Below are 56845 nucleotides of genomic sequence, written 5' to 3'. Positions count from 1 at the left end.
GCGCCGGTGCTCGCCCAGGTCGGTGCCGACCGCTTCGCGCTGCGCCGCCTGGGGCGGATCACCCAGGGCGCCGTGGTGCTGTGCTGGGCGCTGTTCTCGGTGGATGTCGACTGGAGTGCGACGAAGGTGCTGCTGGTGCCGATGATGGTGGTCAGCGGCGCGGCGATCTTCTCGGCGGTGTTCGTGGCGGGCGCGGCCTTCCAGATCTTCGCGCAGGACGCCGCCGAGGTGCAGAACGCCTTCACGTACGGCGGGACCACGCTGCTGCAGTATCCGCCGAGCGTGTTCGGCAAGGACCTGGTGCGCGGCGTGACCTTCATGGTGCCGCTCGCCTTCGTCAACTGGGTCCCGGCCGCCCATGTGCTGGGGCGGTCGTATCCCATCGGCCTGCCGTCCTGGGCGGCGTTCGCCTCGCCCCTGGTGGCGGTGGCCTGCTGTTTGCTGGCAGGGGCGGCGTGGCGGACGGGGCTTCGTTCCTACCGGAGTACAGGGAGTTGAGGTGACCGAGGTGGACAGCGCCTTCATCGAACTCGACGGTGTCGAGAAGGTCTTCGACGTACGCAAGAAGACCGGCTTCATGAAGCGGGAAGTACGGCGGGTCCGGGCCGTCGACTCGATCTCCTTCCGTGTGGAACGCGGCGAGATGGTCGGCTACATCGGCCCGAACGGCGCCGGCAAGTCGACCACGATCAAGATGCTGACCGGCATCCTCACCCCGAGCGCCGGCCGGCTGCGGGTCGCGGGCATCGACCCCTCCCGCGAACGCACCCGGCTCGCGCACCGCATCGGTGTGGTGTTCGGGCAGCGCACCACGCTGTGGTGGGACCTGCCGCTGGTCGACTCCTACCGGCTGATGCACCGTATGTACCGGATCCCGGACGCCCGTTACCGCGAGAACCTCGACCGCCTGGTCGAACTCCTCGGCCTGGGCGACCTGCTGGACGTGCCGGTACGGCAGCTCTCCCTCGGGCAGCGGATGCGCGGCGACATCGCGGCGGCGCTGCTGCACGACCCGGAGGTGCTGTACCTCGACGAGCCGACCATCGGTCTTGATGTCGTCTCCAAGTCCAAGGTGCGGGAGTTCCTGCGGGAGATGAACGCCGAGCGCGGTACGACGGTGCTGCTGACCACGCACGATCTGCAGGACATCGAGCAGTTGTGCAAGCGGGTGATGGTCATCGACCACGGGCGCATGATGTACGACGGTCCGCTCACCGGGCTGCACGAGGCGGGGGAGAGCGAGCGGACGCTGGTGGTGGACTTCGAGCGGGAACTGCCCCCGATCGACGCCCCGGCACCCGCCCGGGTCGTCCGGGTGGACGGTCCGCGGCAGTGGCTGGCGTTCCCGGCGGCAGAGTCGGCGGCGCCGCTGGTGGCGCGGATCGCGGCGCAGTACCCGCTGGTCGACCTGTCGGTGCGGGAGCCGGACATCGAAGCGGTGATCGCGAAAATGTACGCCGAGCGTGCGACCGCATAGTGCCCGGCACGGGTAACTCGTAGGCTGCTCTACATGACCGACGACGCAGTCCCGGATCTCCGCGCCTCCGACGCCGACCGTGAACGGGTCGCCGAAGTCCTGCGGGACGCCCTCGCTGAGGGACGTCTCGACATGGCGGAGTTCGAGGAGCGACTGGACGCGACCTACCAGGCGCGGACGTACGGGGAACTGGTGCCGATCACCCGGGACCTGCCGGCCGCGGGCGTCACTGTGCCCGCCGTGTCGCTGAGCAAGGACCCCGCCACCGGGTCGGGCTGGTCCGGGCGGATCGTCAGCGGCGAGGGGTCCTCGACGTGGGCCGTCGCCGTGATGTCGGGCTTCCAGCGCAAGGGGCACTGGACGATGCCCCGCCGGTTCACCTGCCTGGCCTTCTGGGGCGGCGGGGAGATCGACCTGCGCGAGGCGAACTTCGCGGAGCGCGAGGTCGAGATCAACGCGATCGCGATCATGGGCGGGGTGGATGTCATCGTGCCGCCCGGCGTCGAGGTCGTGGTGCGCGGCATCGGGATCATGGGCGGTTTCGACCACCGCGAGGAGGGTGTGCCGGGGGAGCCCGGGGCGCCGCGCGTGATCGTGACCGGGTTCGCCTTCTGGGGCGGCGTCGGGGTCCAGCGGAAGGTGACGCGGGCGGAGAAGCAGCGGCTCAAGGAGGAGCGGCGGCGGGAGAAGCTGGAGCGTCGGAGCAACGGCGAGTACTGAGCGTCGTCGGCCAGTACCCGGCGTCGTCCTCCTAGAGCTCGGCCGGCGCCGACCCCTTCAGGCTCTCCAGGTCGAACTCCTCGGCCATCCGGGCGTACCCCTTGTCGCTGGGGTGCAGATGATCGCCCGAGTCGAAGTCGGCGCGCAGCCGGCGCGGGTCGTAGGGGTCGCGCAGCGCCCTGTCGAAGTCGGCCACCGCGTCGAAGACCCGGCCCGCCCGGATCTCGGCGTTGATCTGCTGCCGGACCGACTCCCGCGGGTCCGTGTAGCCGCGGTGCCCGTAGAACGGCATCAGGGTCGCGCCGACGACCTTCAGGCCGCGTGCGTGGGCCTGGCCCACCATGGTGCGCAGGCCGTCCAGTATCGCGTTCGGGTCGGCGAGCCGCCGGTTGCGCAGGATGTCGTTGACGCCGAGGTCGATGACGACGACCTTGGCGTTCGTCCGCTCCAGCACGTCCCGCCCGAAGCGGTTGAGCCCGCTGGGGTTGTCGGCCGGGCGGCCCAGCCCGTCCGTGAGGACCCGGTTGCCGCTGATGCCCTGGTTGACGACGCTGTAGCGGGGCAGGTCCCGCCCGGCGGCGGTCTCCGCGCGTAGCCGCTCGGACAGCACGTCGGTCCACCGGTTGTTGGCGCCCGTGGTGGAGGTGATGCCGTCGGTGAGGGAGTCGCCGAGGACGACGACCGTGCCGTCGGACTCGTTGCTCAGCACGTCCAGCGCCGTCAGGTAGCGCCAGTAGGTGCTCTGCTCGGTGTACGGCGTGCCCGTCGTGTCCTGGGCGTGGGCGCCCTGGGCGACGTAGGAGGTCTGCCGGGCGTGCGGGTGGTACGTCACCGGGCCGGAGCTGGTCGGTGTGTACGTGGTGATCAGGACGTCGGCGTCGTGCGGGATGACGACGCGCACGACGTCGCTCATCACCTGCCGGCCGGGCGGGATGACGACCGTGGGGCCGCCGTTGAAGGTCAGCTGCCGCATGGTGTCCGACAGCGCGGCGGGCGTACCCGCGGCGGCGGCCACGGCGATCGACGCCTGTGTGATGCTCAGCGGCGACTGGCCGTAGAGATTGGACAGCGTCACGCGGGCACTCGTACCGCCGACGCTGGTGTGGACGACGTTGCGTACCGAACGGTCCGCCATGCCGGTCGTCTCGGTGCCGGGCTCGGCGCCCGCCGGCGAGGTGGACCAGGTGCCGACCCAGGTGCCGGTGGAGGCGGGGGCGGCGGAGTTGTTCGGAAGACGGCCGTCTGCCCGGGTGTTCCGGGTCTGCGTGCCGTCGTCGGTCGCCACTCCGACATATATGGCGGCGGAAAGGGCCACAACCGCTGCGACGATCGCCGCGAGCAGGGCGTAACCACGACCCCGGGTCATGCTGTGCAGTTCTCCTCAGGCGATGGGAGCCCAAGGCTCCGATCTGATGTGCCCATGATGCGTCATGGGCAGGGGGAAGCTGACAGGACCCCTGGCATTACCCCCTTCCGACAGACGCCGGGAACTCCTGTTCCGTTCCAGTAGTCGGTCAGGAAGGGACAATGTGTGCGGGATCACCAAGCGGGTGGAGCGGATGGAACGGATGAAAGTGGAAGAAAAGGTCGGCGTCGACGGGCAGCATGCCCGCCCCAGCGCCGCCGTGAACCGTGCGATGGCGAGCTTCAGCCCGGCGGACGAGGAGAAACAGCGCGGCGTACGCCGTATGAAACTCACCGCCACCGGTCTCCTGCTGTTCGTGGCCGTGGTCTACATCCTCGCCAAATGGGCCCAGAACTCCGGCGCAGGCCCCTGGGCGGGCTATGTCGCCGCCGCCTCCGAGGCCGGCATGGTCGGTGCGCTCGCCGACTGGTTCGCCGTCACCGCCCTCTTCCGACACCCCCTCGGCATCCCCATCCCGCACACCGCGATCATCCCCACCAAGAAGGACCAGCTCGGCGTCTCCCTCGGCGAGTTCGTCGGCGAGAACTTCCTCTCCGAGGACGTCGTACGGCAGCGGCTGCGCGCCGTAGGCATCGGCAGCCGCCTCGGCGCCTGGCTCGCCGTCCCCGAGCACGCCGACCGGGTCACGGCGGAGCTCTCCACCGCCCTCAGGGGCGCCCTGACGGTCCTGCGCGACTCCGACGTCCAGGCCGTCGTCGGCGAGGCCATCACCCGGCGCGCCAACGCCCAGGAGATCGGACCCGGCATCGGCAAGATGCTGGAGAAGGTCGTCGCCGACGGCGGCCACAAACGCGTCGTCGACCTCATCGTCACCCGCGCGCACGACTGGCTGGTGCTGCACCGCGACGAGGTGATGGACGCCGTGGAGGGCGGCGCCCCCGGCTGGACGCCGAAGTTCGTCGACAAGAAGGTCGGCGAGCGCGTCTACAAGGAGCTGCTGCGCTTCGCCACCGAGATGCGCGACATGCCCGCCCACCCCGCGCGCGGCGCCCTCGACCGCTTCCTCACCGACTTCGCCTCCGACCTCCAGTCCGACACCGAGACCCGCGCCCGCGTCGAGCGGCTCAAGGGCGAGGTGCTGGGCCGCGGCGAGGTCCAGGACCTCATCGCCAGCGCCTGGACGGCCGTACGATCCATGATCGTCGCCGCGGCGGAGGACGAGCGCAGCGAGCTGCGGCTGCGCGTACGGGCCTCGCTGATCTCGCTGGGCTCCCGGATGGCGGGCGAGCGCAAGGTGCAGGACAAGGTCGACAAGTGGGTGGAGGACGCGGCCGTCTACGTCGTCACCACCTACCGCAAGGAGATCACCTCCCTGATCACGGACACGGTGGCGAGCTGGGACGCCGAGCACACCACGCGGAAGATCGAGGCGAACATCGGCCGCGACCTCCAGTTCATCCGGATCAACGGCACGGTGGTGGGCTCGCTGGCGGGCCTGCTGATCTACACGATCTCGCACGCGCTGGGGGCGTGATGCTTCAGGCGTAAGAGAAGCCGGTCAGGGCACTCGACCCCGGTTCCGCTCGACGAGGAGGGGGCCCATGACCACCGCGCAGGCCGGGACCGGCCGCACCATCACCACCGACATCCCCGCCCGGCTCGACCGCCTCCCGTGGTCGCGCTGGCACTGGACGATCGTCCTCGGCCTCGGCACCGTGTGGATCCTCGACGGCCTCGAAGTCACCGTCGTCGGCAACATCGCCAGCCGCCTGTCGGAGCCCGACAGCGGCCTGCCCATCACCTCCGGCCAGGTCACCGGCATGGCAGCTGCCCTGTATGTGGCGGGAGCCTGCATCGGCGCCCTGTTCTGGGGCCGTCTGACCGACAAGTGGGGGCGCAAAAAACTCTTCATGATCACCCTGGCGGTGTATCTGGGGGCGACGGCGTTGACCGCCATCTCCTTCGACACCTGGTGGTTCTTCCTCTTCCGCTTCCTCACCGGCTTCGGCATCGGCGGCGAGTACGCGGCGATCAACTCCGCGATCGACGAGCTGATCCCCAAGGAATACCGCGGCCGCACCGACCTGATGATCAACGGCAGCTTCTGGCTGGGCGCGGTCGGCGGATCCCTGCTGTCGATCGTCGCGCTGGACACCGACATCTTCGCGGCGAACGTCGGCTGGCGCCTCACCTTCGCGCTCGGCGCGGTCCTGGCCCTGGTGATCCTGCTGGTCCGCCGGCACGTCCCGGAGAGCCCCCGCTGGCTCCTCATCCACGGCCGCGACGACGAAGCGGAACGCATCGTCTCCGCCATCGAACGCGAGATCGAGGAGGAGCGGGACGAGCCGCTGCCGCGCCCCGAGGGCGAGATCACCATCCACCAGCGCCGCAGCGTCTCCTTCCTGGAGATCGGCCGCACGGTCTTCTCCGACTACCGCCGCCGCGCGATCCTCGGCTTCTCCCTCTTCATCGGCCAGGCCTTCCTCTACAACGCCATCACCTTCGGCTTCGGCGCGATCCTGACGACGTTCTTCGACGTCCCGAGCGGCAGCACCGGCTACTACTTCGCGGTCATCGCACTCGGCAACTTCTTCGGCCCGCTGCTCCTGGGCAAGCTCTTCGACACGGTGGGCCGCCGGATCATGATCTCCGGCACCTACCTGCTCTCCGGCCTGCTCCTCTTCGGCACGGCCTGGCTCTTCGACCAGGGCTCGCTGAGCGCGACCACCATGACGGCGTGCTGGTGCGCGGTCCTGTTCTTCGCCTCGGCGGGCGCGTCCAGTGCCTATCTGACGGTCTCCGAGGTCTTCCCGATGGAGACCCGCGCCATGTCCATCGCCTTCTTCTACGCCATCGGCACGGCGGCCGGCGGCATCAGCGGCCCGCTCCTCTTCGCCGACCTCACCAGCACGGGCAAGATCGCCGACACGGCCCTCGCCTTCCAGATCGGAGCGGCCCTGATGTGCCTGGCGGGCCTGGCAGCGGCGATCCTGGCGGTGAAGGCGGAACGCCGGTCCTTGGAGGACATCGCGAAGCCGCTGACGGCGGAGACATAGCTGCGGGCATGCGTGCCTCCCCCAGTGCCTTAAGGGCCTGGGAGGTGCCCCCAGGGCGGCACGGGTGGGCGGTGGGGGTCCCCCCGCTCGAGCGAAGCCGAGAGTGGGGGAGGCACCCCGTCGCGCCGGGTTGCGCACCCACCCGCCCTCAGCCCGACCCGCAGCACCCCGCAACCGCGCCGGCCGCTACTTGGCCCCACCCCGCCGCCGAAGCATCAGCACCCCACCCCCGACAGCGGCAAGCCCGGCCGCCGCAACCCACCCGACCCCACCTTCAACACCGGTCGCAGCAAGATCCCGCCCCACACCGGCAGAGGGCGAAGCCGACGCACGCACCGCCCCCTGCGGCCGCGCCCCCTCGCCGACTGCCTCGTCCCGCCCCCGGGTGAACGCCAACGTCCCGAACCCGAGCTGGTCATAACCCCCACTGTTGGGCCCGTAATCCCCACCCCCACCCTCAGGCGCAGCCTTCGCCGCGGCCCGCGTCACAAACGACGCCGACAACCCCCGCCGCTTGGTGTAGTGGTTGGCGATCATCGCCCAGATCGGACGGGTCATCCCCGGATCCACAGCCGCCGCGTCGGAAGCCGTCTCACTCCCCGACCACCCCCCGATCGCCCCCTTCCTCCGCGTGTTGGCCGTATACGGCACATCACCCCCGAGGCTCCACTTGGCCACGTACTCCGCGCCCTTGAGGAACCGGCTGTCGTCGTACCCGTACAGATCGATGCCCTGGTTCCACGCCATCTCGCACACCGTGCCCATCAGCCCGACCCCGAGCAGCGCATGCCCCTGATCGCGCCCGGCCTCGACCCACTCCGCGAGCCCGTCGCCGTGCACCACGGGAATGGCATGCCGGACCGACCCCATCCCCTCCCCGTGCTTGAAGTACTCAACGGCCCGCTTCACGACGGCCCGGTCATCGCAGAAGATCCCGGTCGCGAGCACACAGGCGAGGGCCGTCAGATCCCAGTTGGGCCAGTAGTTGGTGACGACGGCGTTGTTGTGATGGCTCAGGAAGTCGTCGCTGAGCGGAAGGAAGACCTCCGACAGCAGCTCCCGCGCCCGCCCGAGATCGAAGTCAGCGTGGTCGCGTACGAGTTCGGCGGCGTTGGCGAACTGATACCCGTACAGCCCCGCGGCCAGGAACCGGTCGGCCGAGCCCTGGATCGAGGTCAGCTTCCCCGACCAGGCGTTCAGGATCGCCACGGCGGTGTCGGCATGCGCGTCCTCGCCGCTGACGTGGTACCGCAGGGCGTTCTGGTAGGCGGCGTGGATGTCGTTGTAGAGGGCCGCGTAGTTCTGGGGCGACCCCGACCCCCGGTACACCGTCGCCTGCGGGTTGGCCCGCCAGCCGCTCTGCGCATGCCGGTTGGCGGTGAGCTTGGCGAACCCGGCCGCGTAGGGCCTGGCGCCCGCCTTCACTTTGGCGGCCATACGGCCCAGGTCGGCCCGGGTGTGCAGCAACCCCGGGTGGGCGAAGGGAGCGTCGGCGGCGGAGGCCGGGGCTGCGAGGGCGACCGTACCGATACCGATACCGGCGCCCGCCGCACCCGCTGCTTTCAACATGCTCCGGCGGCTGATCTGTCGTGTCACGTCGTCGTACCTCAGCGTCGTAAGTCGCGTGCCTGTGGGGGACGGTGAGGAGACGGCGGGCGGTGACGGCGATAACAAAAACTGCGGTACAGTTGATCTGCATCCGGCCGCCGGAAATCCGGCTGAAGGATCGTGCGTTGGTGGTCCAAGGAAAGACGCCCCGCTTCCTGCGGGGAAATGCAGGTGCAAGGCCTGCCCGGCGCTCCACAACAAGAACCCGGCCCTGGGATTCAGGGCCGGGTTCTTTGTCGTGTCTGCCGGTCGTAGCTGCCGGTCGTGTCCGCCGCTGGTCGGGTCAGCCGCGCCGGTCGGCCACGACCCAGGACGCCACGGCCACAGCCCCCGCCACTCCGAACACGGCGGGCCAGGCGCCCACCCTCTTGGCCAGCGGATGAGACCCGGCGAAGGCGGCGACATACGCGGCCGACAACACCCCCGCGGCCACCCCGCCGGCCTGCTGCCGCCACTGCCGCGCGGCCGCCGCCCCGGCGACCGCGAGCACGGCCCCGCCGAGCGGCCGCTGCCTGGTCCAACGGGCCACGCCGTACCCGCCGACCAGCCCGCTCGCGGCGACCACCGCGCTGGGAACCTTCGCCATACCTGCCTCCTGCTGCACTCGTGCGGGTCCCAAGGCTAACTCCGCAGGTCGGCGGCTGTTCGCGGTACCCGATCCCCAGCAGGCCGGACCCGGCAGAGGATCAGAAGAGCGTGGGGGCCGGCGGAGCCCACCGGCTGGTGCGGGGCACCGCGCTGGAGACGCCGTAGTCCTTCCTGAGCTGTTCGGGGATCGCGTAGTGCATGACGCGTCCGCGGGTGAGGGTGGACAGCTCCAGGACGCTGGTGAGATGGCCGAGACGGTCCAGGGCCCAGGCGCCGAACGGGGAGTGGTCCTCGATGCTCTCCAGGACGCCCAGGAGATGGGGCGCGGCCTTGACGACGGTGTCCCACGACGTGCGCGGCACCTGGAGCCAGTCGGCGCAGGTGTCGCCGACGAGGTAGCGGATGAGGGCGGATACGACCGGGTCGAAGAAGGTGCCGGGCACCACTTCCTCGTAGAGGTCGATCAGTTGCCGGGTCAGGTGAGTCCCCTCCTCGGAAGGGCCCATGTGCCGGACCATGTACAGGTCGAGGAACCGGCGGGCCTCGTCGAGGGTGTGGGGCACGGCGTCCTGGTCGACGCCGAGCATCGCGCCGACGACGCGCCACGCGTAGTAGTAGGCGTCCGCGCCCTCCTCCGACATGTGGATGCCGAGGCGATGCAGGCTGTCCAGGACGAGCATGGAGAAGAACATCTGCCCGCCGATCATGTCCTCCTGGCAGATCGGCGTCCCGTGGACCTCGGTGTCCCAGCGGTTCTCGCGGGCGAGATGGTGACGGATGGACGCGTGCAGGAGGCGGACCTTCTGGGCGGCGGGAACGAAGCGACCGCCGGCCTCGAAGGCGTCGGGCTGCATCAGATAGACCGTGAACTGCCCGGTCTCCGCCATCCGCTTGGAGGGGTACTTCAGCCCGTGGGTGGCCGACAGCAGCTTCGCCACACGCGGGACGAGGTAGCAGGCGGGCATGGAGGCGAAAGACAGCGCGGTGGAGATGTGCACGTTGTTGTCGATGAAGAAGAGCCGGGCCTTCTCCATCTCCCCCCAGTCCACCCAGGCCGGCGGGGTGCGGGTGCTCTCCAGGTACTCGCGGGCGACATCGGGCAGCCCGTCCGGCAGGGGAGCGCCTGCCGTCGAGACGTACCGCATCAGGGTGTTGAACTTGCCCACCTCCCCGCGTTCGAAGAGCGTGGCGACGGTGGCGTCGGCGAGTTCGTCACCCGCCTGCCGAAGGGCGTCCATCGATGCCTCGGTACAGGTCATGGCAGGGCTCCTTGTCATCCACTTGTCATCCACGGGTTCGTGTCCACGACAGACGGGAGACCGGTCGCCGCCCGGGCCGGTACAGGCATGCGCCGACCCGGTACGACGGCCGGTCAGAACAGACGGACCGCAGCCGAATGCGCGAGCGCGGTCAGGGCGGCGGCGGAGGGCGTCGGCACATCCAGCCCGTGCAGGGCATCGAGGGCCTCCTCGACCCGCGCGCTGATCATGTCCTCGATACGGTCGGGCGCCTTCAACCGGCACATCACCTCGCGCACGGCGTCCAGCTCCCGCGTGTCCAGACCCTCCGAGTCCAGGTCGTCCCGGCCCAGCAGGGCGCGCAGCAACTCCCGCTCCTCCTCCCCGGCCAGCCGCCATGTCTCCGCCAGCAGGGCCGTGGGCCTTCGGCCGCGCACATCGTCGGCGTTGGCCTTGCCGGTGTGGTCCGGGTCCCCGAACAGGCCGAGCAGGTCGTCCCGGAGCTGGAACGCCTCGCCCAGCGGCAGTCCGTACGCGGAGTAGCCCTCGCGCAGACGCCCGCCCGCTCCGGCCAGGGCGCCGCCGATGAGCAGGGGCTGCTCGACGGTGTACTTGGCGGTCTTGTACCGGATCACCTTCAGCGAGACGGCGGTGTCCGGACCGGCGCCGGTCCGCAGGATCTCGAGACACTCGCCCGCGATCAGCTCACGGGCCATCAGCGACCACAGCGGCCGGGCCCGGACGAGATACGCCGCGGGCAGACCGCTGGTGGCGAACAACTGCCCGGCCAGCGCCATCAGCAGATCACCCACCAGCATCGCCAGCGACCGGGCGGCGGCGTCGGCGTCCGGTCGGCTCCCGACCGTACCCCGCAGCGCGACATGCGCCGTCGGCCGCCCGTGGCGCAGCGGGCTGTCGTCGATGAGGTCGTCGTGCACCACGGCGGCGGCGTGCACCAGTTCCATGGAGGCCGCCGCCCGCACCAGCGCGTCGCTGTCCGGCTGCCCCGCCGCTCGCCACCCCCAGTAGCAGAACGCCGCCCGCAGCCGCTTGCCGTCCGCGACCGCCGCCTCCAGGTTCTCCGCCACGTCCGCAAGCACCGGATCGATCGCCGCGAAAGCGTCCGCCTCCTCGGCGACGAACCCCCGCAGCACCTCGTCGACACGGACTTTGAACGCGGCCGGCTCCCACCGGTCAGACGCCACCGGCGGCCCTCCGGGCCTGGGCGTGCTGCGCGAGGATCTCCAAGTGGGCCGGAGGCACGGCCGCGTACCGGTCCAGCGCCAGACGCCCCCGCGCCACGAGGTCGTGCTCGGCCTCCGCCGCCAGCTCCGCAGCGTCCGAACGGCGCAACAGCCCCCGCACCGTCCCCACGGCCGAACCCACCGTACTCACCGCCAGATCGGCCAGCCCGGCCGCCAATAACACCGCCTGACCCTCCAGGCCCCGGCATCGTTCCGTTTCCTGCGTCATGTCATCCCCCACCCGACGATGAACATCCGGGCAGCGCTGGTCACGCACCGCCCCTTCGAGCATCCGCTCGCGCGGGCCGCGGGGGCGGAGGAACTCACGAACGAGTGACGTAACCGTCCGACTGTGCGAATCACGGACGCGCTCCGGGGATGGCACCTCCCCCCGTCAAACGACTGGCGGCGACCGCCGCGGACCGCCAGGCTGGCCCGACCAACGCCGCTCAAGGAGGGCCAGTTGAAGACCGTCCGCACCACCTCCACGACCCTCACCACCCCGGACGGCACCCGCATCGCCCACCACGACCACCGCCCCGAACGGGAATCCCCAACCCCCTTCCTCCTCCTGCACGGCCTCGCCGGCCACCAGGGCGAGTGGGACGCGGTCGCCGCCCGGCTCCTGTCCGACGGCCACCGCGTGGTGACGTACGACGCCCGAGGCCACGGCGCCAGTACCCGCGCCCCCGCGACCACGACCCGCGCGGCCCACGTCCAAGACGCGGTGACCCTGATCGAGGAACTGGCCCTGGCCCCCGTCACCCTGCTGGGACAGTCCCTCGGCGGCCACACGGCGATGCTGCTGGCCGCCTCCCACCCCCACCTGGTCACGTCCCTGATCCTGGTCGAAGCGGGCCCGGCGGGCCCGACCCCGGAACTCCCCGCGCGGATCGCGGCCTGGCTGGACAGCTGGCCGACACCGTTCAAGTCGCTGGAGGCCGCGAAGGCCTTCCTGGGTCATGAGGCCTGGACGAGAACCCTGGAGCAACGAGAGGACGGCTGGCACCCCACCTTCGACCGCGCCACGCTCATCGCGTCGGTCGCCGAACTGGCCACCACCGCCTACTGGCCCCAGTGGTCCCAGATCACCTGCCCCACCCTCCTCATCCAGGGCGAACACGGCACCATGCGCCCCGACGAGCCCACCACCATGCTCACCCACCGCCCGGCCACCCACCTCACCCGCATCCCGGACGCGGCCCACGACGTCCACCTGGACCAGCCGGACCGCCTCTACGAGGCGATCAGAACCTTCAACTCCTGGCCGCGCTCTGGTCCTTGACCTCAACCAAAGTCGAGGTCCTACGTTGATCGCGTCCGGGCAACCACGAGAGGGCGAGGACGGATATGAGCACCGACACCACCATGGACCTCAAGGAGTACACCCACGAGGAACTGGCCGCCCAGCCCATCGGCGCATGGACGGGCATGGCCTACCGCACGGTGGTAGGAGCCATCCGCGCCCAACTGGCGGTCGAGGACCTCACCCAGCCCCACTGGTGGACCCTGAACCACGCGGCCGGCGCCCCCGGCACATGGACCCGCCCCACCCTGACCGCCCGCCTGCTCCCGTACGACGACCTCGACACCGACTTCGACGAGGTCTACGACGACCTGGTCACCCGCGGCTGGCTCACCGAGAACCCCACCACGGGAACCATGACCCTGACCGACGCGGGCGAGGCAGCCCGCCTCCGAGCCAGGGACCGCAACCAGCGCGTCCACCACCAGACCCACCAGAACATCGACCCGGCCGACTTCGTCACCACGATCAACGTCCTGCGCCGGATAGTCGCCAACCTCGGCGGCGACGGAAACCTCCCCGACGAGGGCAAATAGTCCGGCAGTCATGGCGGGAGGACCACCCCCCTGACTCACTTGTGGTCGCGCAGGAAGGCGGGAATCCCGTCCCTGGTCGGATAGTCCGGCAGGGGCGCGGGCCCGTCCTGAAGGAACGCGGTGATGACGGCGGCGGCTCGGTCGTTGTTGTCGTCGAGGCCGTTCCACATGTGGTGTCCGACGCCGGGCATGTACTGCGTGCGCTGGATGGCGGGATCACCGGCAAGGACGGCGGTCGCCCATTGACGGACCTGCGAGGAGCACTCGGCGATCATCAGCATCGCTGGGGTCTTGGAGCGCCTCAGCCGCGGGGCCAGGGAGGGTGAGTCCTTGATCGTCTGCTGGACGCGGAGGCTGGCGGCGGCGCTGAAGGAGAAGTTCTGCGCGGTGTCCTCGGCCGGGATGTGGTGCGCGTCGCGCGCGCAGTAGGCGGACGCGGTGTCGCTGCCGAGGTCGGCGGCGGTGAAGGCGTTGACCCCTTCGGCCTGCCCGATCAGCCCCGTGCCGGGGGTGAGGAGCCCGAGCCGCATGAGGCCGAACGCGACGGCGTACCGCGGGAGATGCGTCGACCGCGGCCCGGTCATCGCCGGCGCGAGGCCGCGCGCGGTCGGCCGACCTTTGTGCCCGGCGATACGCGCGGTCGGTCCGTCCATAGGGCCGGGCTCTGCGACGATCGCCCGGTGCAGACGCGCGGCGACACGCGGGTTCGCCAGGGCCCGGGTGAGCACGACCCCGCCCGCGGAGAACCCGAGGACGTCGGCCTTGCCCTTGCCCAGGCGGTCGACGAAGGCGGCGAGGTCGCGGACCGACCTGGAGATCGTGTACTGGTCCATGGGGAGCAAGTCGCTTCGCCCGCCGCCGGCTTGTTCGTAGGCGTAGACGTCGTGGCCCTGCCGCGCCAGGAGCTGTAGGAACCGGTGGTCCTGAACCGAGATGCCGCGAACCGGCCCGCCGTTGAGGTACACCAGCGGAACGGGGTGCCGGGTGCCGGTCTTCGCTTTCGCCGGCGGGTAGTGATACACCGCGACCCGGCTGCCTGTGTCCAGGGTCCAGTGCTGGGTGGCCACGAACGGCAGGGCGGGCGGGGACCGCCGTGCCGCGGGCTCGGTCGGGACGCAGACCGACGCCGTCAACGCCGCCGCGACGACCACCGGCAGAAACGGCGCGAGCCGCGCCGCCCGGGTGCGACGCCGACCCCGCCACAGTGCGGCGACGGTCCCGATTCCAAGGGCCGTCAGCCATGCGCCGATCCCTGAGCCCGCCCCGTCCGTGAGGACGATCGTGACGAGGAAGACGGCGACCAGCGTCGCGACGGCGGCAAGGGCCAGCAGTAACCGTCCGGTCAAGCGGGCAAGGCGTATGGCGAACGTGGGCACGACGACCTCCGAAGTTTCAAAACACTGTTTCAAAACGACGTTACCAAAGAAGGTAGGCTCTTCGTCATGGGCAGGCCCAGAACGAACGACGCGACCGTCAAGGCCCGACTCGTGGAGTGCGCGACCGAGCTGCTCGCCACCCGTCCGCAGGAGTCGGTCACCGTCCGCGCCGTGGCCACGGCCGCCGAGACGTCGACGGCGGCGGTGTACTCCCTGTTCGGCGACAAGAAAGGCCTGATCGGAGCGGTCCGCGACAGAGCCGTCGCCAGCCTGTTCCAGGCCGTGACGGCGGTGCCGACCTCCGAGGACCCCCTCGCCGACATCTACGCGCTGGCCACCGCCTACCGACGATGGGGACGCGAACACAGTCACCTGTACTCGGTGCTGTTCGGCGGAGTGCAGTCCTTCGAGCCGTCGGAGACGATCGGTACCGATGACCCCGTCCGGCCCCTCATCGCGGCGATCGACCGGGCCCTGACAGAGTCCGTCCTCGACGGCGAAGCGACGTCCATCGCCCTCTCACTCTGGGTGACTCTGCACGGGCTGGTGACCCTCGAACTCGCCGGAGCCTTCGACGCCCCCACAGCAGAGGCCGCGTTCAGATCGACGATCCTCGCCACACTGCGTGGCTGGACGACCCCCGAGGTCTTCCGCAGCCTTCGACAGGACGAACCCGCCCCCTGACCCCCCTCCCCCTCTCAGAAATCCGAGCGCACCCCGAGACGGAGCACTGCCACGCTCCCCTCATGGACAAAGCCGGAACCGCAGACACACCCGCCGCCGCTCCCTCGGCCCTCCTCATCGGAGGCCGGGCCGGCGTGGGAAAAACAACGGTGGCGTGGGAGGTCGCAGCACAACTCCGCGCCGCCGACATCTCCCACGCCATCATCGAGGGCGACTTCATGGGCCAGGTCTATCCGCCCCCACAGAACGACCCCCACCTCTCGACGATCGCAGAGCGCAACCTCAAAGCCATCTGGACGAACTACGCCCGACTCGGCTTCCACCGCCTGATCTACACCAACACCCTCAGCATCCTCCCCGAGACGGCCCCCACCTTCCACCGCGCCCTGGGCCCGGACGTCCACATCACCCGAGTCCTCCTCACAGCCACCGACACCACGACCCACCAACGCCTGACGGGCCGCGAGCTGGGCTCAGAACTGGACAAGGAACTCCGAAGCAGCGCCCGCAAGGCCCGCCTGCTGGAGGAGCTGGCCCCGGCCGACACGGTACGAGTACGGACCGACGGACGCCGGATCGTCGACATCGCGCGCGACGTACTGACGGCAACCGGCTGGACCCGAAACGACCGGGCAGCACCATGACTTCCCCGAGGCAAGAGCCGCCCCCCCAACGCACCAGCTACCCGGCCACGGCCGCGCACCCCTCCCCACCATCCCCGCCGCCCCACCCTCGGGCCGCCCGGCCGGTAGATCCCCGCGGTGGAGGGGCGAGCGTCAAGAGTGAAGCGAAGCGCAATCGGCGCCAGCCGACGCCCGAAGGGCGCTCTTGACACTCACCCCGGAACCGCCAACCTCAGGAGAACCGGGCGGCCGTGAGTACCTTTCAGCCAACGTCACGATTGCAGGACCGCCAGCCAATCGCCGAGCAGCTCCCTTGCAGCATCGTCCACACACGCATGCTCGGCAAAGTAGTCGAACAACCGACCGTAGTGCTGAACGCCCGCCGCATCGCGCAATACCACCCGACCAGTGAAGACTTCCAACGTCGTCATGGTGGTGTCGTAGACGGTGAAGGTGTTGAACGGAGCTTCGGAGACCCGAACCGACAGTGGAAGAACCCGGAGATCCACATTCGGACGGTGCGAGAGGGCTACGAGATGCTCGATCTGCCGTGCCATGACGGCGGAATCGCACAACTGCCACCGAATCGCCGACTCTGTGAGCAAGAACTCGAACCGCTTGTCGAGGTCGTCGAGTACGGCCTGCCGCTCCAGCTTCTGTGCGATTACGCGCTCGGTGTCCCCCACGGCGGACGCCGACGTCCGCGTCATGACCTGTCGCATGTACTCGGGCGTTTGGATCAGGCCGGTGGGAATCGCGGGAAGAAAGTACCGCAAGTGCCTAGCGCTGACTTCCTGAGTTGCTAGGTCATGCTGGACACCGGTCGCGCTGGACGCTGGTTCCAACTTCACATGAGCTCCTCCGGGCAATCGGCTTCTCATGACGTGTTCGCTCCCCGCTCCGGCAACTATTGAGTGACTGCGGGCAGCGACAGACCAGGCATCTTCGGGTGCTGCAAGAGCTGCCTGCCGTGGCACACGCGCAGCACGAATGTCTCGGGCCCTGGGCGGCCTGCCGCGTCGAAGGCATTCAGAACTTCCTCGATGTGTTCCCACAACTTCACCGGTCCGCCCTCGCGCACATCCCAACCACCCTCGCCAGACGTGAGAGTGGCCGCGGATCCACTCACGACGTCGATGAGGTGTACCACCTCGCCGATGGTGATCAACTGGGCGTTCGGCACCGCGCATTGGACCAGGAACCGCAGGTGGTGTGCTTCGTCTGTCGCTGCCATGAGGCGCTGCGGACCGTGCTGGGCCTGGCGGGGCCTGTCCGACAGGCCGGCGGCCCAGTGGGCCGGGTTACCGAACGCCGGTGCGGCATGAGTCCGGACGGCCATGAAGGAGACCGCGCCGGGCAGCAGCGCCCCCTCTGCCGTGCCGTCCTCGGCCACGGTGAGCAAGACACGGGCGTATCCGTAGAGCCATCCCGACAGGCTGAGCAGGATCTTTCCACCCGGTCGGGTCTGGGTGAGCAGCGCGGGTGGGACGGCACGGAAGGAACAGGCAGCCACGATTCGGTCGAAGCGGGCCTCGGGCCAGTAACCGTACAGTCCATCCGCTACGGCCAGGGTCGGGGTGTATCCGCAGCCGTGCAGCGCACCCGCCGCCGATTCCAGTCGCCGCTGGTCGACCTCGATGCTGGTGACATCCCCGGAGTCGAGGCGCTCGCAGGCCAGAGCGGTTGAGTACCCGGTCCCGGTCCCGATCTCCAGCACCGTGTGCCCCTCTGCCACTTCGGCGTCGGCCCACATACGCACCACCAGGGACGGCAGCGTGGACGACGAGGTAGGCGCACCACCAGAGCGGACGACCGGAGCCTTCCACTCGGGCTCTTCCCCGTCGAACTGGGTGATCAGCGTGGTGTCGGAGTACGCGGCTGCAAGCCACCGCCCGTAGTCGAGCTCGGCGGTGACCGGCTCCCACACCGTCAGTCCCTGCTCGTCGCGCTTGTCGGCGGGCAGGTAGAAGCCGGGCACGAACCGGTGCCGTGGCACCGCCTCCACTGCCGCCCGCCAGGCCGGTTCCACAAGGACACCGTCTTGGGCGATGGTGTCCGCCATGGCTTCGCGTAGGCGGACCGCGTCGGTCTCAGGGTCGGCGGGCATCGCCATGACCTGGCGTCTCCTTCCGTACTTCCGTGCTCAGAATGTCGGCGAACGCCTCGGCGATGTCCGCGGCGTCCGGGAGCCAGCCCCACTGCCCGTTCGGGTTGCACTCGATGGCCCACCAGTCTTCGGGATCGCTCCCATTCCCGGTGAGTGCGAAGTCGAAGCAGCCGAAGACCAGGCCGAAGGAATCCAGGTACTCATGCAGGGCAATCTCGACCACGGCCGGAACTGCGATGGGGGCATGCACCAGTTCGTCCCAGTCACCCCGACGCCAGTCGAGGGCCCCCTCGGGCGGAGTGATTCGCTGGGCGAAGATCCGATGGCCGACCATGGTGATTCGTACGTCCCCGCTCTTGGGCACCTCGGCCTGGAACATGTGCGCGGTCACTGCCAGCGTGTCGTCGAACGTGCCAGGCTCCACGCGCTGGGTCCAGATCGCGCCGGTGTGCCCGTCTTCGCTACGGGGCAGTCCGCGGAATGTCTTGTAGACGACATGCCGGTGGTCCGCAGCGAACTCCTGCGCCGCTTCCCACTCATTGGTGATGAGGGTCGGCGGAACACGTAACCCAAGCTCGGCGAACTTCTGCAACTGAGCTGGCTTGAAGTCCGCACGCGCCACCGCGTGCGGATGATTGACGTACAGCACCTCCCGGAGGCCGTTCAGAACACCGCCGAGTCCGTGTCTGGCCTCGGCGATCGCGAAGTCCCGTTGCTGCTGTGGCAGAAGCTCGAAACGGGTGGTGTACGGGGTGGGGCGCCGGTAGTAGACCGCCGCCACGTCCTCCACCTCCACGTCTCGACTCGGCGTGCGCAATGTCCCACGCCAAACATGGGTGTCCGGTCCGAGGAGGAATCCGAAGGTCAGGTCGGGCCCGATGTCGGCGGGATCGACCCGTACGACGCGCAACTCACGCCTATTCAGAGCCCCGATGACGCGGTCCGCTGTGAAGTCTTCCAGGGCTGTGACGACCAGGACAGTGGAGGCCATCGATCAGTCCGACTCGTAGTCGGTCGTGTTGGTCGTCCTGCGTCTGCGGCTGCGGATTCTGCCCGTCGCCACCCCCGGAGACTGACGCGGTACCGGTCGTCCTCGATGTGCCGTGCTTGCCCATCTCGACCACCTGGCCGACGGCATCCGTATACCGAGCTGTCTGGGAAGGTCCGTCCAGCGCGACGGTCGTGTATGACGGCGGGCGTACGGGAAGCCGGTCGGTCACCAGCTGCATGGCCCACGGGCGCTGAGCTGCCACAGTCGTCTTGAGTCCACCCGTGTCGTGCGGACAGACCTCAGCCTCCACGGCCAGTCGAGAGCGGCCTGCTTCGACGAGGCCGATGACTGAATGCGGTGGACACAGATCACCCGCGTGCCGCGGTGGAACCACCCAGTACGTGCCCGGTGGTTGCTGTCGGTCGATTCGCGGCACTCCCAAGTAGGTGCCGTGACCAAGGCACGTCGCGGTGCTGTCGTGGGCCCAGACGTCACCGGCATGCCCGTCGACCAGTGCGTAATACGTGCCACCCGCCACTCGGCGGTCGTAGATGATCGCGCCTCCCAGTAACTCGCGCAGAGCCGTCGCCACTCGGTCTTGATCATCTGACTGAACAGCGGCATGCACGACCTCGGACGCGATACGCACTGCCGCGAACCGCTCACCGAGAGGCAGAAGCGCGATGCCCTGTGAGGCCCACTCCGTCCGTACGCGCTCGGGCACCGGGTGGGTCCGAGCGAGCCACTCCGAGATCCTTCTGTCCAAGCCCTCGTGTGTATGCACAGCGTGCTCCCCTTGCTGTCCGTCGGTCGGTACGGCAAACAGAGTCGTCGACTGGCGTCGACTATTCGAGGACTTCAAGGGGCCGTTAAAGGGACCTGGAAAGGGCCTGTATGACTCCCTGAGAGGGAGAGGGTGTCCTGTAGCGGACCTTCGTGGGAGGGTGGGAGCCAAGTTGTCAGCAGGAGGAGGTGGCCCCGTGCCAAGGCCCACAGGCAACGTTCGACTCAAGGCGGCTCGGGTGGCCGCCGGCTTCAACTCACAGCAGGACCTGGCCGATGCCCTCACCGAGCACGCGAAGGGCATGGGCATCCGTGGCTTGTCCGTCGGGGTCCGCCAGGTCCGCCGCTGGGAGTCGGACAATCCACCATGGCCGCAACCGGACTGCCAGCGTGTACTCGTACACCTGCTTGGCCAGAACATGGAGTCCCTCGGGTTCACGCCCCCGTGGGGTTCGGAGGGTGCAACACCCGACCCCGTCCGACGCACACTGGTCGCCGGTGGGGCGGCGGCCTGGGGTTTGGCGATGCGGCCAAGCAGGGCCACAGCCGTATCGCAACCGGCCACGGCCGGAACGGACTTCGAGGCAGTCACCCGTTCTCACCGTCGGCTCTACTGGTCGGTCGCGCCGACCAAGCTGCACCCGGCTGTCCTGGCACACGCGACGCTCGGCTGCGCCCTACTTCCGGAGACGTCCGACTCCACCCGACGTACGATCGCCGCCGCGCTGGCGGAGACCTACCTCCTCGCGGGCCGGATCGAGTTCTTCGACCTCTCCGAGCCGACCACCGCACACGAGACGCTGCTCTTCGCCCTGCAAGCCGCAGGCGAGGCCGACGATCCGTTGCTCGGTGCGGCGATCATCGCGCACATGGCCTTCATCCCGGGCTGGGCAGGAGATCAGGAGGGAGCCCAGGAACGCATGATCGCGGCGCGCACCTACGCGCGCCGCGCTCCTGCCTCCGCGGAATTCCTCGCGTGGCTGGACGCCGTCGAGGCCGAATGCGAGACGAGGTGCGGCAACACCCGCACCGCCCTGCACCTGATCGGCCACGCCGAGGACATCCTCGGGGACGGCAACGAACACTCCTCACCGCAATGGATGGACTGGTTCTCCCCAGCGCGGCTCGGGGCCTTCAAGGGCAATACCCAACTGCTCGCCGGCCACCTCCCGCAAGCCCGAGCGGCACTGCTCCAGGCGCTGGAAGCCATGACCCCAGGAGAAGAGAAGCAACGCACCGTTGTCTACGGAGACTTGGCAGCCGTCGAGGCTGCATCCGGAAACCCCGACGCAGCCTGCGAGTACGCGGGCAAGGCGCTCGACCAGTTGGCGCGCACCTGGTACGCCACCGGCATGGACCGCGTACGCGAAGTCCGTCGTGCGCTGACTCCTCACCAACACCAGAGCTGCGTCCGCGACCTCGACGACCGCCTGTATGACTGGTCTACGACACTCAGTGTGCTGAGGCGTTGAACGCGCGCACTCGGTCACCCAATTCCAGCAGCCCTTCGACGCGGAAGGTCGGCAGCTCCCTGGCCTCGGTGCTGTCCCACTGAATGGTGGCCCACGGCCCGCGATGCACAAGCGCTGTGTGCATGCCCGCCTGAACGGCCGGCCTGATGTCGTTGTCGCACCGATCGCCGACATACAGAATCTCGCCGACCTCAAAGGGCACCGCCTCGGCGACCCGCTTGAAGAACTCGGGGTCGGGCTTGCTGGCGCCCCAGTCGTCGGACGTACCGATCAGGTCGACGTCGTTGGAGAACAGGTCCCGCAGGATCCCCCCGGCCCGGACGGTCTGATTCCCAGCGATACCGAGCCACAGCCCGTCGGCCCGGAGCTGCCCCAGAGCTGGCCGGACGTCCTCATACAGATCGTCTTCCCCAAAGCTCTCCGGCTGCCCGGCAGCGGCCCGCTTCTCCCGTTCCTCGTAGAGATCGAACCCGGGCCGGAACGCCTGGAACGTCTCCCGGTAGTCCCGGCCCTGGGCGATCACGCCCCCGAACATCGCGTGGAACGTATGCCGCGGTACGCCCAGCCAGTCGGCCCAAGTGCCGTACTCCCGAGTCTCGTCCACGAGGCACTCACCTACGTCGAAGACCACTGCGCGAATCATGTGGAAAGACTATCCAAGAGGTGCCCTAGCCGAACGGGTCGGGCTCACTGGGAAGTGGATATCTCAGAGCTCGAAGGTATGGCGAAGTAGGGTTCGGGCCACTCAACGGAGCCGTCTGCGTCGGCTTGGGCCACGTGCTGTAGGAGCAGTGCTGTGGGATTTTCTATGTCGCGGTCATCGTCACCGACGAGGAGGGGTGACGTTTGGGGTATCGATGGGTAGTCGATACCCAGCAGCTTGCATATGTGCTCGAAATCTTCGTTCTTGTTTCCGTCGCCGAGGTTTCCGTGGAGGTAGTCGCGGAGGCGCGAGCAGATATCGAGCATCGCATTTCCACTGTCCGTCACGCTGTAGAGACCCCCTTGCGGGCTGTCGCTCGACAGGAATCCTATGATGAAGAGCCGCTCCGTTTCGAACTGGAGAGCGCCCAGGTTGACGTCTAGAGCCTTGGCTATGTGTCGGTGGTTGCGAAAGCCCTGCTTCTTGACGTGAGACAGGATCCTGAGCGGGAGGCCGGGGCGCCGTGACGACGCGAAGCGCGTCACATCCGGGGGAGTAATCCCTCCTAGGGCTACTTGGAGGAGTAAATCCTTGGTTATCTCCTCCTTCAAGAGGTTGTGGACGGTCGTGCGGGACTTATCGTCGTCCGCGTCAAAGTCCGCCGGCACCCAGAAGACGCGCAGGCGAGACAGGCTCCCGGGCATGCTACGAAGGTAGTCCTGTGTTACCTCGGCGAGGCGCGCACGGCTACGGCTCTGGTGCCGCGCGATGTATACCGCCGCGGCGATGTCCTTCTCAAGGAGCAGGGTTCTGAGATCCTTGTCAATTCCGTCCCCGTCGTGCTTCCAGAGAGTCTGCCCTGCAACTACCTTTGACCAGTCCTTCTTTAAGTCGCAGGAGAAGTCAAAGCGCTTGCGCTGGCCTTCTGTGTAGCCAAACAGTGTTGAGTTCGAGGCGCTGTCCATGATCTGGAGAGCCGTGTCCGACAGGAAAACATGCTCTGGTGACTCTGCCATGATTGCTCCAAAGAGGTTTGCAGGGTGCTGTTACTTGGTCGCGCATCTCGTGTAGCCATCGACATCGTCGTAGACGAGGTCGATGCCCTCCGCGTGAAGTAGATTCAGCAAGTCGTCCTGCGGCTTCTCCGGAAGCAGTACGGTCAGTTTGGGGTCGCGCGGCTTGATGTGCCGTACAAGGTCCTTCAGTTGGCCTATGGCCATACGTACTTCGTCCCGACTGCTGGCGCCTCTGATCGCATACAGTTCATGCATGGTGGCGTCGTAAAGGTCGGTCTTGAGCGTTTTGGTCGTACCGGAGATCTTTATTTGGTACGCGAAGACTTGATGCTCAAGGTTTGTCAACTCCTCGAGGTACTGCTCGCGCAATGCAGATTGGCGTAGATCGGCTATGAGGCTCGGCTGTGCAGCCCGCCTGCTTTCTGACGCACGCTTCGTCTTCGGCTCCAACATTTTGCAGGCGACTACAGTGGCGGAAACCCTGTGGGTGTCGGTCTCCTTCGCGCGACTGATGACATCCTGAGTGAGGCGCTCAGAGTCTCCCTTAGGGCGAAGTCGGAAGACGATGATGCGACGGCGCTCACGGTTCTCGTCATGTGCCTCACGCACTGTGTACGGCAGCTCTGCATCGAGCTCGAATTCGCCTACGTACCGTTGTTGCTTAGCGGAGGATGTTGGATCGGGAACCTTCCCTGCTGCCATGAAGACTCGCAGTGACTTTCCGCTGTCTGCGTGACATAAGACGGCTGCGTTGCGGGAGCCGTTCAGCCCCAGAAACGTTTGCTCTCCGCGGGTGCCCTGGCCGGTGTACTCGAACACCGGCCCTCGTTCGTCCTCTTCCTCTAGCCAGCCGTCCTCGTAGCCGTACTTCTTGCCACTGTCGTGATCTACGTAGATGAGGATGTTCGGGGTGGTGTCGGAGGGGATGATCCCTCCTTGCGTCCCTCCGCCGAACAGCTTCTTCATCGCTGCGCGCGTGGTCATCAGCCCGGGCTTGATCGAAGCTAAGTCCATGCTCTGACGTTAGCTGATCACTCTGACATCGAACGTGGCCAACTAGCTTGCGTTGATGGCCGCGTACGACCAGACGTCGGCCGGCAGCTCATGCTCCATGCGCCACGTGATCGCCATCGGCTTGCTGCCAGCGTGGCCTTCGTAGGTGGCAGGCCCGAGAAGCATCCAGGGCTGAGACTTACCGATGTCGGTGTTCTTGTAGCGACGCATGAAGAGCAGGACATGACTGCTTCGCTCGGCGTGATGCTGGTAGCGCTGTCCTGTTGGGGAGCTCTCGGCTATGGAGTTCTGGGACTCCCAGTGGAAGAGCGTCGGGCTCAGCGCGTAGTCCTTGTACCTGACAGTGGGGGAGAAGTCCTTCTCGTTCTTCTCCAGGGTGATCAGAAGGGCGTCCGTCTGGAGGTCCTCGACCCACTGGACGCCCTGCGCGAAGGACCTGGGCATCTGGCCGCCGAAGCGTGCTACGCCGAGGGCGGCCAGAATCTCAGAGCGGTTATAGGAGGAGTGGACCCTTAGCGGGAGTTGGCTGTGGCTGCCCGACAAGGGGATCGGGAAGTGGTCCGCCTGCTCGATCACGTAGGACAGGACCTGGCGCAGCTCGTCGCGCAGGACCGGTTGGTCGCGGAGCGCGTCGAGGCCTTGCTGGAAGCTGGTGAAGCCACCAGCGTTGTCCCACAAGTTGAAGAAGAGCATGCGGGCATAGGCCTGGTCCGTGGGGTTCAGCTCGTCGTATGGCGGTACTTCGTCAGCGAGTAGACGGAGGTAGGCGTTGGCTCGGGCAGGGTCATCGACGTGCAGGAAAGCGTGGACGCGTTTGAGGAGTGCCGGTTCGCCACTAGGAGCAGCAGCTCTGAGTAGGCCGGCTCGGCGCAGGATGGTTGTCCAGGAGTTGTCGCTCTTGTACAACTCCTTGATCTCCCTGCGGCTCTCCCGCAGGTAGTCGCGTAGCTGTGGCGTCTCATAGGCCTTGACTTCCTGGACCAAGGTCTTGACGGTAGCGCTCAGCTGCGTACGGATGTTGTCCAGCACCAAGTTCTTGGCCTTGCCTTCCAGGATGATCTGGCATCCCGATGGAAGGAGCGGGAAGTCGTGCTCGATGTGATCGACGAGCCGGTTCCTGGAGAGGTTCGTCAGAGCTCGGAACTGCTCTTCGAAGCGGAACTCTGCCCGGTGCTGTCCGATGAAATCGAGGACAGTGAGCACGGGCTTCATCTCGGTGCGACGTAGTCCACGGCCTAGCTGCTGGAGGAAGACCGTGGCGCTGTTGGTGGGGCGCAGAAGCAGAAGCGTGTCGACATCGGGAATGTCGAGGCCTTCGTTGAACAGATCCACGGAGAAGATGACTTGCAGCTTCCCTGCTCGCAGATCAGCAAGAGCTTGAGCTCGCGATGCAGCAGGTGAGTCGCTGGTGAGCGCGGTTGCTTGAAAGCCCGCCCTTCGGAAGAAGTCCGCCATGAAGCGGGCGTGCTTCTTGTCCACGCAGAAGCCCAGCGCACGCATGGCTCCGGGCTGGGAGACCTTGTCTCGGATCTGCTTGACGACGATACGGGCACGTGCCTCATTGCCCGTGTAGAGGTTGCCGAGGTCCTGGTCAGCGTACGCGCCCCGCTGCCAAGTGAGGTTCGTCAGGTCTGTGCCATCGGGGATCCCGAAGTAGTGGAAGGGGCAGAGTAGGTCGTTCTCAAGGGCCTCCCAGAGTCGCATCTCGGCTGCGATGCGGCCCTCGAAGAACTCGTCCTGGACATTGAGCCCGTCCATCCGCTCGGGGGTAGCGGTCAGGCCGAGAAGTTCCTTGGGCTTGAAATGATCGATAACTCGGCGATAGGTGGTGGCCGTGGCGTGGTGGAACTCGTCGATCACGATGATGTCGAAGTGGTCGGGAGCCAGCTCTTCAAGCCGTTGGACGTTCAGTGATTGGACGCTGGCAAAGACGTGGTCCCATGCCTGCGGGTCCTCGCCGCCGTAGAGCAACTCGCCGAATGAGGCATCGTCCAAGACCTCTCGGTATGTCCGCAGAGACTGCTTGAGGATCTCCTTGCGGTGTGCGACGAACAGCAGCTTAGGTCGACGGTCGTCAAAATTCTTGGCCAGGCTCCGGTAGTCCACGGCGGCCATGACGGTCTTGCCTGTGCCGGTTGCTGCGACCAACAGGTTGCGATTGCGCCCTCGGAGCTCACGCTCTACCCGTAGGCGCTCCAGCATGTCCTGTTGATAGGGGAACGGGCGCACCTCCAGCCCAGAGAGGTTGATCTTCAGGTCAGTGGTGGAGGCGGTACCGCTTGCCTGAGCCAGAGCGTGGTCGAGGCGCTCGGTGTGGTGATCGGGGTCGTACGTCTCGAACGCGGAGTCGTTCCAATACGCGTCGAAGGTCGCCTCGAACTTGTTCAGCACCGCCGGTGTAGCGATGGAGGACAGGCGGACGTTCCACTCCAAGCCATCGAGGAGTGCGGCCTTCGAGAGGTTGGAGCTGCCGACGTACGCCGTGTCGAAGCCCGTGTGGCGCCTGAAGAGCCAGGCCTTGGCGTGCAGTCGCGTGGATCGAATCTCGTAGTTGACCTTGACCGTAGCGCCGAAGTCGCGAACGAGGCGGTCGAGTGCGTGGCGGTCGGTTGCGCCGATGTAGGTAGTCGTAATGACACGGATCGGCACGCCCCGCTCCTTAGCAGCGCGCAGTGAATCCTCGAGGACGCGAATGCCGTACCACTTCACGAACGCGCAGAGCAGGTCAATGCGGTCTGCCGTAGCGAGCTCTGCCCTGAGCTCGGAGCCGAGACTGAGGTCTTCTGGAGAGTTTGTGATGAGCGATGTCTCGGACAAGGGAGTGAGGGGGCGGAGGGCGTAGACGCCCGGAGCCTCCTGCTGGGCAAGAGCAAGGAGCTGTCGAGGGCCTTCGGCGATGGTGCTCGTGCCTATGGCCTTGGCTTCGCTCGGGTCGGCGGCGCCCGTTACCAGGGATTCGAGGATGCGGTTCGCGACGGCCACACGGTCTTCGGGCGGAAGCTCGCTGAGCCTCTGACTGACGGCTTCACTGATGTAGCGAGCTAGCACATGGGGCGTGGACTCTGGCGTGACTTCGGCATCGATTGCCTTCCACCCTGCGGCGGTGAATCGCTCCAGCTCGTCATGCAAACCATGGGTGATCAGCTTCTCGTAGACACCCGCGATCGGCTTGGACAGGCCCCCATGTTCTGCCACGACTGCTCCCCTGATCCCTCGTGGTTCTCGTACACGATCACGCGTGACGATGTGGATCTGTTCTAACAGCAATCACTGACATTCGAGGGGCCATACCGAAAGGTGGGCGGCCGTTGCTGCTGGCCGCCCGCTTCTTGTCAGTGTCACGCTTCCACGGCCCGCATCAAGGGCGCTCCACTCCGCTGCGCTGCGTTCCGCGTCGGCTGCGCCGATGGCCCTGCGGGCCACCCTTGACCCGGGCCGCTCCAGCGCGGGAGAGAAGCGAGCGGGCGGCCCGGGGGAGCGGGGGTCACGGGTTCGTAGCGCGGCTGCGAGCTGTTCAGCCGCCCGGCGGTGGCGGACGCGTCAGCGGCTCTGGGCACGCCGGGTCGGCTCAGCGGGGTGGGGACGGTGGGTGGTGCGCCCTCGGCTCAGGTGGTGGTGCCGTGGCACTGGCCGTAAGGCTGGCCCGAGTCGCACCAACAAGCTGCCCCCTGCTGCGGCGGCCAAGGCACCGCCCGCCCCCGGGCCGCCAGTGTCGTGGCGTACTGGGGGAGCAAGGTCGCGTCCGACGGGGACGACAGTTCCGATGCTGCGAAGGCCTCGTAGGAGGGGACCGTGCCCGTGACGATGCCGAGGTTTGGGGTGCCGGAGGAGGCGAGTTCTCGGAGGGCGGACTCTATGGTCGCGAGGTGGGTCTCGTGGGTCGGGTACTCCGTCGTGAGGGACGGGTACGCCTCGAGGAGTTCGGTGAGTTCCGTGGCCGGCCAGTGGAGGATCGCCACCGGGAACGGGCGGGACAGGGCCTCTCTGTAGGCGCCGAGTTCCGCTCGGAGGCGGAGGATCTCGGCCTCGAGTTCTGCCGGGTTCTCCGAGCCCAGGGACCAGACGCGCTTGGGGTCGTGGAGTTCGTCCAGGGTGATCGGGAGGGAGTGGACCGTGTCCGCCAGGGCGTCCCATTCGTCGTGGGACTCGCCCAGCATGCGCCGTACGCGGTGGCGGCCGAAGAGGAGGGGGTGGGTGGCGTAGGGGGGCTCCGCCACGTCCGTCAGGAGGCGGTGTACGGCCTCCGTGAACGTCTCGTGGGCCGCTTCCAGTTCGTCGTGGGATTCGAGGGCTTCGGCCACGATGACCCAGGGGGCCGGGTCCTGGGGGGAGGCTGCCCGGACGCCCTCGATGATCGCCCTGGCCTCGGCCTCATGGCCGTACTCCCAGAGGTTCGAGGCCTTGAGCGCCCGTACCAGGTGGGGGTTGTCCAGGCCGGCCGCGGAGGACAGCAGGCGGTCGTAGAGCGTGGACGCGGTGGGGCGGTCGCCGGAGAGTTCCAGGTGGGCCGCGGCTCGTAGCAGCAGGGCCTCGGCGTCCTCGGGGTACAGGCCGGCGGTCCGCTCCAGGCGTGCCGCTTCGGCGGTGTGGTCGACGTTTTCGGCAGGCGTGTCGGGGCGCATGGGGGACACCGTACTGCCGGGAGGTGACGAGCGTGAGAGATGTGCAGGCCAGACACCTGTACCCGCGGATTCCCCGTGCTCGCCACCCAGGCTTTACAGATCGCCCCGAACCGCCGCCGACCTACAGTGTGACGCCGTCCACTTGGAGCGTTTGCACTGATTTCGCCGCGAAGGGGACGTTTACGGATTTTCCGTTCAGGCGGATGTCCGAGCGTGGGGTGTAGAGGTCGCCGCCGCCCGTCGTCACCGTGTTCCAGCGGGGGACGGTGCCGTTCGAGCCGCCCGTCACCGTCGTGAAGCGGGAGAGGTCGAAGGTGAGGGTCTGGGCGGAGGCGGAGGTGTTGACCGCTACCAGGACCAGGCGGCGGGAGGCGGCGTCGTATGCCGCTACCGCGTAGCTGACGCCCGTGTCCAGGATCGTCATGCCGGGGCGGATGTGGCGGCTGAACTGGGCCAGTACGTAGTGCTTGGTCTGGACCGTGGTCGGCTGGAGGGTGTTGGCGTCGTAGGCGATCATCGCCCAGCCCGCCGACGGGTCCATGACCTGCCAGTAGCACCACGCGGTGGGGTGCAGCCAGCGGAAGTCGGAGCAGAGGTTCGAGGCCAGGGTCAGGCCCGTGCCGTCGCTGTCGCCCGTCTCGGAGTTCCACAGCTTCTTGCGGGACGTCGTCACCACGTCCGTGTAGAGGAGGTCGCGGCGGCCGCCCGAGCCCTGGTAGCCGTGCACGTTGACCTGGGAGACCAGGGCTTTCGTGGAGGAACTGAAGGACGCCCAGGTCGAGCGGGCCGTGTCGTAGTTCGTTTCGTCCGAGGCGGCGATGCGGAGGCCCGTGAGGCCGCGCTTGTCCAACTCGCTGCGCATGTAGGGGAGTACGGCCGCCTGGACCGCGGGGTCCATGTGGCAGCCCTCCTGGGTGCCGGTCGCGGTCCACCAGGTGGAGGCCGGCTCGTTGAAGGGGTCGACCGTCGCGAAGTTCACGCCCCAGTTGTTCTTCGCGTAGAGGGCCGTCGCCGCCAGGTGGGAGGCGTGCTGGCGGTAGTTCCAGGTCTGGAGGTTGTTGCCGCCGGCCGCCGCGCCCGAGGGGTTGTGGTTGCCGCACATCCACCACATCGGGGAGTTGGCGAACAGCTCGGTGATCGCGCCCCGCTGCGTCGCCTTCACCAGCATCGCGCGCTGGTTGGCGTCCGCCGACCACTTCCAGGCCGAGGAGGCGGGGTCCTCGTTGTTCCAGTCCTGCCAGAAGCCCTCGATCTGCTTGAAGCCCGGGATGTTCGGCGACTTCACCATCGTCTCGCCGCCCACGCTGTTCCAGCTGCACGCGCCGAGGTTGTAGCGGGCGATGTTGAGGCCCACGCCGGGCAGGGAGCGGCCGTTGTACGTCACCGACTTGGTGGTGAAGAAGAGGTCCGCGAAGTCGTCCCGGGCGCCGAAGACGTTGGCCCACCAGGCGAGGGAGGTGCCCCAGCCCTCCCAGGTGCCGTAGGTGGTCGAGGGGGTGACGGCGATGGTGGCGTCGGCGTGCGCGGTGCCGGTCGCCAGGGCGCTGCCGAGGAACGTACCGCCTGCTGCGGACAGCAGGGTTCTGCGTCGTATCACGGCTCCTCCGTAGGGGAATTCGGGTTGGCCCCCTGGGTTGGCCCGTACATGGCAACGAGAAGCATCAGGTGTGGCCGGTGGGTTGTCGAGAGTTGTGACGAACCTTTCTCAAACCCGTGTACGAAGTCTCGGACGCACTCGGCGAGGTGATCCTGTATAACGAAGAGCAGGACATACGCACGTACGAGAGGAGGGGCCGTCGATGAACCGCAGTTGGGCGAATCCGCGTCCCGCTCTCGTGCTGCTCTGCCTGATCCTGGAAGTGGCGCTGCTGGACACCGGCAGCCTCACCGCCACCGTCGCGCTCGCCGCGACCGCCGCGGCATCGGCCGCGCTCGCGGTCTGCGCCGTCGTCGCCGCGCGCTGCGCGCCCGCCGTGCCACGCACCCGGGTGCGTACGGCCATCCGCGACCGTGACCTCCGTACGGCCTTCCTGCCGCAACGCGATCCGGACGCCAAGGGGCGCCCCCGGCCCCGGGCACCCGGACACGCCCTCCGGGCGACCTGCGCGTAGGGGCACCACGCATCACACGTAGCTGACCCCGCGCGGGTCGTCATGCCGCCGTCTCCAACTCCCGGCACGACGAGACCCCCGGAGGGCTCACGCATGTCCGTCTTCGCCAACCTGGTCGAGCACCTCGCCGACCTGCTCCAGCCGTTGTTCGGCGCCTCCGCGGCCGCCGCCGCGATCGTCCTGTTCACCGCGCTCGTACGACTTCTCGTCCACCCCCTGTCCCGGGCCGCCGCGCGCGGCCAGAAGGCCCGGACCGCGCTCCAGCCGAAGATCGCCGAGCTGCGGAAGAAGCACGGCAAGAACCCCGAGAAGCTGCAGCGGGCCGTACTGGAACTGCACGCCGAGGAGAAGGTGTCGCCGCTGGCCGGCTGCCTGCCCGGGCTGCTCCAGGTGCCCGCGTTCTTCCTGCTCTACCACCTGTTCTCCAGCGACACGATCGGCGGGCGGGCCAATGAACTGCTCGGCCATGAGCTGCTCGCCGCGCCGCTGGGTGAGCGGTGGACGGACGCGCTCGGCGGGGGCGGTGCGCTGAGCGGCGCGGGGCTCGTCTACGCCGGGCTGTTCGTGATCGTCGCCGGGGTCGCGGCGTTCAGCTACCGACTGAGCAAGCGCATGATGGCCGCCAACCCGGTCGTCCCGGCCGGGGGCGGTGGTGGAGAGCAGCTGCCCGGGCTGGGGGCGGTGACCAAGGCCATGCCGTTCATGTCCTTCTTCACGCTGGTCACCGTGGCCGTGGTGCCGCTGGCCGCCGCGCTGTACGTCGTGACCAGTACGACGTGGAGTGTCGTGGAGCGGGCCGTGCTGTACCGGTGACCAGGCGACCCGGGTCCAGTACGTGAACCGGGTATTGCGGAGTGGACTCCCAGCTTGGAGGATCGACCAGTCCTCCGATCGCTGTCCCCGCCGCATCCGGGTCGCGCGCATCGGCGGGCGCCCGCGATCGAGGGAGACGTGATCATGAAGCTGCTGCGAGTCGGTACGGCGGGGGCGGAGCGGCCCGCGCTGCTCGACGCCGAGGGGATCCTGCGGGACCTGTCGGGCGTCGTCGCGGACGTCGACGGCGCGCTGCTCGCCGACGAGGCCGCGCTCGGCCGGGTGCGGGCCGCCGCGGACGCCGGTGAGCTGCCCGCCCTGGACGCCACCGGGCTGCGGATCGGACCGCCGCTGGGCCGGATCGGCAAGATCGTCTGCATCGGGCTGAACTACCACGACCACGCGCGCGAGACGGGTGCCGAGCCGCCCGCCGAGCCGGTCGTCTTCATGAAGGCGCCGGACACGGTCGTCGGGCCGCACGACACGGTGCTCGTGCCGCGGGGGTCCGTGAAGACCGACTGGGAGGTCGAGCTGGCCGTCGTCATCGGACGTACGGCCAGGTATCTGGGGTCCGCGGAGGAAGGGCTCGCCCATGTCGCCGGGTATGCGGTGGCGCATGACGTGTCCGAGCGGGAGTTCCAGATCGAGCGGGGCGGGACCTGGGACAAGGGCAAGAACTGCGAGACGTTCAATCCGCTCGGGCCGTGGCTGGTGACGGCGGACGAGGTGCCGGATCCGCAGGATCTGTCCCTCAGGCTGTGGGTCAACGGGGAGTTGAAGCAGGACGGGACGACGGCTGAGCAGATCTTCGCTGTGGGGGAGGTCGTGCGGTATCTCAGTCAGGTCATGACGCTGTACCCGGGCGATGTGATCAATACCGGGACGCCGGCGGGGGTGGCGATGGGGGAGCCTGAGCCGAAGCCGTACCTTCGGGCCGGGGATGTCGTGGAGCTGGAGATCGAGGGGCTCGGGCGGCAGCGGCAGGAGTTCAAGGACGCGTAGGGCTGAGTGACGCCTTGGGGGCGGGGAGCTGCCGTTCAGTCGGCGGCTCCCCGCCCGGCGTATGGCGCGCATATGGCAGGTCGGGGGTGCGCCCCCAGCGCAGTTGTGCGCGGTAGGAGCGCGCGCAAGGTGTGCGCTCCTATTCGGACACTCATGACGCTCAACGTGTGGAAATCAGCCAGTACGGTTGGCGTGCGGGTGGGCTGATTCATGGCGCGCTCCAGGGGCGGCTTTTGCGTGGAGGGTTCGCACCCTGACGCTGAACGGGGGGAGCGCCGTGCGGGTACTCGCCGAGCGGTACGAACTGATCGAAGAAGCAGGACGTGGCGGCATGGGCCAGGTCTGGCGAGCCATGGACCGGGAGCTCGGCCGTTCGGTCGCCGTGAAGCTTCTGCCGCCGGAGCTGACCAGACACGAGGAGTTCCGGGTCCGGTTCCGCCGGGAGGCCCGTACCGTCGCATCTCTCAGCCACCGCAACATCGCCGTCCTGCACGACGTCGGTGAGGACGTCCGGGACGCCGAGACGACTCCATTCCTCATCATGGAGTTCATCGACGGCCGCACCCTGGCGGACGCACTGGCCGAGGGGCCGTTCAAGGTCGACCGTGCTCTCGATGTCAGCCAGGGGATCGCCGAGGCCCTGGCCCACAGCCACGGGCGGGGCCTGGTTCACCGGGACATCAAGCCTTCCAACGTCATGCTCACCTCCGAAGGCGGCGTCAAGGTCCTGGACTTCGGGATCTCCAAGGTGGTGGCGGAGACCACCACTCGCCTGACCGCAACGGGAATGACGGTCGGGACCCCCGCCTACCTGTCACCGGAGCAGCTGACGGGTGAAGCGATCGACGGTCGCTCCGATCAGTACTCCACGGGCTGCCTTCTGTATGAACTGCTCACGGGACGCCCGCCTTTCATCGGCGACTCCTCGTTCGCCGTGATGCACCAGCACATCAGCAAGGAGCCCGTCGCCCCGTCCAGGCTGCGGCCGCAGATCCCGGCGGCGGTCGATGCCGTCGTGCTCCGGGCGCTGTCGAAGGACCGGGAGCAACGCTTCGCCGGCATAGACGAGATGCAGCGAGCTCTGGCCCTTGCTGGGGCAGAAGCCCCTGCTCTGCCGGTGGCCCCTCCGACCCCGCCGGCACCGGCACCAGCCCCGGCACTCGGGGCGGGGATCGGGCGGACGATGATGGCCGAACAGCAGACCCAGGCCGCATCGACGCCGAAGCAGGCGGCTTCCACCACACCGGCGCCTCCCGCTGCCCCGGCCCTTCCCAGCACCCCGGCGCCCTCCACCACCCCGGCGCCCTCCACCACCCCGGCGCCCCCCACCACCCCGGCACCTCCCGCCGTCCCGGGCGAGACGGCGACCACCCGCGGCGATCAAGCACCGGCCGCACCATCTGCCGCGACCGCCACCGGTCCCGACCAGACAGACTCCGCCGTCACGCCGTCCGCGCGCAGATGGCGTCACCTCGCGGCCGGGAACCGCGTCGTCGCCCTACTGGGGATCGTGGTCTCGGCCGTGGTCGTCCTCGGCTACCAGGAGCTTCAGCCGGGGAGCGGCTACCTCGTACTGTTGTCGGCGATCGCCGTCCTCGGGCTGGTCGCGTTCCGTTGGTGCCCCCTGACATCCGCTCTTCTGTGGTGGGGAGCCGGCGCCCTGGTCATCGCGGGCGTCACCGCCGGGGCAGCAGTCGAGGAGAGCGACCTCGTCACCGTGTCCGAAGACGACTTCACCGACCCTCTCTACTACTACAGCACTTACACCAAGGACTACTACGAACTGGACGAGGACCCTTCCGGCCACACTCTGTTCGAGGAGGGGTACGACGCAGAGTACGAGCCTGCGTCGGATCTGATCTTCCCGGACTACACGGGGCACGAACCGATGTCCGTCCTGGCTGTTCCGGTCCTCGTCCTCGCTGTCCTGTGCCTGGTCCGGACTCTGCGTTCCCGGCGGCACTCGGCTCTTCTCGCGGCCTCCGGTATCACGCTGGCCGGGCTGGGGGTGAGCTGGCTGGCTGTCGGAACCGGTGCCCAGATGACAGCGTTCCTCGTCGCCTGGGGCCTCACCGCACTCGTGGCTCTCGTCCAGGAGTTGCGCGGCCGCGACCGCGGTTCGGGTCCGCGCCCCCGGCGCCGTCTCCGGTTCGTGGTCGCCGAGTAGTCGGCTACAAAGAAAACAGGGCTCAGCTCATGACTTTCTTACGTGTGCGCAGAATCGCAGGGGCTGTACTGATCGCGGCAATCGTCGCGGGGTGCGGAGGAAGTTCCGGAGAATCCCTTCCGCCCAGTCCACCGCCCTCCACCGAATCGGCTGATGAGACCCCCGATCCGCCGCCACCCACTGAAACGACGGAGGACAGCACAGAGCCGCCCTCGCCCACGCCCACGCCACCAGAAACCCCGCCATCAGCGACGTTCGAAGCGCCGGAGGGCTACGTTCCTAGCGAACTGGTCGGCGAATGGGACGGGGACGGCACGTCCGTGCGCTTCGACAAGATCCGCTTCTCCGCGGACGGCGGTGTGCGCCTCCTGTACAACAACGGCCTCGTGCTCGATGGGACAGCGGTTGTCGAAGGTACCTCCATGACTCTGTACGTGCCGATAGGTCCCATCCCGTACGACGACTGGTCGATCGAGGAAGTCGACGCCGGCTATGGATACGCCTTCGAGAATCTGAAGCTGGACGGGATCAGTTATGTCCGTCAGATCGCCGGTGGCTGACGTGGTCGTCACCCGTGCGGTCCGCGCGGTGCTCTGCGCCACCCTGCTGCTCGGGAGCGTCACGGCGTGCGTCTCACGAGGTGACCCGACCGGCCCGGGGCCCACCTCCAGGACTGCCTCACCCCCGCCGGCACCGCGGACCACCGATGCCGCCACGGGAGAACAGGTGCTCCCCCAGGCCCTCGTCGGGACATGGAAGAGCGACTCGAAGGACAGTGACGCCGGCCTCACCTACAGCTTCCGGGCCGACGGCGACTACACGTTCGTGGGCGTCCTCGCGTACGACTCCCCGGACGGCATCGTCCAGGTCACCCGCACCTCGGAAGGCGCGGCACGGGTCGAAGGGGCGCAGCTCGTCCTGAAGCCCGAGAAGGCCGCCACATCCCGCCGGGACCCGGGCGATCCTGAAGGCGACTTCAGGGCGAGGCCCGCTGCGCTCACTGCCGAGCGTCACACCTGGGAGGTGACGGGCGATGCCCTCGCTCTCACCGACAAGAAGGGGCTGAAGGTCACGTACGAACGGGGGGCGCGGTGAACCCGTCGACCTCGCGGTTCAGTCTCCGCATCCGGGTGCAGATCTGGCTGCTCGCCGTCATCTCCGTGGCGACACCCTTGTCCGCCTGGGCGTTCAGCGAGGCGTCCGGGACGTACCAGGACGCGGTGCGTCAGGAGATCACGCGTCAGGAGACGCTGCTGGACGATGTGCGCAAGGTCTACACCGAGGACGCGCGTCTGGCCTTCAACGTGGCCGCGGCCTCGGCGCGCGCCGACGCGCTGCGACCGATCCGTCACGAGGGCAGGACTGCCGCGGCGGAGTACGAGATCGCTGCCCAGACCGCGTTCGCTCTGCGCAGCGCGGCCGATTCTGGGAGCTTTCTGCACGACGCCTACCGGCACAAGAAACTCGGCTACGACCTGCCCCGCCGACTCGCGGACCTGCAACGGGACAAACCCAAGTCCTACGGACTCGCTCCAGAGGCGACGATGAGGTCCGGGAACACGTGGGTCATGTGGGGGCTCGTGTTCGCCGCGCTCGTCGGAATGGCCGTGATCGCGGGTGTGGCCGCCGCGAACGTCGTGCGGCCACCCGCTCTGCGCAGGCCGCCGGGTCCTGACCGCCGGCGCGTTGTCAGGGATCTGCAGCTCATCCCTCAGCCGGCCGTCACTCCGAGCGGTGAGAGCCACCCCGCCGCGCTGCTCGGTCTGTTCATCGTGGTTCTGCTGATGCTGCTTCCCCTCGGGGGGATCTACGCGTCGGGCGTCGAACAGCGGGCCCAGGCCGAGGCGGCCCGAAAGACGACCCAGCTCGGTACCGCTGCCCTGGCCTACGGTCAGCGCACGGCATTCCTGGACGGAAGCCGCCGAACGGCAGAGCTCACCGAACTCCAGGCGATGGCCCGCGAACGCGCCTCGCTGGAAACCGGGGTCACGCCCGCTCAGGCACGGCACGAGCGAGTGGTGGCCGTGGTCGAGACACGTGCCGCGGAGCGTGTGCGCGAGATCGCCGATTACATGGGGCGTCCTCCCACACGCGCCGACCGCGTCGATGCCGCGGCGGTGAGGGCCTTGGGCAAGGAATCCGAGCACCTGTTGTCACGTCTTCGGACCGAACAGAAGCGCCAGGTGAGTCTGGCGGAGCGGGCCAGCGGCCGCGGTCTGTATCTCGGCGCGGCGGCCGCCCTCGCCGCCGTGGCGGAGATACTGGCCGCCGCCGCTGTCTCCGACGGGCGCCAGAGGTGGCTGCTGTGGCCGACGACGGCCGCGGCCTGCTCGACCGTTCTGACAGCCATGGCCCTGATCTGAACCGCGCCCCGGAGAAGGGTCAGTTGAGCACTGAGGCCAAGTCGCGCCACGCCTTCCTCGGGAGGGTGTCCTTCGGGGAGTCGTCGATCAGTTGGAGGGCGAGGTGGTCCGCGCCCGCCTCGAAGAATGTGTCGATCTTGGCGCGGATCGCCGTCTCGTCGCCCCAGGCGAACAGGGCGTCGATGAGGCGGTCGCTGCCGCCGTCGCGCAGGTCTTCCTCGGTGAATCCGTGGCGGAGGAAGTTGTTGGTGTAGTTCGGCAGCGAGAGGTAGAAGCTGATGAACTCGCGGGCCAGGGTGCGGGCGCGGGTCGGGTCCGTCTCCGGGACCACGCCCAGTTCGGGGGCGAGCAGGGGGCCTTCGCCGAGGAGTTCGCGGGCGTGGGCGGTGTGCTCAGGGGTGACCAGGTAGGGGATCGCGCCGGCGGAACGGTCGCGCGTCAGCTTCAGGCTCTTCGGGCCGAGGGCGGCCAGGACCCGGCGGTCCGCGGGCAGCCCGGCGGCGTCCAGGCCGTCCAGGTAGGCGACGAGGGCCGAGTACGGGCGGCGGTACTGCTCCGCCAGCTTGGCGTGGCTGACGCCGAGGCCCAGCAGGAAACGGCCGGGGTGGGCGGCCTCCAGCTCGGCGAAGCTCGCGGCGGTGGCGTCCGCCTCGTGCTGCCAGATGCTCTGGATGCTGGTGCCGACGGTGAGCCGGGAGGTCGCCTCGATCAGCGGGGCGGCGTTGGCGGCGGAGCTGTTGCCGCCCAGCCAGACGGCGCCGTAGCCGAGTTCCTCCAGTTCGGCGGCGGCCTCGGCGAGTTCGCCGCGCCGGTCCGGGTCCTCCGAGCGCAGGTCTACGCTCCAGATGCCGTACCGGCCGACGGTTTCCTTCAGAGCGGTGGTCATCGGTTGCGATCCCTCCGGGTGGGCGCCGTTTCTGATCACGCGTACGGCGGTGCCAACCAGAGGGACTCCCCGCTCATTCCGGCCCGCTCATTCCGGCTCGCTACCGGTCCTTGCTCAGGAACTCCTCCAGCGCCTCCACCACGAAGCGGTGGTCCTGGAGCTGGGGCAGCCCGGACACCGTCACCGCGCCGATCACGCCCACGCCCTCGACGGTGATCGGGAAGGAGCCGCCGTGTGCCGCATAGGTGTCGGGGTCGAGGCGCGAGGACTCCTCGAACGTCGTGCCCTTGGCGCGGAAGCGGGCGCCCACCAGGTAGGAGGCGGAGCCGTAGCGTTCGACGACCCGGCGCTTGCGGGCGATCCAGGCGTCGTTGTCCGGGGTGGAGCCGGGCAGTGCCGCGTGGAAGAGCTGCTGGCCGGCGCGGTGGATGTCGATGGCGAGCGGGGCCTGCCGCTCCCGGGCCAGTTCGACGAGGAGCGAGCCGAGCGCCCAGGCGTCGTCGTAGCCGAACTGGCGGAAGACCAGGCGGCGTTCCTGTGTCTCCAGTTCCTCCAGGCTCGGGGTGAGCTCCGGCTGGAACTTGGGGCCGAGTTCCTGGTGGTGCGAAGGGTTGTGCGAGCTCTTGTGCGTCACAGCGTCACCGTCACCTTCTCGCGGGCCGAACGGCGCGCGGCCTCCAGTACGTCCAGGGCGGCGGCCGCCTCCAGCGCGGTCACCGGGTTGGGGCCGCCCTCCAGCAGGGCCTTCGCCACGGCCGCATAGTAAGCGGGGTAGTCCCCGGGGAGGGTCGGTTCGGGGCGGCCGCCGCCTGTTACGGGGGACTCGCCGGAGCCCACGCGGCCCCACTCCGACTCGGGCTCGACGCCCCAGCCGGGCCCGGGGCGCAGGCCGTCCCGGAGTGCCGCCTCCTGGGGGTCGAGGCCGTACTTGACGTAGCCGGCGGTGGAGCCCAGGACGCGGAAGCGGGGGCCGAGCTGGGCGGTCGTCGCGGAGACGTAGAGGTGGGAGCGGACGCCGTTCGTGTGCGTGATCGCGATGAACGTGTCGTCGTCCGTCTCGGCGCCCGCGCGGCGGATGTCCGACTCCGCGTAGACGGAGGCCGCCGGGCCGAAGAGGGCCAGGGCCTGGTCGACGACATGGCTGCCGAGGTCGTAGAGCAGACCTCCGATCTCTGCGGGGTCGCCGGACTCCCGCCAGCCGCCCTTCAGTTGCGGGCGCCAGCGCTCGAAGCGGGACTCGAAGCGCCAGACGTCGCCCAGCTCGCCCTCGCTCAGCAGCTTGCGCAGGGTGAGGAAGTCGTTGTCCCAGCGGCGGTTCTGGAAGACGGAGAGGAGCAGGCCGCGCTCCTCGGCGAGGGCGGCCAGCTCGCGGGCCTCGGCCGCCGTGCCCGCGACGGGCTTGTCGACCACGACCGGCAGGCCGGCCTTGAGGGCGGTGGTGGCGAGCGGCACATGCGTCTTGTTCGGGGACGCGATGACGATCAGGTCCAGCTCGGCGGCCCGGTCGAACAGCTCGTCCGGGGTGGCGGCGAAGCGTACGTCCGGGAACTCGGCACGGGCCTGCTGCTGCCGTTCGGGGTTCGAGGTGACCACCGTGTCGAGGGTGAGGCCCTCGGTCGCGGCGATCAGCGGGGCGTGGAAGACGGAGCCGGCGAGGCCGTAGCCGACGAGGCCGACGCGGAGGGGCGAGCCGGGGGCTGTGCCGGGGCCCGTGCCGAGGGGTGTGCCAGTCATGGTGCCACTTTCGCAACGCTGTTGCCAAAGTGCAAGCGCCGGGGACAATGGGGGCGTGAACAGGGCGGACGACCGTACGGGCGGGATGGGCGGCATGCGTGGCACCGGAGGCGGGGTGAACCTGCTCGTGTTGCGTGGTCACAACGCCGCGCTGGTGCTCGACCTGCTGCGGACGGCCGGGGCCGACGGCATCAGCCGGCTCGAACTCGCCGAGCGGACCGGGCTCACCCCGCAGGCGGTCAGCAAGATCACGGCCCGGCTGCGGGAGGCCGGCCTCGCGGCGGAGGCCGGCCGGCGTGCCTCTACGGGGGGCAAGCCGCGGACGGTGCTACGGCTGGTGCCCGAGGCGGGGCACGCGGTGGGGGTCCATCTGGACCGGGACGAGGTGCGGGTCGTGCTGGTGGATCTGCGGGGGACCGTGGTGGGGGAGCGGCGGGCCCCGCTGGACCTCGGGGCCGGGGCCCCGGCCGTGCTGACGGCGGTGACGGAAGCGGTGCGGGAGACGGTGGCCGGGGTGCTGCCTGCCGGGTCGCTTGCCCGGACGGATTCCGTGCTCGGGGCGGGGGCCGTGCGGGGGGCGGTTGGCGAGGCCCGGTCGGAAGGGGTGCTGCCTGCCGGGCCGCTCGCGCGGGCGGATTCTCTGCTCGGGGCGGAGGTCGCGCGGGAGGCGGCTGGCGGGGCGGCGGGGTCCGCCGGGGATGCGGCGGATCAGGCGTCGGCCTCCGGGCCGCTAGGCCGGGCGGATTCCCTGCCCGGGCCGGAGTTCGCGCCGGAGGCGGTTGGTGAGGCCCGGCCGGCCGGGGCGGGGTCCGCCCGGGACGCTGTGGGCCAGGCGTCGGTCTCCACGCCGCTCGGCCGGGCCGGGTCCCTGCTCGGGGTCGGTGTCGCGTTGCCCGGGCCGCTCGATCACGGGCGGGGGGTGCTGCATCGGGTGACCGGATTCCCCGAGTGGGACGGCTTTCCGTTGCGCGAGGCGCTGGCGGAGCGGCTCGGGGTGCCGGTGGTGGTCGACAAGGACACCAACGCGGCGGCGCTGGGCCTGGCCGCCGGGGGCGAGGGCGGCTCCTTCGCCTATCTGCACCTCGGCACGGGGCTGGGCGCCGGTCTCGTGATCGGCGGGACCGTGCACCGGGGGGCCAGGACCGGGGCGGGGGAGTTCGGCCACCAGGTGATCCAGCTGGACGGCCCGCCCTGCACCTGTGGCGACCGCGGCTGCGTCGAGGCGCTGTGCCTAGGGGCGGTGGCGCGTGGCGACATGGGGGAGGCGGCCCGGGTCCTGGGTGCCGGGGCGGCGAACCTGGTGGGCCTGCTCGACATCGACGTCGTCCTGCTCGGCGGCCGTACGGTGGCCACGGCTCCGGAGGCGTTCGTGCGGGGAGTCGGGGCGGTACTGGAGGCCTGGGCCCGGCGGACGGGCCAGGAGGCCGTGCCGGTGCGGGTCGCCCCCGGGGGCGGGCGAGTCGTGGCGGTGGGGGCGGCTCAGCTGGTGCTGGGGCCGGTGTTCGGGCGTGGGGGCGGGTGACGGGAACGGGGGCGGATCGAGCCCTCGGCGGGGAAGAGCCGTGCCAGGTGGTAACCCCGAGGCATGGTGCTGCTGGTCCGCCCAGCAGCCCCCGCTCACCGTCGTCGACGAGGAGCCGGACGCCGCCGGTGTCCTCCTGACCGGCTGGTCCCACTCGCGCGCGAAGGCCCTGGGGCGCCGCTAGGGCGGCAGGGCCTTCCGGGCCTCGGACACTGCCCCCAGGTGTGCGCGTACGGGCATTTTCATCCCGCGGCGCTTTCGGTAGACGTAGATCGGTTCATCGGTTGATCGGCTGTCCGGTTCCGGGGAGAAGGAGAAGACATGCGGGCCTTCCACCAAGGGCATGCCGGTGCGGTCGGCCGGGCGGCGGGCGGATCCTCCGCCAGGCCACCGGCGTCACCGCTGAGCGCGGCCTGGATCCGGCATGTGCAGCGCGTGGCCGGGGCGGGCCACGACACCCATGAGGCAGCGCCTGAGGCCGAGCACGCCCAGGTGCAGCGGGCCGCCCTCGACCGGGCCCTCGGTTCCCCGGCCAGGCCCATGGAGCCGGGCCTGCGCTCCGAGATGGAGCAGCGCTTCGGCGGGACGGACTTCAGCGGCGTCCTCGTGCACGACGGGCCCCAGGCACGCGAGTCGGCGGCGGTCCTGGACGCCAAGGCGTTCACCAGCGGTCGCCATGTCGTCGACGGCGGCGGGATGACCAAGAAGGACTGGGCGCACGAGCTGGCCCACTTCGAGGACCAGCAGGCAGGACCCGTACCGGGCACGAACAACGGCGCGGGCATGAGCATGTCCGCCCCGGGCGACCCGGGCGAACGCCACGCGGAGACGAAGGCGGACCGGGTCATGAGCGGGCCGGCACCCGTGCAGCGCACCGCCGCCGGCACCCAGAAGGCCGCGGCCGCCGGCTGCGCGGACGGGGACGGCTGCGGCGGCGACGGTGCGGCGGTCCAGCGCCTCCACGTCATCAAGGCCGGCTCCACGGAGTACCCCAAGAAGCAGCCCGACTCCGACGACTTCTTCGTGGGCCAGGACACCAACGAGCAGGGCAGCTGGTACGACGAGCGCTCCCGTTACGCGCCGCCCAAGCCGCACCTCGTCTATGCGGGCGAGGTGGACCTCGCCGTGTCGGACAATTTCGACCTGGCCGTGGAACACGCCGGCGACGGCAAGGAACCGAAGAACTTCTTCGCCACCGACAAACAGCTCAGCGCGTCCATCAAGAACCTCCCCGGCGCCGGCCAGAAGCGCGGGCTCTCGCTGTCGAAGACCGGCAGGACCCTGACCATCGAGGGATCGGGCCGCAAGGTCGTCCTCCACGAGGTGGAGCCCAAGTACCGCAAGGAGAAGGGCGGCGAGAAGACCAAGGGCCTCGACGTCCTCACGCCGCAGCGCTGCAACGACATGATCGGATGGGTGACCGGGAAGCAGTCCATGTACCGCGAGGCGGACAACCGCTACTGGGAGACGATCGAGAAGTTCCTCGCGCGTATGGAGCCCGGGGGCAGCTGGCAGGGGAAGTTCCAGGAGGCCATCGACGGCGGCGACCCGGCCGGATACGACCGGATCACCTTCGGTATGAGCGGTCGCTTCCAGCAGCTGGTCCGGGAGTCCCCCGAGAACGCCGAACGGGTGCTTCAGGACCTGGAGGCCAACCAGCACGCCGCCATCCCCAGGGTCGGCGACGGAATGGTGACCATGGCCCGGCCCGACGCCGAGCAGCACGAAACGCGTGCGCAGGCCCGCCGCGAAGGCGCCGACGACCACATGGACTACCACTACGGCGGTGTGGTCGCCGTGAGCGGCAGCGACTACATCACCATGGAGAACTACGCGCGCGAACAGCACGCCGACAGCATGAGCACCCTCGACCGCAACGATCCCCTCTGGTACTTCCGGATGTACGGCAAGGAGACCGGCCGGACGTGGCACGAGGGCTGGACCGCCTCCGCCGGCAACGGCTTCCTGGGCGCGACGCTCACGCTGACCCTGCGCCGCTGAGAAGGGCCGCTGGTGCCGCCGGCGCAGAAACCACCCGACCCCAAGGTCGTCGAGCATCTCCGGCACGCCCAGCGGTGCGCCGGCAACGCGGCCGTCGTACGCATGCTCCGTGCCGGAGGGGGGAGCGGAAGCGCCTGAGACCCGCTCCCGGGGGCCGGCTGTCCGCCGACCGGGCGGTTTCGCACCGCCGTTCGGGGGCCGTTGCGGGCCGTGTCGCTCGCGATCGCCCGCATCCGGCAATGTCACATGTCCATGCGACTCTGCACGCCCGCTCACCTCTGCCTGGCGGCGGCAGCCGCCGTCCTGCTCCCCGGTGCTCACCCGGCGTACGCGGACGATCCGGCGCCCGCCTGTGCCGCGCCCGACGACCACACCTTCCCGCTCACCACCCGCCTCCATGGCGGCCCGGACGCCTACGCGGCCGGGGGCGGGTTCGGGACCTGGTACCTCGACCTGACCAACACGACCGACCGGACCTGCACCGGGATCCATCCCGTCGTCGTGCTCGTGGACGACAAGCGGGCCCTGGAGCCGTCCCAGCCCCGGCTGGAGTTCTTCGAGGGGGCGCGGTCCCACACCGTGCGGTTCGAGAAGACCGGTGAGGACGAGCTCGTCGGGGCGCTGGCCGACGACGAGAACCGGTTCGCCGGGTTCACCGTCGAGCCGGGCAGGACCGTCACCGTGAGGGTACGGCTCGCGATCACCTCGGACGCCGTGCCCAACGACGTCACCGCCAACGCCGCCGTCGTACAGCGGCACGACGACGACGGCGACTGGGTCGGGCAGTCCAACGACTACCGGTTCGGCATCGCGAGTGATGCCCCGGTCGACGGCGGTGACGGGGAGATCGACGGCGGCACCGACTCCCAGCCGGAGACCGAGCCGGAGCCGGAGTCCTCGGTCCCGCCCCGCGAGGACCGCTTCCCGTTCGCCGAGGAACTCGCCCGCACCGGAATCGGCGTCCGGGTCGCCGCGGCCGCCGCGGCGCTGCTGCTGACCGGGGGCGGGATGCTGCTCCTGGCGCGCCGCCGCCGCTGAGGCAGCCGTCCCGGGGCGCGGGGCTCTGCGCCGTCCCGCCCCTCGGGACGCCGTGACCGGCCCATTCCACATGATCCGGCCACTGTTTAGGCTGGGTCGCACGCTGGACCGGACGCGTACGGCAGGAGATCCCGCACATGGCAGACCGCAAGCCCATCGAGTCGTGGCTCACCGACATGGACGGTGTGCTCATCCACGAGGGCGTACCGATCCCCGGCGCCGACGCCTTCCTGAAGAAGCTGCGTGAGTCGGGGAAGCCCTTCCTGGTCCTCACCAACAACTCGATGTACACCCCGCGCGACCTGCACGCCCGGCTGCGCCGCATGGGCCTGGACGTGCCGATCGAGAGCATCTGGACCTCGGCCCTGGCCACCGCCCAGTTCCTGGACGACCAGCGGCCGGGCGGATCGGCGTACGTCATCGGCGAGGCGGGCCTGACCACCGCGCTGCACGACATCGGCTACATCCTGACCGACCACGAGCCGGACTACGTCGTGCTCGGCGAGACCCGCACGTACTCCTTCGAAGCCATGACGAAGGCGGTGCGGCTCATCCTGGGCGGCGCCCGCTTCATCTGCACCAACCCCGACGAGACCGGTCCCTCCACCGAGGGCCCGCTGCCGGCGACCGGCGCGGTGGCGGCGCTGATCACCCAGGCGACCGGCAAGAAGCCGTACTTCGCGGGCAAGCCGAACCCCCTGATGATGCGGACCGGGCTGAACGCCATCGGGGCGCACTCCGAGTCCAGCGCGATGATCGGCGACCGCATGGACACCGACGTGCTGGCCGGCATGGAGGCCGGGATGCAGACGTTCCTGGTGCTCACCGGCCTGACCCGGCCCGACCAGGTCGAGGACTTCCCGTACCGGCCCTCGCAGGTCCTGGACTCCATCGCGGACCTCGTCGACCGGGTCTAGCCGGCCGGGGCCCGCAAGGGCGGCACCCAAACCCGTCGCCACCCGTTCGGAGCAGTCGCCGCGTCCCTGAGGATGCGGCGACCCACCCTGCGGGGGAGGCTCCAGGCATCTGGAGGTTCACGATGGGTTCCCTGAGGTTCACTCTCTGTACGAGCGTCCTGGTCGCGGCCGCCCTCACCCCGGCGGCGTTCGCGGCGGACCCGGGGGGCGTCTCGGTGACCCCGGCGACCCCCGCACCCGGCGGTGACGTCGCGCTTCGCGTGACCGGCTGCGCGGCGCGGACGGCCGTCGCCGCCTCGGCGGCGTTCGTCGCGGACGCCCCGCTCACGGTCACCGGCGGTGAACTCGTCGGCGAGAGCCGCGTGCCCTCCACGCTCAAGGCGGGGACGTACACCGTGAAGATCACCTGCGGGGGCGCCGAACGGACCAGCACGTTCACCGTCAGGGAGAATCGGGAGAGCCGCGAGAGCCCGGAGAGTGCGGGCCCGTCCGCGCCCAGGGGCGCGACCGGGGCCGCCGGGCAGCCACCCGCACCGGGGACGGGCGGGCGGCAGCCCCTGCCCGAGGGCGGCAAGCCATCACCCGAGCCCGAGCCCGAGTCCGAGCTTGAGCCCAAGCTCGACCCCGGGACGGAAGACGAAGACCGGTTCTCCGCCTCCCGGCGGCCGGGCGCGCACGCCTCGCCCGTCGCTCCCGTCGAGGCCGGCGGTGGCGGCGCCGCCCACCTCGTCGCCGCCGAGGACGGTGGCGCCGGGCCCGGCGCCGCGCAGGGCGTGATCGGCCTGGTCCTCGCGGGAGTGGCCGCGGTGGCCGTCGCGCTGGACAGTGTCCGCCGGAAGCGCGGAACGGACTGACCATGTCCGACCTCGACATGGACCGGGTGCGCAGACGCCCCTCGGGCACCGGCCGTCTGCTGGCCGGCGTGGCCTGGGTGGTGCTGCTGCTCGGGCTCTGGCTCTGGGGCCGCGAGGTGACCGACGTACGGCACGGCATCTCCGCGCCCACCACGGGCGACATGGCCGCGGCCGGACGCCCCCCGGACGTGAAACTGCCCCCCGCGCACCGCCCGCTCGGCGACGCGCTGCCGCAGCGCGTCGACATCCCCGGCATCGGCGTCCAGGCACCGGTGGTGGCGCGCGGCCTGGACCGGCGCGGGGCGCTCGATCCGCCGCCGTACGACCAGCCGGGCGTGGTCGGCTGGTACGCGGGCGGGGCGGCGCCCGGGGCGCCGGGGACCGCGCTGCTGGTCGGGCACGTCGACAGCGAGACCCGGCCCGCCGTCTTCTACAAGGTCAGCGCCCTGCGGCCGGGCCAGACGATCCGGGTGATCCGGGCCGACGCCAAGGTCGCCGAGTTCACCGTCGAGTCCGTCCAGGTCCTCACCCGCGACCGCTTCGACGCCCACCAGGCCTACGGTCCCCGCCGCTCGGGCCGGGCCGAACTGCGGCTGGTCACCTGCGGCGGCAGCTTCGACCGTACGACCGGCAGCTACACGGCGAACGTCGTGGTGTCGGCGTACCTCACCGGTACGGGACTTTGATCAGGCCTCCACCCAACCCGGCCGACGACCCGCTCCCCCTGAAGTCGACGACCGGGCCGGTCCTCGACCACGCGCGCACGGGCTGCGGGAGTAACCCGGCGAACTGCGCGGGAGGCCACGGGAGCCACGGTGGGTGAAACTCTGGCCGGAGGCCGGGTCGTGCTGATGAAGACTGTAGAACCAAAGGGACGCCCAGGCCTAGGTGTCGCGGGACGTATGTCAGGATTGAGGCTTGGAATGGTGCACCCAAGGGGGAGTTGGATGTACGGCAGCAGGGGGGCCGGGACGACCGCCGGGAGGCGGATGTCCGCAGTGGTGCTGGGGGCGGCACTGCTGATCACGGGGTGTTCCTCCTCCGACGGAGGAGACGGATCGGACGGCGGCGCGGACGCCGGCGCCGGGATCACCCAACAGCCCAAGGAAAAGGCGCCCTTCTGGGTCAACCCGGACGGCACCGCGGCACAGCAGGTCGCCGCGCTGGAGAAGTCCGGCAAGAAGCAGGAAGCCGAGCAGATCCGCAAGATCGCCGAGCAGCCCGTCGCCGAGTGGGTCGGCCCGGACAACCCGAGGGAACAGACCCAGGGCTTCACCGAGGCCGCCGACAAGGCCGGCCGTACGGCGCTGCTCGTGCTCTACAACATCCCGCACCGCGACTGCGGCCAGTACTCGCAGGGCGGCGCCGCCGACGGCAACGCCTACCGCGAATGGCTCGACGGCGTCGCGGAGGGCATCGGCGACCGGTCGGCCACGGTCATCCTGGAACCGGACGCCCTGCTGCACCTCGTCGACGGCTGCACTCCGGAGCAGTTCCACGAGGAGCGCTACGACCTCCTCAAGGGTGCCGTCGCCAAGCTGAAGTCGCTGAAGAACACGAAGGTGTACCTGGACTCGGGCAACGCCGGCTGGGGGAACCCGGACCAGATCTTCGAGTCGATGAACAGGGCCGGCATCGAACAGGCCGACGGTTTCTCGGTCAACGTCTCCAACTTCTACTCCACCGACGAGTCCATCGCCTACGGCAAGCAGCTCTCCGCCAAGGTCGGGGGCAAGCACTTCGTCATCGACACCAGCCGCAACGGCAAGGGCCCCTACACCCAGGGCAACCCGGACGAGCGCTGGTGCAACCCGCCGGGCCGCGCGCTGGGCGAGACGCCCACGACGAAGACGGCCGACCCGCTGGTCGACGCGTACCTCTGGGTCAAGCGGCCGGGGGAGTCGGACGGCGAGTGCAAGGGCGGCCCGAAGGCGGGCCAGTGGTGGTCGGACTACGCACTGAAGCTGACCAAGGCCAGCTCCTAGAGGTCCGGGCAGACGTCGTCGACCTGGTCCGGGTCGACGGCCAGGTCCCTCTCGGCCTCGCTCAGCTCCCGCTGTGCGAGGGAGCAGAGCCGGTCCATCCAGCGTTCGGGGGCGAGGGGGATGGTCGAGGTGCGTGAACCGTCGACGATCGTGAGCGATGTGCCGTCGGTGCTCGGGGACAGCACCGAGCCGTAGCCCACGTAGTAGCGGTAGGTGTCCTGACGGTCCGCCACGTCCCAGACGACCTGTTCGCCGGCGGCGGTGGTGGTGTGGAGGAGGCGGTCGCCGAGGAAGCGGCCGAGGTAGTAGACGCCGCTGTAGGTGAGTTCGGGGAGGTACCGCTTCTTCTCGACGTCCCACAGGTCCACTCGGCCGCCGGCGTACTGCAGGGCGATCACTTTGCCGTCGGGGGAGAGCGCGAACGACCGGATCGAACGTTCGTCGTCCTCCCTCCCGATCCACCTCTTGAACTCGCCGGTGGTGAAGTCCCAGACGCCGACCTCGGCCACCGTCCGCACCACCGCCTGTGCTTTGCCGGGCAGGGCGGTGGCGAAGGTGCCGGCCGCCTCGTTCGCGAGCTGGGCACGCTCCTGGACGGGTGGCCGGTAGATCTCGCCGTCCATGCGGCCGGTGTCGAGCCGCCAGCGGGATACGTACGAGAGCCCCGAGATCACGGCATGGCCGTTGTCGGAGAAGCTCAGGTTGATCCAGGACGGGGTGAGACCCGTTTCGGGGTCCGGCCCGGAGGCCGTGATGCCGGGCGGGGCGGGCAGCTCGAGGACGTGCTCCTCCTTCAGGGAACTGCCGTCGATCCGCCAGACGAGGACCGTACGTTCGTCCTCGGCGACGGTCAGCATCCGTCGCCCGTCCGGGCTGAAGGCCGCGTACAGGCGGGCCAGCGGCCGGGACGGCCGCGCGGTCGCGAGGAGCCGGTGGTCGGCCAGGTTCCACAGCTGGAGTCCGGTGCCGGCCGCGTCCACGACCGCCATCCTGCCGCTCGGCCCGTCCGGTGTGCGGATGCGGTTGACCAGGGAGTTGGTGTCGAAGGAGGTGGGCGGCTCGACGCGTACGGTGACGATGCTCCCGCCGGCCGAGACGACAGCGCGCAGGTCATCGGGAGGGCCGGCCAGGCCGACCGCCGGAGCGAACCCCCGGCCGGTGATGTTCTGGTCCTCGGGAGCCGCGGCCGGGGTGTCGAAGGTGGCCGGCCAGCCCTTCTCCAGATCGATGACGAGGAACCGTATCCGGCCGAGGTCGGTGCCGATGCGCCCGGTCGGATTGATCAGATAGCGGCCGGAGGCGTCGAGCCGGGGCGCGTAGAGCGGGCACAGGCCCTGGAAGCCGCTGTTGTTCCAGCTCTGGAAACGCCGGGGTGTGGAACCCAGCCGCCACGCTTCGAGCGAGCCCTGCTCGGTACAGGTGACCAGGACGCGGCCGTTGCCGCTGACCGTCGCGGAGGCGGTGGTGCGCTCGTCCCAGGGGCGGTGCAGCGAACCGCTGCCCAGGTCCCAGGTGACCAGTCGGCCCTTCGGGTCGTCCGCTTCCGCGCCGGTGGGCACGATCCGCGCCACGACCGTGTCGTCCGCGGCGAACCAGGCCTGTGCCGCTGCCCAGCCCTTCGGCGGGGCGAGGGTCCGGCCCGTGCGGCGGCCGTCGTCCGCGTTCCACACGAGCACGCCCTCGCCGGGGATCGCGGCGAGGATCCGCTTTCCGTCCCCGTCGAAGCGCAGGTCGTCGGGGGCGCGCGGGTTCTTCTCGACGGCCTCGCCCTTGCGCAGGGCAATGGTCCGGAACTTGTCCGGGTCGGAGGGGACCGATACCCCGAGGGAGATCAGCCCCCAGTCGCTCGCCCGGGCCGCCCTCCGCCCGTCGGCCGAAATGGCGATCCGCTCGGTGTCGAGCTGTTTCGAGAAGTAACGGGGTTCCGGCGGTTGCTTCCCCCGCAGGTTCAGCCGCACGAAGGCGCCGTTGGCCAGCACGGCGTACGCGTACGAGCCGTCGTCCGTCAGCGCCACGTCCTCGACATCGTTGCGCCCCTCCATCACCACCCGCTCCACGTCCTGCAACCGCAGGTACTGCGCGAGCAAGGCCGACCGGGCCTCGGGCCGGGCCTCCGCCCGATACGCGCCGACCGCGTACAGGGAAGAGGCGGTCAGGGACGTGCTGTCCAGACTCGCCGCCTGCTGCGCCAACCGATCCGAAGCCAGCCGCCGCTGCTCCGTCAGCAGGTTCAGGTAAAGCACGGACACCACGGCCGCCGCCACCACGGCCAGTACCGTGACCACCGCCCACAGCATCCGCAGATACCGCTTGCGACGCTCGGACCTCGCGGCCTCCCGCGCCTTGCGGTCCCGCAGCCCGGCACCCGCCTCGATGTACTCCCGGTCCTCCTCCGTGAGTTCGTCACGCCGGTCCGCGAGCCACCGCTCCGCCGCCGACAGCGCCGGGTCCTCCAGCAGCAGCCCGTCCGGCCGCCCGGCCCGCCACCAGCGGGCCCGGTCGTAGCGCAGCTCGCCGCGCCACGTGAGGAACGTACGGTCGGTTTCCAGCTGCTCCGCGAGGGGCTGCCAGTGCTCGATGAGGGCCTCGTGGGCCAGCTCGACCGTCTCGCCCCGCTCGGGGTCCGCGCCCACCACCAGGACCCGGGCCTCGGTGAGCTCACGGGCGACGGTCCACCGCTCCTCGCCCGCGTCGCGGCGTGCGAGCCGGGCGCGCAGGGCCGTGGCGCTGCCGGGCGGGACCTGGATCAGAGCGCGCAGCAGCCCGGCCCCCGCGCCCGGCGACGCACCCCGCAGCGCCCGCTGCCACGCCGAGTCGGCCCTGCTGCTCAGCACGCCGCCGAGGCCGCCCAGTTCGCGGTAGGCGTCGAGGCGGAGCCGGCCGCCGAGCTGCCGATCCCACAGGGTGGTCAGGACGAATCCGAGCAGGGGCAGCGCTCCGGGGCGGCCCGCCGCGTCCTCGATGAGGCGGTCGGCCAGTCCGCTGTCGTACTCGACACCGGGGAAGGCCCGCAGCGGCAGCCGGACCACCTCGGTGAGCTGCTCGCGCGTCATCAGGCCCAGTTGGTGCGCGGGCGCGCCGCCGACCAGCCGGCTCAGCTCCGGGTGGCGCAGGGCCGCGTCCTGGAAGTCGGTCCGCACTGCCACCAGGACGGCGACTCCGGGGTGGCGGCAGACGTCGAGGAGCGCGTCCACCAGGGCGCGCAGCTCCTCCTCGGGGCGCAGCAGCAGCGCCTCCGACTGGTCGAGCGCCAGGACGAGCCCGCGTGCCGACCTGTGCGTCCGCAGAGCCTCGTGGACCGCTGAGGCGTCAGGGCGGCGGCCCTCCGCGCGCAGGGTGACGACCTCGACGTCCTGTTCCCTCAGGCGGGGCAGTACGCCGGCCATGAGGAGGGAGGACTTGCCGGAGCCGGAGGGGCCGGTCAGCGTCACACAGCCCTCGGGCAGGGAGCCGCGCGGGCACAGCAGGTCGACGACCGCGGTGACGTCCTCGTCCCGGCCGAAGAAGTGCGCGCTGTGCTCCTCGGTGTAGGGGCGCAGCCCGGGGAAGGGGGAGGAGGGCGCGAGCAGTTCGGCCAGGTCCGGCAGCTCGTCGAGGACCGTGCGGGTCGGGATGCAGAAGCTCTGGCCCCGGTGCGCCGGGGATATCGAGGCGACGATGCCGACCACGGCACCGAGGTCGTCGTCCCACACGGCGGAGCCGCTGAAGCCGGGCTGGACCGGGTCCGACTGGCCGTCCTGCGGCGACATCTGCAAGCGGCCGGTGCCGGTGCGGGCGCGCAGCCGGGCCGTGTGCCAGCCGCCGCCCGTGTCGTCCCTCGGCAGTCCGAAAACGATGGCCTTGTGGTCCCAGACGTCCCGGGGCGCGACCATGACGACCGGCCGGGCCTCGGAGAGCGGGCCGGCCAGGGACAGTACGGCCACGTCCCCGGTGCCGTTCGCACGCACGGGCACCCAGTCGCGGACGACGGCTTCGCCGGCCTCGCCCCCGCGGAGGACCAGGCCGACGCGTACGGGGCCCTCGGGCGGTTCCTCGCGCCCGGTCGGCAGCCCCAGGGCGTCCAGTACGACATGGGCGCAGGTCAGGACCAGGGTGGGCGCGATGAGCACCCCCAGGCCGCCGATGCGCCCGTCCGTGCCCGAGACCTGGACGGTCGCGGCCGCCAGGACATCCTCGGCCACCGGGTCCGACGTGGTCGACTCGGTCATCTCCCGTATCCCCCGCCACCGTTGACCACACGCGTTGCCGATGTCGTACCCGAGATCACACCGAATTACGTGCACAGGTCAAGTACGTTTCCCGTCACGCCCTCGCGGCGGACATGCGAAAGGGGCGCCCTCCGCACAGGAGAGCGCCCCGATCAGCAGGGAACCACGGCACCTTCAGCAGGGAACTACGGCACCTTCAGCAGGAAACTACGGCACCTTGACCCACTGGGCCTTGCTCGGCGTCCCCTTGGCGTCCGTCACGAACAGCATGTACCAGCCCGCCTGGACCAGGTTCCGGTTCTTCGGAACGGTCACGGTCAGCTTGTCGCCGGACGCCTTGAAGTCCAGGGCGATCGACCGCTGGTCGACGTCCGTGACATGCGTGGCGGCGCTCGGCCGGATCAGCCGGACCTTCTTGACCGAGGACGCGCTCGACGAGGTGAACGTCCCCGTCCCGCCGCGTTCGATGGTCTGCGGCCCGCCGGACAGCGAGGGCCGATCCCCGTCGCCGTAGAGGTACGGCGGCGTGTAGATCTCGATGCGCTGCTCGAACTTGCCCGGCTTGGTGTTGGCCTCGTCTTCGTACAGCGAGTCCGAGCCGAAGAACATCAGGCGGCCGTCGGGCAGCAGGATCGACCCGGAGTGGTAGTTGCGGCCCACCAGCGGGTCGGCGACCCGCTTGAGGTCGTTCTTCTCCGTGTCGTAGAGGTGCGCCTGGAAGATGTTGGAGTCGCCGCGACCCCGGTAGTCCTCCGAGCCGCCGGAGATCAGCACGTTGTCGTCGGGCAGGATCGAGGCGTTCGGGTAGCGGGTGCCCTTCTCCAGGGACGGGCCGTCCTCGAAGCTCGGGTCCGCGTCCTTCAGGTCGACGATCCGGGTCTTCTCGCTGGACTCCTTGGACTCACCGACGCCACCGCCGCCGACGACCATGTACTTCTCGTCCTGCGCGGGCGGCAGCAGCACCGTGCCGGACGTCTCCATGAGCTTGGGGTCGCTCAGCCCCGGGATCTTCGTGAACTGGTTGCTGTCCACGTCCCAGACGCCCGGCTCACGGCCCACGTCGTCCGGTCCGTAGCCCGCGTTCGAACCCGAGTAGAAGACCTTGCCGTTCTGCATGAGGAACAGCGCCGGGTAGGTCGGGAACTGCCGGACCTTGTCCGTGTAGGTCCACTTCTTGGTCTTCGGGTCGAAGACCTCGTTCTTGCCCGGGACGAGCTGCCCGATGTCGTCGAGGCCGGAGACGCTGAGGATCTTCCCGTCGCTCAGGGTGGTGAGCGTCGGGTACCAGCGGGCCTCCTTCATCGGGTCGACCTTGATGTACTTCTCGGCGACCGGGTCGAACTCGAAGGCGTCCCGGATGCCCTGGAAGTCCTTCTTGTCGAGGGCGATCTTCTGGGCGATGCCGTAGGTGTTCTTGGCGTCGGCGCCGCTCAGGCCCTGCACCTTGTAGTTGTCCTGCGTGCCCGTCTCGTACTTGTGCCCGCGCTTCTGCGCCTCGACGTAGATACGGCCGAGTCCGGGGTCGTTGCGCAGGAACTTGCCCGTCGCCTTGTCGAAGACCTTCTTCGCGCGCGGCACCAGCACCGGGTCCTTGGAGACGAAGGTCTTGCCGTTCTCCTTGCCCGTGAACCTGGTGCCCGCGGGCAGGGTGATCGGCTCGTCCGGGTTCTCGTTGTGGACGATCATCAGGCCGCCGGCCTTGGTGACGTCACCCTTGAGCTTCTCGTACCGCTTGGTGCCGCCCGCGATCAGCAGATTGCCGTTGGCGAGCTGGGTGTGGCCGGTGCAGAACAGGTCGGCGGGCGTGGGGACCTTCTTGATGGTGCCCTTGACCGGGTCCCAGATCCGCGTGTCGAACTTCTTCGCGTCGAAGTTGTCCTGGTTGTTGCCCGACCCCGCGACGAGCAGCACCTTGCCGGTGCGCAGCAGCGCCGCGTGGATCGTGTTCTGCCGGTACTCCTCGGGGAAATCGATGATCTCCCACTTGCCGTTCGCGGCCTTGTACTCCGGCTTGTTGATTGTGTACTGGTGGTATTTCTCGGTGCCGAAGCGGTAGAGCCACGGCCCGTTCATCCCGGCCAGCGCGAGTACCACCGCCGTGCCGATCGCGAGTCGACGGGCCCGGCGGCGGCCTGCACGGTCGTTCATTCCTTACGTCCCCCAAGTCCACCAAGGGCGATCTGCATGGTCTGGTCGGATCCTCCGACCTCCCCGTCGCCGCCGGGAGCGGCGGCCCAACTGGGCTTGTGCTGCGGGGCGTGCGACGCGGGCTGCTGCGGAATCGGCAGCGGCTGCGTCCGGTACGGCCCCGCGGAGTCCTGCGGCTGCTCCACGGCGGGTTCGGCGGGCTTCTTCGCGTCCTGCTTCAGCTGCCAGCGCCAGGCGAAGACCGGCGAGGCGGTGATCAGCAGCGCGAACGTCGCCCAGATGATCATCGCGGGGTGGGCGTGGCCGAAGACGAAGCCGGCGGCGATCGACCCACCGAAGATCGCGACGAAGTACCAGTGGTAGCGGAACGTCCCGAACCAGCGGTCGGGGCTCGCGGAGTCGCCCTTGGGCGTGACCACGAACTTGCTCTTGCGCCGCAGCACGGAGTCGATCAGCGCCTTCGCGTACAGCGGCGCCGACAGCGCGGACATCACCATGCCGGCCACACCGCCGGAGCCCTCCGGCTCGTGCGGCGAGACGTTGTGCCGGCGGTTCCAGACGTACAGGCCGATCTGCAGGGCCGAGGCGTTGCCGTAGAGCATCAGCCAGACCGCCGGGTCGATGTTCACACCCGAGGCGCCCAGGCCGAGGAACAGGCAGCAGCTCAGCGCCGCCAGGATCCAGTTCAGGGCCGACATCGGGTAGAAGATGATCATCATGGTGTAGTTGAAGAGCTTGCTCGGCGGCAGCGAGTACCAGCCCTTCCAGTACTGCCCGATGATCGTCTCGTACGTCCCTCGCGACCAGCGCATCTGCTGGGTGAAGAAGTCCGTCCAGGCGCTGGGGCCCTCACCGACCGCGAGCACGTCCGGCGTGTACACCGAGCGCCACTTCCTGCCCGTCGCCGGGTTCTTGTGGCGGTGCATCTCGAAGCCGGTCGCCATGTCCTCGGTGATCGAGTCGTACAGACCGCCGATCTGCTTGAGCGCCTTGATGCGCACGGCGTTGGACGTGCCGACGAACATCGGGGAGCCGTAGCGGTTGCCGGCGCGCTGGATCAGCGCGTGGAAGAGGAACTGCTGCGACTCGGCGGCCTTGGTGATGGCGTTGTCGTAGTTGCCGTAGACCTGCGGGCCGATGACGAAGCCGACGTCCGGGTCGCGGAAGAAGCCGAGCATCCGCTCCAGGTAGTTGGGCAGCGGTACGTGGTCGGTGTCGACCGAGGCGAAGAAGTCGTAGTCGTCGCCGTGCGCCTCGAGCCAGGCGTTGTAGTTGCCGTGCTTGGTCTTGGCGCGGTGCGGGCCCTTGGCCTGGTTCCACTTCGCGACGCCCTTGCGGGAGAAGTGGTGCACACCGAGGCGCTGGCAGACGGCCTTCACATCGGGGTCGTCGCCCTCGTCGAGCAGCCAGACGTGCATCAGGCCCCGGTGCCGGATCTTGACCGCGGCCTCCAGGGTTTTCGTCACCATGTCCAGCGGTTCCTTGCCGGGCACGAAGGAGGTGAGGAAGGCCACTCGGGTGCCGGTCTCGGGCACCACCGGGATCGGGTCGCGGGCCACGAGCGTGGCGTGCGCGTTCGACAGCACGTTCATGCAGCGGAAGAACTCGATCAGGCCGATCGAGACCAGCATGACTATGTCGAGCGCGGGCAGCCAGTCGAAGGCCGGGTAGTCGCGCTCGGTCCAGTGCTCGGGCTGGAGCAGCCAGAACAGCAGGACCAGGGACAGTACCGGGGCCGCGGCCAGCATCAGGGCGACCCTGATGCGGTGCGGCTCCTGCGAGATGAGCGAGCGGTACTGCACCTTGTACGGCTTGTTCGGATCGGGCTGGGTGAGGGGACCCGCGAGCCGGCTGTAATGCTCGTAGTCGTATCTCGGCAGATTCTTCTTGATCCGCCGGAACGTCCCCGTCGTGCTCATCCGGTGCCCCGGCACCCTGAGCTGAGTGGTCTGGGACGGGTCGTGGTCCTGCCGGGCACCCGTGGGCCTCGACGTCATGAGTCATCCCCCCACACGCGGACATCCGCGTGTTTCGTCGCTTCGTACCGTCTGCTCCAGGTCCCCCTCGACCTTCACAGACGTATCAGTGGTGGATCGCAGTCACCACGTCATCCACACCCTATAGACACGGCAACGCGACCTTCCGGTTGCATGATGCCCCCCTCGGCATCGCTCCACGAACGGGCCCCTACCCCCGCCCGGCCGGCAACCGGTCCTCCTGCCCCCCAACTGCCACGAATCCGCAGCATCTTGAAAAACCAGATAACCAGGGTTCTACGGCGTTCATCATGATCGCAAGATGCGAAACGCGGTGTTTACCGGTCATACGCGTTCATTGTGACGCGTGTGGGGACTCTGTGGAGCCGTTGTGGACAGACGGGCGCGGATGTTGCCGAAGTGCTCTCTTATGGCCTCCTCCGCCCGCATCGAGTCACCGGACCGGACCGCGTCGAGGATCTCCCGGTGCTGCCGGCAGGTGACCTTCGGGTCCTGCGGCTCGCCCCCGAGGTCCGTACGGACCCGGTGGAAGGCGTCCCAGAACGCCTCCAGGACCTCGCACAGCAGTACGTTGTCCAGCCCCTGGTAGAGGGTGGCGTGGAAGGCGCGGTCGGTCTCGGCGAGGCCGG

Annotated in this window: 49 protein-coding genes (2 of these 49 cut by a window edge); 25 read left to right on the top strand and 24 right to left on the bottom strand. The window is 69.2% G+C overall.

Annotated features, from left to right (window positions below; translation table 11 throughout):
• The 3 genes in view from ACFT32_RS27900 to ACFT32_RS27890 are tightly spaced (at most 33 nt apart) and all read left to right on the top strand, a layout consistent with a single transcriptional unit that may run on beyond the window.
• A protein-coding gene (locus tag ACFT32_RS27900; protein ID WP_382494536.1) for an ABC transporter permease crosses the window boundary here: on the top strand, positions 1-498 show its 3' portion. 324 nt of this gene lie to the left of the window's left edge; the window shows 498 of its 822 coding nt (coding positions 325-822); its start codon lies off the left edge, out of view; its stop codon occupies positions 496-498.
• A gap of 10 nt (positions 499-508) precedes the next feature.
• Positions 509-1477 carry an ATP-binding cassette domain-containing protein gene (locus ACFT32_RS27895; RefSeq protein WP_382494685.1) on the top strand — a complete coding sequence of 323 codons (969 nt, stop codon included), beginning with the start codon at positions 509-511 and terminating at the stop codon, positions 1475-1477.
• A 33-nt stretch (positions 1478-1510) separates the two neighbouring features.
• Positions 1511-2197 (top strand): DUF1707 domain-containing protein, encoded by a 687-nt coding sequence (locus ACFT32_RS27890; protein WP_382494534.1) that lies wholly within the window; start codon positions 1511-1513, stop codon positions 2195-2197.
• Between the two features lie 31 nt (positions 2198-2228).
• Here ACFT32_RS27890 and ACFT32_RS27885 read toward each other — a convergent pair whose 3' ends face one another.
• Positions 2229-3563, bottom strand: coding sequence for an SGNH/GDSL hydrolase family protein (locus ACFT32_RS27885; protein WP_382494532.1), 1335 nt, complete (start codon positions 3561-3563; stop codon positions 2229-2231).
• Positions 3564-3765: 202 nt separating this feature from the next.
• On the opposite strand from ACFT32_RS27885, the gene ACFT32_RS27880 reads away from it, so the two are divergent.
• Entirely contained in the window at positions 3766-5097 is a 1332-nt protein-coding gene (locus tag ACFT32_RS27880; RefSeq protein ID WP_382494529.1) for a DUF445 domain-containing protein, read from the top strand.
• A 67-nt stretch (positions 5098-5164) separates the two neighbouring features.
• Positions 5165-6619: an MFS transporter gene (locus ACFT32_RS27875; protein ID WP_382494526.1), complete on the top strand. Its 1455-nt coding sequence runs from the start codon at positions 5165-5167 to the stop codon at positions 6617-6619.
• 186 nt (positions 6620-6805) lie between these two features.
• Here the strand turns inward: ACFT32_RS27875 and ACFT32_RS27870 are convergent, their stop codons facing one another.
• The 5 genes from ACFT32_RS27870 to ACFT32_RS27850 all read right to left on the bottom strand — a co-directional run bounded on the left by ACFT32_RS27870 (position 6806) and on the right by ACFT32_RS27850 (position 11526).
• A complete protein-coding gene (locus tag ACFT32_RS27870; RefSeq protein WP_382494682.1) occupies positions 6806-8188 on the bottom strand; it encodes an alginate lyase family protein in 1383 nt (460 codons plus the stop codon).
• 322 nt (positions 8189-8510) lie between these two features.
• The gene (locus ACFT32_RS27865) at positions 8511-8813 is read right to left on the bottom strand and encodes a hypothetical protein (RefSeq protein WP_382494523.1); all 303 of its coding nucleotides are present in this window, start codon (positions 8811-8813) and stop codon (positions 8511-8513) included.
• 100 nt (positions 8814-8913) lie between these two features.
• Positions 8914-10074 (bottom strand): oxygenase MpaB family protein, encoded by a 1161-nt coding sequence (locus tag ACFT32_RS27860; protein WP_382494520.1) that lies wholly within the window; start codon positions 10072-10074, stop codon positions 8914-8916.
• A gap of 113 nt (positions 10075-10187) precedes the next feature.
• Positions 10188-11258 carry a polyprenyl synthetase family protein gene (locus tag ACFT32_RS27855; protein WP_382494517.1) on the bottom strand — a complete coding sequence of 357 codons (1071 nt, stop codon included), beginning with the start codon at positions 11256-11258 and terminating at the stop codon, positions 10188-10190.
• Complete coding sequence (locus ACFT32_RS27850) at positions 11248-11526, bottom strand: polyprenyl synthetase (protein ID WP_382494514.1); 279 nt, start codon at positions 11524-11526, stop codon at positions 11248-11250. Before ACFT32_RS27850 ends, ACFT32_RS27855 begins: the two co-directional genes overlap by 11 nt.
• 234 nt (positions 11527-11760) lie before the next feature.
• On the opposite strand from ACFT32_RS27850, the gene ACFT32_RS27845 reads away from it, so the two are divergent.
• A complete protein-coding gene (locus tag ACFT32_RS27845; protein ID WP_382494511.1) occupies positions 11761-12582 on the top strand; it encodes an alpha/beta fold hydrolase in 822 nt (273 codons plus the stop codon).
• 65 nt (positions 12583-12647) lie between these two features.
• Positions 12648-13139: a MarR family winged helix-turn-helix transcriptional regulator gene (locus ACFT32_RS27840; RefSeq protein WP_382494509.1), complete on the top strand. Its 492-nt coding sequence runs from the start codon at positions 12648-12650 to the stop codon at positions 13137-13139.
• A gap of 35 nt (positions 13140-13174) precedes the next feature.
• Here ACFT32_RS27840 and ACFT32_RS27835 read toward each other — a convergent pair whose 3' ends face one another.
• On the bottom strand, positions 13175-14515 hold the full coding sequence (locus tag ACFT32_RS27835; RefSeq protein ID WP_382494507.1) for an alpha/beta fold hydrolase: 1341 nt from the start codon (positions 14513-14515) through the stop codon (positions 13175-13177).
• 66 nt (positions 14516-14581) lie between these two features.
• On the opposite strand from ACFT32_RS27835, the gene ACFT32_RS27830 reads away from it, so the two are divergent.
• Together ACFT32_RS27830 and ACFT32_RS27825 are read left to right on the top strand one after the other, a co-directional pair.
• A complete protein-coding gene (locus tag ACFT32_RS27830; RefSeq protein ID WP_382494504.1) occupies positions 14582-15199 on the top strand; it encodes a TetR-like C-terminal domain-containing protein in 618 nt (205 codons plus the stop codon).
• A 62-nt stretch (positions 15200-15261) separates the two neighbouring features.
• Positions 15262-15843 carry a hypothetical protein gene (locus ACFT32_RS27825; RefSeq protein WP_382494501.1) on the top strand — a complete coding sequence of 194 codons (582 nt, stop codon included), beginning with the start codon at positions 15262-15264 and terminating at the stop codon, positions 15841-15843.
• A gap of 251 nt (positions 15844-16094) precedes the next feature.
• Here the strand turns inward: ACFT32_RS27825 and ACFT32_RS27820 are convergent, their stop codons facing one another.
• From ACFT32_RS27820 to ACFT32_RS27805, 4 genes are read right to left on the bottom strand one after another with little or no spacing between them, the layout of a single operon-like run.
• Complete coding sequence (locus ACFT32_RS27820; protein ID WP_382494498.1) at positions 16095-16673, bottom strand: DUF5753 domain-containing protein; 579 nt, start codon at positions 16671-16673, stop codon at positions 16095-16097.
• Between the two features lie 56 nt (positions 16674-16729).
• Positions 16730-17935 carry an ATP-grasp peptide maturase system methyltransferase gene (tgmC, locus tag ACFT32_RS27815; protein ID WP_382494496.1) on the bottom strand — a complete coding sequence of 402 codons (1206 nt, stop codon included), beginning with the start codon at positions 17933-17935 and terminating at the stop codon, positions 16730-16732.
• On the bottom strand, positions 17913-18920 hold the full coding sequence (gene tgmB, locus ACFT32_RS27810; RefSeq protein ID WP_382494493.1) for an ATP-grasp ribosomal peptide maturase: 1008 nt from the start codon (positions 18918-18920) through the stop codon (positions 17913-17915). The genes tgmC and tgmB overlap by 23 nt, the downstream gene beginning before the upstream one ends.
• Positions 18847-19158 (bottom strand): putative ATP-grasp-modified RiPP, encoded by a 312-nt coding sequence (locus ACFT32_RS27805; protein WP_382494680.1) that lies wholly within the window; start codon positions 19156-19158, stop codon positions 18847-18849. Before ACFT32_RS27805 ends, tgmB begins: the two co-directional genes overlap by 74 nt.
• A 742-nt stretch (positions 19159-19900) precedes the next feature.
• Between ACFT32_RS27805 and ACFT32_RS27800 the strand changes: the two genes are divergently transcribed.
• On the top strand, positions 19901-21175 hold the full coding sequence (locus ACFT32_RS27800) for a transcriptional regulator (protein WP_382494490.1): 1275 nt from the start codon (positions 19901-19903) through the stop codon (positions 21173-21175).
• On the opposite strand, the gene ACFT32_RS27795 is transcribed toward ACFT32_RS27800, so the two are convergent.
• The 6 genes from ACFT32_RS27795 to ACFT32_RS27770 all read right to left on the bottom strand — a co-directional run bounded on the left by ACFT32_RS27795 (position 21156) and on the right by ACFT32_RS27770 (position 30067).
• Positions 21156-21818, bottom strand: a complete 663-nt coding sequence (locus ACFT32_RS27795) for an HAD family hydrolase (RefSeq protein ID WP_382494488.1) — start codon at positions 21816-21818, stop codon at positions 21156-21158. The genes ACFT32_RS27800 and ACFT32_RS27795 overlap by 20 nt on opposite strands.
• Positions 21819-21862: 44 nt before the next feature.
• The gene (locus ACFT32_RS27790) at positions 21863-22834 is read right to left on the bottom strand and encodes a hypothetical protein (RefSeq protein ID WP_382494486.1); all 972 of its coding nucleotides are present in this window, start codon (positions 22832-22834) and stop codon (positions 21863-21865) included.
• Between the two features lie 30 nt (positions 22835-22864).
• Positions 22865-23848: a hypothetical protein gene (locus ACFT32_RS27785; RefSeq protein ID WP_382494483.1), complete on the bottom strand. Its 984-nt coding sequence runs from the start codon at positions 23846-23848 to the stop codon at positions 22865-22867.
• A gap of 42 nt (positions 23849-23890) precedes the next feature.
• Positions 23891-27043, bottom strand: coding sequence for a DUF3427 domain-containing protein (locus ACFT32_RS27780; RefSeq protein ID WP_382494480.1), 3153 nt, complete (start codon positions 27041-27043; stop codon positions 23891-23893).
• 410 nt (positions 27044-27453) lie between these two features.
• The gene (locus ACFT32_RS27775; RefSeq protein WP_382494477.1) at positions 27454-28470 is read right to left on the bottom strand and encodes an SEC-C metal-binding domain-containing protein; all 1017 of its coding nucleotides are present in this window, start codon (positions 28468-28470) and stop codon (positions 27454-27456) included.
• A 121-nt stretch (positions 28471-28591) separates the two neighbouring features.
• Entirely contained in the window at positions 28592-30067 is a 1476-nt protein-coding gene (locus tag ACFT32_RS27770; RefSeq protein ID WP_382494475.1) for a beta-1,6-galactanase, read from the bottom strand.
• A 202-nt stretch (positions 30068-30269) separates the two neighbouring features.
• On the opposite strand from ACFT32_RS27770, the gene ACFT32_RS27765 reads away from it, so the two are divergent.
• The 7 genes from ACFT32_RS27765 to ACFT32_RS27735 all read left to right on the top strand — a co-directional run bounded on the left by ACFT32_RS27765 (position 30270) and on the right by ACFT32_RS27735 (position 36926).
• Positions 30270-30581 (top strand): DUF6412 domain-containing protein, encoded by a 312-nt coding sequence (locus tag ACFT32_RS27765; RefSeq protein ID WP_382494472.1) that lies wholly within the window; start codon positions 30270-30272, stop codon positions 30579-30581.
• A 93-nt stretch (positions 30582-30674) separates the two neighbouring features.
• Positions 30675-31394, top strand: coding sequence for a YidC/Oxa1 family membrane protein insertase (locus ACFT32_RS27760; RefSeq protein WP_382494469.1), 720 nt, complete (start codon positions 30675-30677; stop codon positions 31392-31394).
• A 144-nt stretch (positions 31395-31538) separates the two neighbouring features.
• Positions 31539-32396 (top strand): fumarylacetoacetate hydrolase family protein, encoded by an 858-nt coding sequence (locus tag ACFT32_RS27755; RefSeq protein WP_382494466.1) that lies wholly within the window; start codon positions 31539-31541, stop codon positions 32394-32396.
• A 277-nt stretch (positions 32397-32673) separates the two neighbouring features.
• A complete protein-coding gene (locus tag ACFT32_RS27750) occupies positions 32674-34563 on the top strand; it encodes a serine/threonine-protein kinase (RefSeq protein WP_382494463.1) in 1890 nt (629 codons plus the stop codon).
• Positions 34564-34607: 44 nt separating this feature from the next.
• Positions 34608-35123 (top strand): hypothetical protein, encoded by a 516-nt coding sequence (locus ACFT32_RS27745; RefSeq protein ID WP_382494460.1) that lies wholly within the window; start codon positions 34608-34610, stop codon positions 35121-35123.
• Positions 35098-35658 carry a hypothetical protein gene (locus ACFT32_RS27740; protein WP_382494458.1) on the top strand — a complete coding sequence of 187 codons (561 nt, stop codon included), beginning with the start codon at positions 35098-35100 and terminating at the stop codon, positions 35656-35658. Before ACFT32_RS27745 ends, ACFT32_RS27740 begins: the two co-directional genes overlap by 26 nt.
• Positions 35655-36926 carry a hypothetical protein gene (locus ACFT32_RS27735; RefSeq protein ID WP_382494456.1) on the top strand — a complete coding sequence of 424 codons (1272 nt, stop codon included), beginning with the start codon at positions 35655-35657 and terminating at the stop codon, positions 36924-36926. The genes ACFT32_RS27740 and ACFT32_RS27735 overlap by 4 nt, the downstream gene beginning before the upstream one ends.
• Before the next feature lie 19 nt (positions 36927-36945).
• On the opposite strand, the gene ACFT32_RS27730 is transcribed toward ACFT32_RS27735, so the two are convergent.
• The 3 genes from ACFT32_RS27730 to ACFT32_RS27720 all read right to left on the bottom strand — a co-directional run bounded on the left by ACFT32_RS27730 (position 36946) and on the right by ACFT32_RS27720 (position 39546).
• Positions 36946-37812, bottom strand: coding sequence for an LLM class F420-dependent oxidoreductase (locus tag ACFT32_RS27730; protein WP_382494453.1), 867 nt, complete (start codon positions 37810-37812; stop codon positions 36946-36948).
• 100 nt (positions 37813-37912) lie between these two features.
• Complete coding sequence (locus tag ACFT32_RS27725; protein WP_382494450.1) at positions 37913-38446, bottom strand: heme-degrading domain-containing protein; 534 nt, start codon at positions 38444-38446, stop codon at positions 37913-37915.
• A complete protein-coding gene (locus ACFT32_RS27720; RefSeq protein ID WP_382494449.1) occupies positions 38443-39546 on the bottom strand; it encodes a Gfo/Idh/MocA family oxidoreductase in 1104 nt (367 codons plus the stop codon). The genes ACFT32_RS27725 and ACFT32_RS27720 overlap by 4 nt, the downstream gene beginning before the upstream one ends.
• A 94-nt stretch (positions 39547-39640) precedes the next feature.
• Between ACFT32_RS27720 and ACFT32_RS27715 the strand changes: the two genes are divergently transcribed.
• From ACFT32_RS27715 to ACFT32_RS27680, 8 genes are all read left to right on the top strand, one after another.
• Complete coding sequence (locus ACFT32_RS27715; protein ID WP_382494677.1) at positions 39641-41068, top strand: ROK family protein; 1428 nt, start codon at positions 39641-39643, stop codon at positions 41066-41068.
• 40 nt (positions 41069-41108) lie between these two features.
• Entirely contained in the window at positions 41109-41252 is a 144-nt protein-coding gene (locus ACFT32_RS27710) for a hypothetical protein (protein WP_382494446.1), read from the top strand.
• A 137-nt stretch (positions 41253-41389) separates the two neighbouring features.
• Positions 41390-43069 carry a DUF4157 domain-containing protein gene (locus ACFT32_RS27705; RefSeq protein WP_382494443.1) on the top strand — a complete coding sequence of 560 codons (1680 nt, stop codon included), beginning with the start codon at positions 41390-41392 and terminating at the stop codon, positions 43067-43069.
• Positions 43070-43315: 246 nt separating this feature from the next.
• Positions 43316-44107, top strand: coding sequence for a hypothetical protein (locus tag ACFT32_RS27700; RefSeq protein ID WP_382494441.1), 792 nt, complete (start codon positions 43316-43318; stop codon positions 44105-44107).
• A gap of 137 nt (positions 44108-44244) precedes the next feature.
• Positions 44245-45024: an HAD-IIA family hydrolase gene (locus tag ACFT32_RS27695; protein WP_193478283.1), complete on the top strand. Its 780-nt coding sequence runs from the start codon at positions 44245-44247 to the stop codon at positions 45022-45024.
• Positions 45025-45146: 122 nt separating this feature from the next.
• Complete coding sequence (locus ACFT32_RS27690) at positions 45147-45878, top strand: hypothetical protein (RefSeq protein ID WP_382494437.1); 732 nt, start codon at positions 45147-45149, stop codon at positions 45876-45878.
• A 2-nt stretch (positions 45879-45880) separates the two neighbouring features.
• Positions 45881-46564 carry a class F sortase gene (locus ACFT32_RS27685; protein WP_382494434.1) on the top strand — a complete coding sequence of 228 codons (684 nt, stop codon included), beginning with the start codon at positions 45881-45883 and terminating at the stop codon, positions 46562-46564.
• 261 nt (positions 46565-46825) lie between these two features.
• A complete protein-coding gene (locus ACFT32_RS27680) occupies positions 46826-47863 on the top strand; it encodes a glycoside hydrolase family 6 protein (RefSeq protein ID WP_382494431.1) in 1038 nt (345 codons plus the stop codon).
• On the opposite strand, the gene ACFT32_RS27675 is transcribed toward ACFT32_RS27680, so the two are convergent.
• The 4 genes from ACFT32_RS27675 to ACFT32_RS27660 form a co-directional block, all read right to left on the bottom strand.
• The gene (locus tag ACFT32_RS27675; RefSeq protein ID WP_382494429.1) at positions 47860-52071 is read right to left on the bottom strand and encodes a trypsin-like peptidase domain-containing protein; all 4212 of its coding nucleotides are present in this window, start codon (positions 52069-52071) and stop codon (positions 47860-47862) included. The two genes, ACFT32_RS27680 and ACFT32_RS27675, sit on opposite strands and share 4 nt — an antisense overlap.
• A gap of 207 nt (positions 52072-52278) precedes the next feature.
• On the bottom strand, positions 52279-54219 hold the full coding sequence (locus ACFT32_RS27670; RefSeq protein WP_382494426.1) for a galactose oxidase-like domain-containing protein: 1941 nt from the start codon (positions 54217-54219) through the stop codon (positions 52279-52281).
• Positions 54216-56216, bottom strand: a complete 2001-nt coding sequence (locus tag ACFT32_RS27665; RefSeq protein WP_382494423.1) for a glycosyltransferase family 2 protein — start codon at positions 56214-56216, stop codon at positions 54216-54218. Before ACFT32_RS27665 ends, ACFT32_RS27670 begins: the two co-directional genes overlap by 4 nt.
• 324 nt (positions 56217-56540) lie before the next feature.
• On the bottom strand, positions 56541-56845 hold the 3' portion of the coding sequence (locus ACFT32_RS27660; RefSeq protein ID WP_382494422.1) for a FadR/GntR family transcriptional regulator. Its footprint extends 409 nt past the window's final position; the window shows 305 of its 714 coding nt (coding positions 410-714); its start codon lies off the right edge, out of view; its stop codon occupies positions 56541-56543.

It is taken from the genome of Streptomyces sp. NPDC057002, assembly GCF_042673825.1.
Lineage (GTDB): Bacteria > Actinomycetota > Actinomycetes > Streptomycetales > Streptomycetaceae > Streptomyces.
This window is presented reverse-complemented; position numbering and strand designations above follow the sequence as displayed.

Bases quoted from the DNA above. Each gene is read 5' to 3' on its own strand.
- ACFT32_RS27890 (WP_382494534.1), top strand. From the start codon at position 1,511: ATGACCGACGACGCAGTCCCGGATCTCCGCGCCTCCGACGCCGACCGT.
- ACFT32_RS27885 (WP_382494532.1), bottom strand. From the start codon at position 3,563: ATGACCCGGGGTCGTGGTTACGCCCTGCTCGCGGCGATCGTCGCAGCG.
- ACFT32_RS27880 (WP_382494529.1), top strand. From the start codon at position 3,766: ATGAAAGTGGAAGAAAAGGTCGGCGTCGACGGGCAGCATGCCCGCCCC.
- ACFT32_RS27875 (WP_382494526.1), top strand. From the start codon at position 5,165: ATGACCACCGCGCAGGCCGGGACCGGCCGCACCATCACCACCGACATC.
- ACFT32_RS27870 (WP_382494682.1), bottom strand. From the start codon at position 8,188: ATGTTGAAAGCAGCGGGTGCGGCGGGCGCCGGTATCGGTATCGGTACG.
- ACFT32_RS27865 (WP_382494523.1), bottom strand. From the start codon at position 8,813: ATGGCGAAGGTTCCCAGCGCGGTGGTCGCCGCGAGCGGGCTGGTCGGC.
- ACFT32_RS27860 (WP_382494520.1), bottom strand. From the start codon at position 10,074: ATGACCTGTACCGAGGCATCGATGGACGCCCTTCGGCAGGCGGGTGAC.
- ACFT32_RS27850 (WP_382494514.1), bottom strand. From the start codon at position 11,526: ATGACGCAGGAAACGGAACGATGCCGGGGCCTGGAGGGTCAGGCGGTG.
- ACFT32_RS27840 (WP_382494509.1), top strand. From the start codon at position 12,648: ATGAGCACCGACACCACCATGGACCTCAAGGAGTACACCCACGAGGAA.
- ACFT32_RS27830 (WP_382494504.1), top strand. From the start codon at position 14,582: ATGGGCAGGCCCAGAACGAACGACGCGACCGTCAAGGCCCGACTCGTG.
- ACFT32_RS27825 (WP_382494501.1), top strand. From the start codon at position 15,262: ATGGACAAAGCCGGAACCGCAGACACACCCGCCGCCGCTCCCTCGGCC.
- tgmC (WP_382494496.1), bottom strand. From the start codon at position 17,935: ATGGCGATGCCCGCCGACCCTGAGACCGACGCGGTCCGCCTACGCGAA.
- tgmB (WP_382494493.1), bottom strand. From the start codon at position 18,920: ATGGCCTCCACTGTCCTGGTCGTCACAGCCCTGGAAGACTTCACAGCG.
- ACFT32_RS27805 (WP_382494680.1), bottom strand. From the start codon at position 19,158: ATGCAGCTGGTGACCGACCGGCTTCCCGTACGCCCGCCGTCATACACG.
- ACFT32_RS27795 (WP_382494488.1), bottom strand. From the start codon at position 21,818: ATGATTCGCGCAGTGGTCTTCGACGTAGGTGAGTGCCTCGTGGACGAG.
- ACFT32_RS27790 (WP_382494486.1), bottom strand. From the start codon at position 22,834: ATGGCAGAGTCACCAGAGCATGTTTTCCTGTCGGACACGGCTCTCCAG.
- ACFT32_RS27785 (WP_382494483.1), bottom strand. From the start codon at position 23,848: ATGGACTTAGCTTCGATCAAGCCCGGGCTGATGACCACGCGCGCAGCG.
- ACFT32_RS27775 (WP_382494477.1), bottom strand. From the start codon at position 28,470: ATGCGCCCCGACACGCCTGCCGAAAACGTCGACCACACCGCCGAAGCG.
- ACFT32_RS27765 (WP_382494472.1), top strand. From the start codon at position 30,270: ATGAACCGCAGTTGGGCGAATCCGCGTCCCGCTCTCGTGCTGCTCTGC.
- ACFT32_RS27760 (WP_382494469.1), top strand. From the start codon at position 30,675: ATGTCCGTCTTCGCCAACCTGGTCGAGCACCTCGCCGACCTGCTCCAG.
- ACFT32_RS27755 (WP_382494466.1), top strand. From the start codon at position 31,539: ATGAAGCTGCTGCGAGTCGGTACGGCGGGGGCGGAGCGGCCCGCGCTG.
- ACFT32_RS27740 (WP_382494458.1), top strand. From the start codon at position 35,098: ATGTCCGTCAGATCGCCGGTGGCTGACGTGGTCGTCACCCGTGCGGTC.
- ACFT32_RS27730 (WP_382494453.1), bottom strand. From the start codon at position 37,812: ATGACCACCGCTCTGAAGGAAACCGTCGGCCGGTACGGCATCTGGAGC.
- ACFT32_RS27720 (WP_382494449.1), bottom strand. From the start codon at position 39,546: ATGACTGGCACACCCCTCGGCACGGGCCCCGGCACAGCCCCCGGCTCG.
- ACFT32_RS27715 (WP_382494677.1), top strand. From the start codon at position 39,641: ATGCGTGGCACCGGAGGCGGGGTGAACCTGCTCGTGTTGCGTGGTCAC.
- ACFT32_RS27705 (WP_382494443.1), top strand. From the start codon at position 41,390: ATGCGGGCCTTCCACCAAGGGCATGCCGGTGCGGTCGGCCGGGCGGCG.
- ACFT32_RS27700 (WP_382494441.1), top strand. From the start codon at position 43,316: ATGTCCATGCGACTCTGCACGCCCGCTCACCTCTGCCTGGCGGCGGCA.
- ACFT32_RS27695 (WP_193478283.1), top strand. From the start codon at position 44,245: ATGGCAGACCGCAAGCCCATCGAGTCGTGGCTCACCGACATGGACGGT.
- ACFT32_RS27690 (WP_382494437.1), top strand. From the start codon at position 45,147: ATGGGTTCCCTGAGGTTCACTCTCTGTACGAGCGTCCTGGTCGCGGCC.
- ACFT32_RS27685 (WP_382494434.1), top strand. From the start codon at position 45,881: ATGTCCGACCTCGACATGGACCGGGTGCGCAGACGCCCCTCGGGCACC.
- ACFT32_RS27680 (WP_382494431.1), top strand. From the start codon at position 46,826: ATGTACGGCAGCAGGGGGGCCGGGACGACCGCCGGGAGGCGGATGTCC.
- ACFT32_RS27675 (WP_382494429.1), bottom strand. From the start codon at position 52,071: ATGACCGAGTCGACCACGTCGGACCCGGTGGCCGAGGATGTCCTGGCG.
- ACFT32_RS27670 (WP_382494426.1), bottom strand. From the start codon at position 54,219: ATGAACGACCGTGCAGGCCGCCGCCGGGCCCGTCGACTCGCGATCGGC.
- ACFT32_RS27665 (WP_382494423.1), bottom strand. From the start codon at position 56,216: ATGACGTCGAGGCCCACGGGTGCCCGGCAGGACCACGACCCGTCCCAG.